Annotated in this window: 48 protein-coding genes (1 of these 48 running past the window's edge); 29 read left to right on the plus strand and 19 right to left on the minus strand. The window is 65.1% G+C overall.

Annotation, left to right across the window (positions count from 1 at the left end):
- Positions 1–294, plus strand: a 294-nt coding sequence (locus ACIIOY_RS23615; protein ID WP_411037122.1) for a TOBE domain-containing protein, incomplete at its 5' end; no start/stop codon positions are given.
- Between the two features lie 43 nt (positions 295–337).
- On the opposite strand, the gene ACIIOY_RS23620 is transcribed toward ACIIOY_RS23615, so the two are convergent.
- Positions 338–1,357 (minus strand): LacI family DNA-binding transcriptional regulator, encoded by a 1,020-nt coding sequence (locus ACIIOY_RS23620; protein ID WP_411037123.1) that lies wholly within the window; start codon positions 1,355–1,357, stop codon positions 338–340.
- Between the two features lie 283 nt (positions 1,358–1,640).
- Between ACIIOY_RS23620 and ACIIOY_RS23625 the strand changes: the two genes are divergently transcribed.
- The 5 genes from ACIIOY_RS23625 (at position 1,641) to ACIIOY_RS23645 (ending at position 7,273) form a co-directional block, all read left to right on the plus strand.
- Complete coding sequence (locus ACIIOY_RS23625; protein WP_411037124.1) at positions 1,641–2,687, plus strand: ABC transporter substrate-binding protein; 1,047 nt, start codon at positions 1,641–1,643, stop codon at positions 2,685–2,687.
- Positions 2,688–2,751: 64 nt separating this feature from the next.
- Positions 2,752–3,573, plus strand: coding sequence for an ATP-binding cassette domain-containing protein (locus ACIIOY_RS23630; protein ID WP_411037125.1), 822 nt, complete (start codon positions 2,752–2,754; stop codon positions 3,571–3,573).
- Positions 3,570–4,823, plus strand: a complete 1,254-nt coding sequence (locus ACIIOY_RS23635) for a sugar ABC transporter permease (protein ID WP_411037126.1) — start codon at positions 3,570–3,572, stop codon at positions 4,821–4,823. Before ACIIOY_RS23630 ends, ACIIOY_RS23635 begins: the two co-directional genes overlap by 4 nt.
- Positions 4,824–4,848: 25 nt before the next feature.
- Positions 4,849–5,577, plus strand: a complete 729-nt coding sequence (locus tag ACIIOY_RS23640) for an SDR family oxidoreductase (RefSeq protein WP_411037127.1) — start codon at positions 4,849–4,851, stop codon at positions 5,575–5,577.
- Between the two features lie 64 nt (positions 5,578–5,641).
- The gene (locus ACIIOY_RS23645; protein WP_411037128.1) at positions 5,642–7,273 is read left to right on the plus strand and encodes an FGGY-family carbohydrate kinase; all 1,632 of its coding nucleotides are present in this window, start codon (positions 5,642–5,644) and stop codon (positions 7,271–7,273) included.
- A gap of 71 nt (positions 7,274–7,344) precedes the next feature.
- Here the strand turns inward: ACIIOY_RS23645 and ACIIOY_RS23650 are convergent, their stop codons facing one another.
- The gene (locus ACIIOY_RS23650; protein ID WP_411037129.1) at positions 7,345–7,698 is read right to left on the minus strand and encodes a hypothetical protein; all 354 of its coding nucleotides are present in this window, start codon (positions 7,696–7,698) and stop codon (positions 7,345–7,347) included.
- A 323-nt stretch (positions 7,699–8,021) separates the two neighbouring features.
- Between ACIIOY_RS23650 and ACIIOY_RS23655 the strand changes: the two genes are divergently transcribed.
- Positions 8,022–8,207 (plus strand): hypothetical protein, encoded by a 186-nt coding sequence (locus ACIIOY_RS23655; protein ID WP_411037130.1) that lies wholly within the window; start codon positions 8,022–8,024, stop codon positions 8,205–8,207.
- A gap of 295 nt (positions 8,208–8,502) precedes the next feature.
- Here the strand turns inward: ACIIOY_RS23655 and ACIIOY_RS23660 are convergent, their stop codons facing one another.
- From ACIIOY_RS23660 to ACIIOY_RS23700, 9 genes are all read right to left on the minus strand, one after another.
- Positions 8,503–9,591 carry an ABC transporter ATP-binding protein gene (locus ACIIOY_RS23660; RefSeq protein WP_411037131.1) on the minus strand — a complete coding sequence of 363 codons (1,089 nt, stop codon included), beginning with the start codon at positions 9,589–9,591 and terminating at the stop codon, positions 8,503–8,505.
- A 9-nt stretch (positions 9,592–9,600) separates the two neighbouring features.
- Positions 9,601–11,847: a glycoside hydrolase family 2 protein gene (locus tag ACIIOY_RS23665; RefSeq protein ID WP_411037132.1), complete on the minus strand. Its 2,247-nt coding sequence runs from the start codon at positions 11,845–11,847 to the stop codon at positions 9,601–9,603.
- A 12-nt stretch (positions 11,848–11,859) separates the two neighbouring features.
- Positions 11,860–12,675 (minus strand): carbohydrate ABC transporter permease, encoded by an 816-nt coding sequence (locus ACIIOY_RS23670; RefSeq protein ID WP_411037133.1) that lies wholly within the window; start codon positions 12,673–12,675, stop codon positions 11,860–11,862.
- Positions 12,672–13,568 (minus strand): carbohydrate ABC transporter permease, encoded by an 897-nt coding sequence (locus ACIIOY_RS23675; protein WP_411037134.1) that lies wholly within the window; start codon positions 13,566–13,568, stop codon positions 12,672–12,674. Before ACIIOY_RS23675 ends, ACIIOY_RS23670 begins: the two co-directional genes overlap by 4 nt.
- A gap of 100 nt (positions 13,569–13,668) precedes the next feature.
- Positions 13,669–14,934, minus strand: a complete 1,266-nt coding sequence (locus ACIIOY_RS23680; RefSeq protein WP_411037135.1) for an ABC transporter substrate-binding protein — start codon at positions 14,932–14,934, stop codon at positions 13,669–13,671.
- Positions 14,935–15,063: 129 nt separating this feature from the next.
- Positions 15,064–16,110, minus strand: a complete 1,047-nt coding sequence (locus ACIIOY_RS23685; RefSeq protein ID WP_411037136.1) for a LacI family DNA-binding transcriptional regulator — start codon at positions 16,108–16,110, stop codon at positions 15,064–15,066.
- Positions 16,111–16,357: 247 nt separating this feature from the next.
- The gene (locus tag ACIIOY_RS23690; RefSeq protein WP_411037137.1) at positions 16,358–17,014 is read right to left on the minus strand and encodes a flavin reductase family protein; all 657 of its coding nucleotides are present in this window, start codon (positions 17,012–17,014) and stop codon (positions 16,358–16,360) included.
- A 101-nt stretch (positions 17,015–17,115) separates the two neighbouring features.
- Positions 17,116–18,312: an amidohydrolase gene (locus tag ACIIOY_RS23695; RefSeq protein ID WP_411037138.1), complete on the minus strand. Its 1,197-nt coding sequence runs from the start codon at positions 18,310–18,312 to the stop codon at positions 17,116–17,118.
- A 13-nt stretch (positions 18,313–18,325) separates the two neighbouring features.
- A complete protein-coding gene (locus tag ACIIOY_RS23700; protein ID WP_411037139.1) occupies positions 18,326–19,693 on the minus strand; it encodes an amidohydrolase family protein in 1,368 nt (455 codons plus the stop codon).
- Between the two features lie 160 nt (positions 19,694–19,853).
- Here ACIIOY_RS23700 and ACIIOY_RS23705 point away from each other — a divergent pair, with 160 nt between their 5' ends.
- The 8 genes from ACIIOY_RS23705 (at position 19,854) to ACIIOY_RS23740 (ending at position 32,017) form a co-directional block, all read left to right on the plus strand.
- Entirely contained in the window at positions 19,854–21,428 is a 1,575-nt protein-coding gene (locus ACIIOY_RS23705; protein WP_411037140.1) for an ABC transporter substrate-binding protein, read from the plus strand.
- Between the two features lie 155 nt (positions 21,429–21,583).
- On the plus strand, positions 21,584–22,549 hold the full coding sequence (locus ACIIOY_RS23710) for an ABC transporter permease (RefSeq protein WP_411037141.1): 966 nt from the start codon (positions 21,584–21,586) through the stop codon (positions 22,547–22,549).
- Positions 22,549–23,445, plus strand: coding sequence for an ABC transporter permease (locus ACIIOY_RS23715; protein WP_411037142.1), 897 nt, complete (start codon positions 22,549–22,551; stop codon positions 23,443–23,445). Before ACIIOY_RS23710 ends, ACIIOY_RS23715 begins: the two co-directional genes overlap by 1 nt.
- A gap of 1 nt (position 23,446) precedes the next feature.
- Positions 23,447–25,165 carry a dipeptide ABC transporter ATP-binding protein gene (locus tag ACIIOY_RS23720; RefSeq protein ID WP_411037143.1) on the plus strand — a complete coding sequence of 573 codons (1,719 nt, stop codon included), beginning with the start codon at positions 23,447–23,449 and terminating at the stop codon, positions 25,163–25,165.
- Positions 25,166–25,179: 14 nt separating this feature from the next.
- The gene (locus tag ACIIOY_RS23725) at positions 25,180–26,622 is read left to right on the plus strand and encodes an amidohydrolase family protein (RefSeq protein ID WP_411037144.1); all 1,443 of its coding nucleotides are present in this window, start codon (positions 25,180–25,182) and stop codon (positions 26,620–26,622) included.
- A gap of 26 nt (positions 26,623–26,648) precedes the next feature.
- Positions 26,649–28,127, plus strand: coding sequence for an amidohydrolase family protein (locus tag ACIIOY_RS23730; protein WP_411037145.1), 1,479 nt, complete (start codon positions 26,649–26,651; stop codon positions 28,125–28,127).
- A 66-nt stretch (positions 28,128–28,193) separates the two neighbouring features.
- Positions 28,194–30,065: a sigma-54-dependent Fis family transcriptional regulator gene (locus ACIIOY_RS23735; RefSeq protein ID WP_411037146.1), complete on the plus strand. Its 1,872-nt coding sequence runs from the start codon at positions 28,194–28,196 to the stop codon at positions 30,063–30,065.
- A 152-nt stretch (positions 30,066–30,217) separates the two neighbouring features.
- The gene (locus ACIIOY_RS23740; RefSeq protein ID WP_411037147.1) at positions 30,218–32,017 is read left to right on the plus strand and encodes an NAD(P)/FAD-dependent oxidoreductase; all 1,800 of its coding nucleotides are present in this window, start codon (positions 30,218–30,220) and stop codon (positions 32,015–32,017) included.
- Positions 32,018–32,080: 63 nt separating this feature from the next.
- Here ACIIOY_RS23740 and lpdA read toward each other — a convergent pair whose 3' ends face one another.
- Genes lpdA through ACIIOY_RS23755 form a run of 3 tightly spaced genes read right to left on the minus strand, consistent with a single transcriptional unit; the run spans position 32,081 to position 36,774 of the window.
- Positions 32,081–33,478: a dihydrolipoyl dehydrogenase gene (gene lpdA / locus ACIIOY_RS23745; protein WP_411037148.1), complete on the minus strand. Its 1,398-nt coding sequence runs from the start codon at positions 33,476–33,478 to the stop codon at positions 32,081–32,083.
- The gene (locus tag ACIIOY_RS23750) at positions 33,475–34,692 is read right to left on the minus strand and encodes a dihydrolipoamide acetyltransferase family protein (protein ID WP_411037149.1); all 1,218 of its coding nucleotides are present in this window, start codon (positions 34,690–34,692) and stop codon (positions 33,475–33,477) included. Before ACIIOY_RS23750 ends, lpdA begins: the two co-directional genes overlap by 4 nt.
- A 3-nt stretch (positions 34,693–34,695) precedes the next feature.
- Positions 34,696–36,774 (minus strand): transketolase C-terminal domain-containing protein, encoded by a 2,079-nt coding sequence (locus ACIIOY_RS23755; protein WP_411037150.1) that lies wholly within the window; start codon positions 36,772–36,774, stop codon positions 34,696–34,698.
- A 122-nt stretch (positions 36,775–36,896) separates the two neighbouring features.
- Here ACIIOY_RS23755 and ACIIOY_RS23760 point away from each other — a divergent pair, with 122 nt between their 5' ends.
- Both ACIIOY_RS23760 and msrC read left to right on the plus strand, forming a co-directional pair.
- Positions 36,897–37,364, plus strand: a complete 468-nt coding sequence (locus ACIIOY_RS23760) for an Lrp/AsnC family transcriptional regulator (protein WP_411037151.1) — start codon at positions 36,897–36,899, stop codon at positions 37,362–37,364.
- A 111-nt stretch (positions 37,365–37,475) separates the two neighbouring features.
- Positions 37,476–37,967, plus strand: coding sequence for a free L-methionine (R)-S-oxide reductase MsrC (msrC, locus tag ACIIOY_RS23765; protein WP_411037152.1), 492 nt, complete (start codon positions 37,476–37,478; stop codon positions 37,965–37,967).
- Between the two features lie 294 nt (positions 37,968–38,261).
- Here msrC and ACIIOY_RS23770 read toward each other — a convergent pair whose 3' ends face one another.
- Positions 38,262–40,169, minus strand: a complete 1,908-nt coding sequence (locus ACIIOY_RS23770; RefSeq protein ID WP_411037153.1) for a glycosyltransferase family 2 protein — start codon at positions 40,167–40,169, stop codon at positions 38,262–38,264.
- Positions 40,170–40,251: 82 nt separating this feature from the next.
- A complete protein-coding gene (locus tag ACIIOY_RS23775; RefSeq protein WP_411037154.1) occupies positions 40,252–41,340 on the minus strand; it encodes a hypothetical protein in 1,089 nt (362 codons plus the stop codon).
- 366 nt (positions 41,341–41,706) lie between these two features.
- On the opposite strand from ACIIOY_RS23775, the gene ACIIOY_RS23780 reads away from it, so the two are divergent.
- The 5 genes from ACIIOY_RS23780 to ACIIOY_RS23800 all read left to right on the plus strand — a co-directional run bounded on the left by ACIIOY_RS23780 (position 41,707) and on the right by ACIIOY_RS23800 (position 47,318).
- The gene (locus ACIIOY_RS23780) at positions 41,707–42,918 is read left to right on the plus strand and encodes a KpsE/RkpR family capsule polysaccharide export protein (RefSeq protein ID WP_411037155.1); all 1,212 of its coding nucleotides are present in this window, start codon (positions 41,707–41,709) and stop codon (positions 42,916–42,918) included.
- Positions 42,919–42,920: 2 nt separating this feature from the next.
- Positions 42,921–43,574 (plus strand): ABC transporter ATP-binding protein, encoded by a 654-nt coding sequence (locus ACIIOY_RS23785; protein ID WP_411037156.1) that lies wholly within the window; start codon positions 42,921–42,923, stop codon positions 43,572–43,574.
- 81 nt (positions 43,575–43,655) lie between these two features.
- Positions 43,656–44,921 carry a KpsE/RkpR family capsule polysaccharide export protein gene (locus ACIIOY_RS23790; RefSeq protein ID WP_411037157.1) on the plus strand — a complete coding sequence of 422 codons (1,266 nt, stop codon included), beginning with the start codon at positions 43,656–43,658 and terminating at the stop codon, positions 44,919–44,921.
- Positions 44,922–45,135: 214 nt separating this feature from the next.
- On the plus strand, positions 45,136–46,344 hold the full coding sequence (locus ACIIOY_RS23795) for a rhamnosyltransferase WsaF family glycosyltransferase (RefSeq protein WP_411037158.1): 1,209 nt from the start codon (positions 45,136–45,138) through the stop codon (positions 46,342–46,344).
- Positions 46,341–47,318 carry a glycosyltransferase family 2 protein gene (locus ACIIOY_RS23800; protein ID WP_411037159.1) on the plus strand — a complete coding sequence of 326 codons (978 nt, stop codon included), beginning with the start codon at positions 46,341–46,343 and terminating at the stop codon, positions 47,316–47,318. Before ACIIOY_RS23795 ends, ACIIOY_RS23800 begins: the two co-directional genes overlap by 4 nt.
- Before the next feature lie 30 nt (positions 47,319–47,348).
- On the opposite strand, the gene ACIIOY_RS23805 is transcribed toward ACIIOY_RS23800, so the two are convergent.
- Positions 47,349–48,464 carry an acyl-CoA dehydrogenase family protein gene (locus tag ACIIOY_RS23805; protein WP_411037160.1) on the minus strand — a complete coding sequence of 372 codons (1,116 nt, stop codon included), beginning with the start codon at positions 48,462–48,464 and terminating at the stop codon, positions 47,349–47,351.
- A 428-nt stretch (positions 48,465–48,892) separates the two neighbouring features.
- Between ACIIOY_RS23805 and ACIIOY_RS23810 the strand changes: the two genes are divergently transcribed.
- From ACIIOY_RS23810 to ACIIOY_RS23840, 7 genes are all read left to right on the plus strand, one after another.
- Entirely contained in the window at positions 48,893–50,251 is a 1,359-nt protein-coding gene (locus ACIIOY_RS23810; RefSeq protein WP_411037161.1) for an FAD/NAD(P)-binding protein, read from the plus strand.
- Between the two features lie 43 nt (positions 50,252–50,294).
- Positions 50,295–50,768 carry an RrF2 family transcriptional regulator gene (locus ACIIOY_RS23815; protein ID WP_411037162.1) on the plus strand — a complete coding sequence of 158 codons (474 nt, stop codon included), beginning with the start codon at positions 50,295–50,297 and terminating at the stop codon, positions 50,766–50,768.
- Positions 50,769–50,846: 78 nt separating this feature from the next.
- Positions 50,847–52,157: an FAD/NAD(P)-binding protein gene (locus ACIIOY_RS23820; protein ID WP_411037163.1), complete on the plus strand. Its 1,311-nt coding sequence runs from the start codon at positions 50,847–50,849 to the stop codon at positions 52,155–52,157.
- 222 nt (positions 52,158–52,379) lie between these two features.
- Positions 52,380–53,405, plus strand: coding sequence for a sulfate ABC transporter substrate-binding protein (locus tag ACIIOY_RS23825; RefSeq protein WP_411037164.1), 1,026 nt, complete (start codon positions 52,380–52,382; stop codon positions 53,403–53,405).
- A gap of 5 nt (positions 53,406–53,410) precedes the next feature.
- Positions 53,411–54,274, plus strand: coding sequence for a sulfate ABC transporter permease subunit CysT (gene cysT, locus ACIIOY_RS23830; protein WP_411037165.1), 864 nt, complete (start codon positions 53,411–53,413; stop codon positions 54,272–54,274).
- A complete protein-coding gene (gene cysW / locus ACIIOY_RS23835) occupies positions 54,264–55,127 on the plus strand; it encodes a sulfate ABC transporter permease subunit CysW (protein WP_411037166.1) in 864 nt (287 codons plus the stop codon). The genes cysT and cysW overlap by 11 nt, the downstream gene beginning before the upstream one ends.
- A 19-nt stretch (positions 55,128–55,146) precedes the next feature.
- A complete protein-coding gene (locus ACIIOY_RS23840) occupies positions 55,147–56,205 on the plus strand; it encodes a sulfate/molybdate ABC transporter ATP-binding protein (RefSeq protein ID WP_411037167.1) in 1,059 nt (352 codons plus the stop codon).
- Positions 56,206–56,244: 39 nt separating this feature from the next.
- Here the strand turns inward: ACIIOY_RS23840 and ACIIOY_RS23845 are convergent, their stop codons facing one another.
- Positions 56,245–56,949: a GntR family transcriptional regulator gene (locus tag ACIIOY_RS23845; protein WP_411037168.1), complete on the minus strand. Its 705-nt coding sequence runs from the start codon at positions 56,947–56,949 to the stop codon at positions 56,245–56,247.
- A gap of 171 nt (positions 56,950–57,120) precedes the next feature.
- A protein-coding gene (locus tag ACIIOY_RS23850) for an aspartate/glutamate racemase family protein (RefSeq protein WP_411037169.1) crosses the window boundary here: on the minus strand, positions 57,121–57,239 show its 3' end. The gene runs 619 nt beyond the window's last position; only the last 119 of its 738 coding nucleotides appear in the window; its start codon lies off the right edge, out of view; the stop codon is at positions 57,121–57,123.

A 57,239-nucleotide genomic window follows, 5' to 3' on the forward strand; every position in this document is an offset into this window, starting at 1 on the left:
GCCATCGTCGACGGCGTGCCGCTGCACGGAGCGCCGGGCGACGGGGCAAAGGCATCCCTCATGCTGCGACCGGAGCGTCTCTCCCTCGCGCGCGCGGCGGTTCCCGCAGGATTGGCCGTGACGGTGCGGGACATCACGTTCCTCGGCAACAATATCGAGGTCAGCACCGAGACCAGCACGGGTACGGATCTCGCGGTGCGGCTGCCGTTCGGCCATGAGGCGATTTCCAGCCTCGCGCGCGGCGACCGTGCCTGGCTGACCTTCGACACCGCTTCGGCCCACGCCTTCGCCTGAGACGACAGGAAGCGGCCCGGCCGAAGGGTGGCGGAGCAGCGGCTCAGCCGATCTTTTCGACGATGGGCGGAATCTGCACGACGGTCAGGTCCGTCGCGCCGGAATCGATGATGGCGAAGACCGCTTCCAGCATCTTCGTTACGTCCTGCCGCACCATCTCGATATGGTCGCCGAGCATGGCGACGAACGGGTCCCAGTCGAAGCAGCCGAGCTGCGGCACCCGGTCCGCATAGTGGCCGGAGCGGCGGATCCAGCGCATCACGCCTTCCAGGGAGATGGTCGAGTTGACGAACATGCCGCGCGGCAGGGGACTGACCCGCTCGGCAAGCTGCTTCATGGCGTTTTCCGCCTTGTCGGGCGCATAGCCGCAGGTCAGCACCAGCGTTTCGTCGACTGCGACACCCGCCTCCGCATGCGCATCGCGGAACCCTCGTACACGCTCCATCGTGTTGTGATCCGTGCCGCGGCCGCCGACGAAGAGCAGGGGTGTCTTCTCGCCGTACTCCTTCTCGCAATTGGCCAGCACGCGGCGGGTCAGCTCGAGCGCGCCGCCATAGTTGTCGGAGATGACGGAAGGGGCGCGGGAGCCGGGAAGATCGAGATTGATGGTCCTGACCCCCGCGGCGGCGCAGAGATCCATCACGCGGTCGGGATCGGTCGCCCCCGTCGCGATCAGGCAGTCGACCTGGTAGGACAGCATGGCGCGCGCGGCTTCCAGTTCAAGGGCCGGATCGCGCCGGGTGCAGGTGATGATCGGGAAGAGGCCGCGCTCGCGGGCCAGCGCCTCGAACTGCTCGACGATGGAGCCGAAATAGCGGTTGTCGTATTTCGGCACGATCATGCCGATGATCTTGGAGCGCTCGCGGCGCAGGACGCTCGCCTGCATGTTGAGCGCATAGCCCTGCTCCTCGGCGAGCCGGGTGATCTTTTCGGCAAGCTTGGCGCTGATGCGGCGCTTCTTCCAGTTGCCGTTCAAGACGGCGCTGACCGCACTGGCCGAGGTGCCCGCCAGCTCCGCCAGATCGTAGATGGTCGTCCTTTTGGTTTGACTCGTCCGGTTCACATTTCATCTCCGTTTCGCGAACCACCTTGACACCAATGGCGTTTGGTGGCAATTCTTGCTTCATCGATTGAGCAAGCATGCTCCATCGATGAAGTTGCCTGAACAGCAAGGCTGACCCAAGGGAGGAGTCAGACGGAGCATCGACCGGCCGGACGTTGTGGCATGGCCCCAGCGAACGATGATCCGCGCATCACAGATGCGCGGCGGCGGTCGGGCCTGTCGCCCTTGGCGGCTTGAGGTCGCCGGCGAACATCAATGCGAAAGTCAACCGTGGAGGAACCCAATGAAGACGCTTACCTATCTGCTCGCATCGACCGGCCTCGTCCTGTCGCTTGGCGGCGCCGCCTTTGCCCAGGAAGGTGCGACCGTCGCCTTCTTGATGCCCGACCAGGCTTCGACCCGTTACGAACAGCACGACTATCCCGGCTTCAAGGCCGAGATGGAGAAGCTGTGCCCGAGCTGCACGGTGATCTACCAGAACGCCAATGCCGACGTCGCGCTCCAGCAGCAGCAGTTCAACTCGGTGATCGCGCAGGGCGCCAAGGTCGTCGTGCTCGATCCGGTCGATTCCGCCGCCGCTGCCGCACTGGTCGAGATCGCCCAGTCGCAGGACGTCAAGGTGATCGCCTATGACCGTCCGATCCCGGACAAGCCGGCCGATTACTACGTCTCGTTCGACAACGAGGGTATCGGCAAGGCGATCGCACAGTCGCTCGTCGATCACCTGAAGGCCAAGGGCGTTCCGGACGGTTCCGGGGTCCTGCAGATCAACGGCTCGCCGACCGATGCGGCTGCCGGCCTCATCCGCGACGGCATCGATTCCGCGCTCGACGCCTCGCCCTACAAGACGCTGGCCGAATACGACACGCCGGACTGGGCGCCGCCGAAGGCGCAGGAATGGACCGCCGGCCAGATCACCCGCTTCGGCGATGAGATCAAGGGCATCGTCGCGGCGAACGACGGCACGGGCGGCGGCGCGATCGCGGCGCTGAAGGCGGCGGGCGTCAAGGAAATGCCGCCGGTGACCGGCAACGACGCGACGATCGCGGCGCTCCAGCTGATCATTTCGGGCGATCAGTACAACACGATCTCCAAGCCTTCCGAAATCGTGGCTGCCGCGGCCGCGAACGTCGCCGTGAAGCTGCTGAACGGCGAAACGCCGGAAGCCACGCACAAGCTCTACGAGACACCTTCGCAGCTCTTCGTTCCGGCTGTGGTGACGGCGGAGAACATCAAGGCCGAGATCTTCGACAAGGGCATCAACAAGCCGGAAGAGGTCTGCACCGGCGAATATGTTGAAGGCTGCCGCAAGCTCGGCATCATCAACTAATCCAGCCCATCGTGTCCGGCCATTTCTCGGCCGGACACCCCGATCAGTCGAAAGGTTGAGGGCCATGACAGCCACGCTTCAAAATGCTCCCGCCAAGGGAGAGCCGGTGCTGCGTCTTAGCGGCATATCCAAGAATTTCGGGGCCGTGTCCGCGCTGACGGATATAGAGCTCGAGGTGAAGGCCGGCGAAGTCGTCGCGCTCGTCGGCGACAACGGCGCCGGCAAGTCGACGCTGGTCAAGGTGCTCGCCGGCGTGCACCAGCCGTCGTCCGGCACGATCGAGTTCTGCGGCCAGCAGGTGACGCTCGACAGCCCCGCCAAGGCGCTCGACCTCGGCATCGCCACCGTATTCCAGGACCTTGCGCTCTGCGAAAACCTCGACGTCGTCGCGAACCTTTTCCTCGGCCACGAGCTTTCGCCCTGGGCGCTCGATGAAGTCGCTATGGAAGTGCGCGCCTGGACGCTCCTGCGCGAGCTTGCCGCGCGCATTCCCTCGGTCCGCGAGCCGATCGCCTCGCTCTCCGGCGGCCAGCGGCAGACCGTCGCCATCGCGCGTTCGCTGCTGCTCAATCCCAAGCTCATCATGCTGGACGAGCCGACGGCCGCGCTCGGCGTCGCGCAGACGGCGGAGGTGCTGAACCTCATCGAGCGGGTGCGCGACCGCGGCCTCGGCGTCATCATCATCAGCCACAACATGGAGGACGTGCGCGCCGTCGCCGACCGCATCGTCGTGCTCAGGCTCGGGCGCAACAACGGCGTCTTCACGCCGGATTCCTCGAACCAGGAGCTCGTCTCCGCCATCACGGGCGCAACGGACAACTCCGTCTCGCGACGCGCCGACCGCAAGGCCGGCCATGTCCAGGAAAACCAGGGAGGAACCGCATGAACCCGAATCCATCCCAGAATGTCCAGCCGATGCTGGACCGCAGCGACGAGCGCGTTCGCCACGACGACAGCCTCGCCGCCATGGCGCGCGGCTTCATCGACCGGGTGCGCTCCGGCGACCTCGGCATGCTGCCGGTCGCCGTCGGCCTCGTCGTCATCTCCGCCGTCTTCTCCGCGCTCAACCCGATCTTCCTTGCGCCGAACAACCTGGTGAACCTGCTGTTCGACTGCGCCACGGTCGGTGTCATCTCGCTCGGCATCGTCTGCGTGCTGGTGCTCGGCGAGATCGATCTTTCCGTCGGCTCGATGAGCGGCCTTGCCTCGGCGATGGTCGGCGTGCTCTGGGTCAATCAGGGCTGGCCCATCGTCGGCGCCATCCTTGCCGCCCTCGTCGTCGGCGCAGGGGTCGGCCTGCTCTACGCCACGCTCTACAATCGCCTCGGCATGCCGAGCTTCGTCGCCACGCTCGCCGGCCTGCTCGCGCTTCTCGGCATGCAGCTCTACATCCTCGGTCCGACCGGCTCGATCAACCTACCCTATGCCTCCTCGCTCGTCCGCTTCGGCCAGATCCTGATCATGCCTGACTGGCTGTCCTATACGCTGGCGCTCGCCCCGGGCCTCGTCATGGTAGGCCGTGGCCTCAGGACCCGCAGCCAGCGGCTTGCCGCGAACCTCTCCGCCCAGCCGATGCGGGCGCTGATCCTGAAGGCCGTCGTGCTGACGGTGGCGCTGGAAGCGGCTGTCTTCTACCTCAATCTCGGCCGTGGCATTCCGTGGATGTTCGCCCTTTTCGTCGCGCTTGCCGTCATCCTCAACTACGCGCTGACGCGCACGAAGTGGGGCCGCTCCATGTTCGCCGTCGGCGGCAACAAGGAAGCCGCGCGCCGCTCGGGCATCAATGTCCGCCGCATCTACATGAGCGCCTTCGTGCTCTGCTCGACGCTGGCGGCCCTCGGCGGCATCCTCTCGGCCTCGCGGCTTGCCTCCTCGAGCCAGCAGGCCGGCACGGGCGACGTCAACCTCAACGCGATCGCCGCGGCGGTCATCGGCGGCACCAGCCTCTTCGGCGGGCGCGGCAGCGCCTACTCGGCCCTGCTCGGCATCATCGTCATCCAGGCCATCTCGAACGGTCTGACGCTGCTGAACCTCTCGTCGTCGCTGCGCTACATGATCACCGGCGGCGTGCTCGCCATCGCGGTCATCGTCGACTCGCTCGCCCGCCGCTCGCGCGTCAGCCACGGCCGCGCGTGACAGATACTGGAATGGAGTTTGGAACATGGCTGACCTCATGAAGGGCAAGATCGCCGCCATCACGGGTGCCGCATCCGGCATCGGCCTCGAATGCACCCGCACCCTGCTTGCCGAGGGCGCGAAGGTGGTCCTCATCGACCGGGCTGAGGACAAACTGGAGCAGCTCTGCAAGGAGCTGGGTCCGAACGCCCTGCCGCTCGTCGTCGATCTCCTGAACCCCGCGGATGTCTCCGGCATGCTGCCGCGCATCCTCGACATCGCCGGCGGGCTGGACATCCTCCATGCCAATGCCGGCGCCTATATCGGCGGGCCGGTGGCGGAAGGCGATCCCGATGCCTGGGACCGCATGCTGAACCTCAACATCAACGCTGCCTTCCGCTCGGTCCACGCGGTGCTGCCCTACATGATCGAGAAGAAGACAGGCGACATCCTCTTTACCTCTTCGATCGCCGGTGTCGTGCCCGTCGTCTGGGAGCCGATATACACCGCCTCGAAATTCGCGGTTCAGGCCTTCGTGCACTCGACCCGCCGGCAGGTGGCGCAGCATGGCGTGCGCGTCGGTGCGGTGCTGCCCGGCCCGGTGGTGACGGCGCTGCTCGACGACTGGCCGAAGGAGAAGATGGACGAGGCGCTCGCCAACGGTAGCCTGATGCAGCCCAAGGAGGTCGCCGACGCCGTGCTCTTCATGCTGACGCGGCCGCGCAACGTCACGATCCGCGATCTGGTGATCCTGCCGAACAGCGTCGATCTGTGAGACACACGGCGGGCGGCCTCGGGCCGCTCGTCAAAGGCATTCCTGATTTGCAGGCGGTAGAACCATGAGCAATACTTCCTCCGCGCGCCCTGCGGGCGGCGAACGTTACCTTGTCGGCGTCGATGTGGGCACGGGAAGCGCGCGCGCCGGCCTCTTCGATCTTTCCGGCCGCATGCTGGCCTCGGGCAAGCGCGACATTTCGCTGTTCCGCGAGGCGGGCGCGATGGTCGAGCAGTCGAGCACGGAAATCTGGGCTGCCGTCTGCGCTGCGGTGCGCGACGCCGTCGCCAAGGCCGGGATCGCGCCCGAACAGGTGGCCGGCATCGGCTTCGACGCGACCTGCTCCCTGGTCGTGCTCGGCAGGGACGGCGCGCCGCTTCCCGTCGGCCCGTCGGAGGATCCGGAGCGCGACATCATCGTCTGGATGGACCATCGGGCGGTGGACCAGGTGGAACGCATCAACGCGCTCGGCCACGAGGTGCTGCGTTATGTCGGCGGGCGCATCTCGCCCGAGATGGAGACGCCGAAGCTGCTATGGCTCAAGGAAAACCGCCCGCAGGTCTTCGATGCCGCCTGGCAGTTCTTCGACCTTGCGGACTTCCTCACCTGGCGGGCGACGGGGGATCTTGCCCGCTCCACATGTACGGTCACCTGCAAATGGACGTATCTGGCGCATGAGAAGCGCTGGGATCCCGGCTATTTCCGCGGCATCGGCCTCGGCGTTCTGGCGGACGAGGATTTTGCCCGCATCGGCCAGCGTGTCGTCGAGCCCGGCACGCCGCTTGGCGCGGGGCTCGGCGCGCGTGCGGCGGCCGAGCTCGGCCTTGCCGCCGGCACGCCGGTCGGTGCCGGCATGATCGATGCCCATGCGGGAGGGATTGGGACGGTGGGTGCCGACGGTCCGCCGGAGAACAATCTCGGTTACGTCTTCGGCACCTCGTCCTGCACGATGACCTCGACCCGCGAGCCGGTCTTCGTGCAGGGGGTCTGGGGGCCGTATTTTTCCGCCATGGTGCCGGGCATGTGGCTGAACGAGGGCGGGCAGTCGGCGGCGGGCGCCGCCATCGAGCAGCTTCTGTCCTTCCATCCGGCCGCCGGCGAAGCTGCGGCGCTGGCAAGGGCAAGGGGCCTCTCCCTGCCGGTCCTGCTTGCCGGGCTGGCGGCGGAAAGGGCGCAGACGCTCTCCGGTGCCGTGGCGCTGGCGGACGGCCTGCATGTCGTGCCGGAATTCCTCGGCAACCGCGCGCCCTTTGCCGATCCCCATGCCCGCGCCGCCATCGTCGGCCTCGGCATGGAGCGCGATCTCGACAATCTCGTCTCGCTCTATGTCGCGGGTCTCTGCGGCATCGGCTACGGGCTCCGCCAGATCATCGATACGCAAGCCGCAGCCGGCGCGCCGATCGACAAGATCGTCATCAGCGGAGGTGCCGGCCAGCTCGATCTCGTCCGCCAGCTTCTCGCCGACGCGACTGGCAAGCCGCTGCTGGCGACGCGGGCGGAAGAGCCGGTCCTGCTCGGCGCCGCCATTCTCGGCAGCGTCGCCGGCGGCGCCTTTCCGGATGTGCGCTCAGCGATGGCGGCCCTTTCCGCGACCGACCGCACTTATCAGCCGGCCGGAGGCGAAGCCGCCGCTCTCCATGCAAGGCGCTATGATGCGTTCACGCGCCTGCAGGCGCTGGCCCGTGAAATCCGCTAGCTTCGACGCCTGCATAGGGCCGCCGTCGATGGCTCCGCATTCAGGTCCTCCTGCCACCCGTGCGCGGGCTGTCAGGCAAGGTCCCGGTCGTGTCCGGAACGCCGGGTCAAATCGTCCCGAACGGCCGTCGTCACCTCCATAACCGCGGAGGCGATGCCGGCCCGGCGTGCGGACTTGACGGAGAGCCGCTCGATCATCACCGTGATCTCGGGGTCGCCGGAAATCGCCACCACGTCGCTCGCGCAGGGAGCGACATCCCTCGATCCGCCATTGCCGGGTTGCTCGTCCATCTCAGCCCCGCGACGCTGCGGCTTCGACGACACGGAGGAAGCGGCGGCGCCTGACGCCAGCACGACGGCGACGAGGAAGAGAAGCCTGGGCCGGGCGGTGGACGGGTTCCAGGGATAGGCGAGGGACCGTCCCATCCTGCGCCGGGCGCCGGGATGACCTTCTCGGCCTGGTCCATGCGAGACGGCGACGTTTCGTTCGCTTCGAGGTCCATGACGAGCGATTTGCGGTGACGGTGGTTCGCTGCCTTGGTCACGATCGTGCTCCTTCCTGTAACTGGTTGACGGGAGCACCGTACCGGTCCCGGGTTTCTGCGGTTCGGGACGGATGTGAAGAAATGTAAAGGGCTGCGAGGCCGGGATCGCCTGTCCGGTGCGTTCAGTCCGCCCGAGCGATAGCGGCAGCTCGACCAGGAAGCGCGCGCCTGCGCTGTCCGGTCGCTCGTACCGGACGCGGCCCCATGGAGCTCGGCGATCTGCTTCACCAGCGCAAGGCCGAGGCCCCATCCGCCTGCCGCCTCCTCGAAACACCGATCACGGCCGCCTTCTTCCAGGAGGAGCGCGCCGGTGCGGTCGTTTCCTGGGCCCGATGTCCATCGGAATGGCTGTGGTTCGTGTCGTTGCTCATCGTTCTGCTCCTGCTTTGATGCCGCTCATGCGGGGATGGGAGCACCATAGGGAAGGCGGGCTTCTCGTTTTCGGGCCGAATGTAAAGAAGTGTGAAGCCGAAGCGGTTTGTCGCCCATGCGCCGAAGGCGGGCAAGGGCCTTGAAGACCGGTGGGAAGGAGGGTGCGGCTAACCTGCTTGTTCGACCACACGGGCATCCCGCTGCGGCACTGCCGGCGACCGGCGGCAGCCTCCAGGTCGTCGCCCGCCGAAATGCCGACCGCACGGCCCTTTGCGTGAAGCGCGGCGCGGCGCGCAGCCGCGGGCCGGCCCGACTATCGGATACGGGCGCCGGCTTTGTCGAACAGGAAGCATTGGTCGGCGGGAAGGCCGACGGTCAGGCGCTTGTGGTCATCTGCGCCGCGGAAGCCCTCGTGCTCGACGATGATGCGTTCATCGGGGGAGATGTCGGCATAGACATAGCTCGTGTTGCCGAGATGCTCGGCGACGTCCACGTCGAGCGTCAGGTCGGCGTCGCCTTCTCCGGCGGGGAGGAAATGTTCGGGCCGTATGCCCAGGCTGACCTCGTCGCCGGCTTCTGCGGATAGCGAGCGGACGGGAAGGCTGAGTTCCACGTCCGGCTGGCCGGCGAGCGCCACGGTGACCGAGCCGGATTGCGCGGCGATGACGCGGGCCGTCAGGAAATTCATGCGCGGCGAGCCGATGAAACCGGCGACGAAGGTGTTGGCGGGGTCATCGTAGAGGTCGAGCGGTGCGCCGACCTGCTCGACCACGCCGCCCCGCAGCACGACGATCTTGTCGGCCAGCGTCATCGCCTCCACCTGGTCGTGCGTGACGTAGATGATGGTCGATTTCAGCGCCTTGTGCAGCTTGGCGATCTCGACGCGCATGTGCACGCGCAGCTCCGCGTCGAGGTTGGAGAGCGGTTCGTCGAAGAGGAAGACGTCCGGATCGCGCACGATCGCGCGGCCGATCGCCACGCGCTGGCGCTGGCCGCCGGAAAGCGCTTTCGGCTTCCTCTCCATCAGCGGGCCGAGTTCGAGGATGCGGGCGGCATCGTCGACGCGCCGGTCGATCTCTTCCCTCGCCATGCCGGCGAATTTCAGCGCGAAGCCCATGTTCTCACGCACCGTCATGTGCGGGTAGAGCGCATAGGACTGGAACACCATGGCGATGCCGCGCTTTGCCGGATCGACGTCGTTCATCACCGTTCCGCCGATGGCAAGCTCCCCGGAGGTGATGTCCTCGAGGCCCGCGATCATGCGCAGGAGCGTCGATTTCCCGCAGCCGGACGGGCCGACGAAGACGACGAACTCGCCGGTTTCTATCGCCAGGTCCACGCCCTTGATGATCTCCAGGGCTCCGAAGCGCTTGCGTATGTCGGTGAGGCGAACATCGGCCATGGCAAAGTCTCAGCTGACGGTGAAGGTGACGGACCGGGGCGCGAAGCGGCGGCTTGTTACGGTAAGTTCGAGCTGACCTTGCTCTTCGCCCGCCTCGATCCAGAACCCGGTCGCGCCGCCCTTCAAGGTGTGATCGGCCGGGCCGATGATGCGGCCGGGTCCGGAAAGCGCAAGGGAGACCGGCTCCTCGAAATAGGGCAGCAGGTTGCCGCACTGGTCGAGCACGCGCACGACGACGCGCACCGCATCCTTCTCGCCGGCGCGCAGCGCCGTGTCGTCGGGGCACACTTCGAGCGTCGCCGGGACCGGATCGGCCGGCAGCGTCAGCGTCTTCACCGCCTTGCCGTCGACATAGCCGGTGAAGGTGCCCTCGCGCCAGACGCGGCCCCAGGTGCCGAATTCCTGCGGCGTGACGCTGCGCAGGTCGAGCACGACCGGCGGATGCGGCAGGTGGGGATAGGTCTCCCGGTCGGGATGGACGCGCTTGGCCGGCCATTCGCCGAATTTCACCTCGACATAGTCGCAGTTGGTGAGAATGATCAGCGGCAGAACGCCGCCGATGTTGCGCTCGCCGCGCGCCCAGAAGGTGACGGGCTGGAGCACCACGCCGTCCTTCGGATCGCCCTGCGAGGCATAGGCATAGGCCGCGAATTTCGGGATGCGGTACATGTCGAGCACGCCGTGATAGCAGATGCGGTCGCCCGAGCCGAAATCCTTGTGGGTGTTGTAGTCGAACATGCACCAGCCGGTGGAGCCGGAAATGTCGCCGTCGCCGGCCACCGCGTCGAGGATCAGGAGGTGGCGGGTCACGTGCTCGGCCTGGCGCTGTTCCTGGTCGAAGCGCTTGGTCGGATACATGTGGCCGTTATACTCGGTGATCATGTAGGGGATCGGCCGGGTGATGCCGGTCGTCTCCACCCGGTCGCGCAGCACGACGCGCCCGCGGTTGTTACCGGGCAGTTCCTCGCTGCCGAGGATGAAGTCGTTCATCGTGTAGACGTCTTCCAGGAGCTCCGAATTGGTGATGAAGCGCACGCCGCCGGTCTGGCGCGTCGGGTCGAGTTCGCGGGCGAGGCGGTTCGTCTCGGCGTAGAAATCGTGGTTGTCCTGGCTCTCGTTGATGCGCACGCCCCAGATGATGATGGAAGGATGGTTCCAGTCGCGCTCGATCATGCGGCGCACGTTCTCGATGGATTCCTTCTGCCAGGCCTCGCCGCCGATATGCTGCCAGCCGGGGATTTCCTCGAAGACGAGCAGGCCGATCTCGTCGCAGCGCTCGATAAACCATTTCGACTGCGGATAGTGCGAGGTGCGCACGATGTTGCAGGCGAGGTCGTATTTCAGGATGTCGGCATCCTTCTCCTGCGCGCGCCGGCCCATGGCGTAGCCGGTGTGCGGCCAGCTCTGGTGCCGGTTGAGGCCGCGCAGCTTGAGCGGCCTGCCGTTGAGCAGGAAGCCGTCCGGCGTGAAGAGCGCGGTGCGGAAGCCGAAACGCCGCGTCAGCACGTCCGCGCCATGCGCGGTTTCGAGATGCAGCGTGAGCGTGTAAAGCGCCGGATTGTCGATGTCCCATAGCTCGATGCCGGCAAGACCGGTGAAGGTGAGCGTCGCCTGCCTGCCGCTGACGGCGACGGAGGAGGCCGCGATTTCGCTTCCGTCCTTGCGGCTGATCCTTCCGGTGAGCGAGCCGGAAGCGGCGAGGTCCTGCGGATCGGCGAGGAAGACCCGGGCGGTGACGGTCTTCGCCTCCTTTAGCGCATCCGGCGTCTCGATCTTCACATTGGCGATCGACACGGGGCTTGCGACCTTCAGCCAGACGTCGCGATAGAGGCCGGCATAACAGAGATAATCGATCTGGCCGCCGAAGGGCGGGATTTCGGGGTTTTCCGAGCCGTCGATCTTCACGGTGACGAGGTTTCGCCCGCGCGTCAGATGCGGCGTCAGCCGGGCCTCGAAGGGGGTGTAGCCATCCTTGTGCGCGATGATCTCGGTTCCGTTGAGATAGACCACGCTGTCGGCCATGGTGGCGTCGAAGACGAGAAAGACCTCGCGGCCTTCGAATTCCGGCCTCCAGTCGAGCACCTTCTGGTAGGTGAAGGGCTTCTGGTACTCCGTCTCGTCGAAATAGTTGTAGGGCAGCTCGACGGCGCTGTGCGGCAGGCGCACGGTCTCGCCCTCCTGCAGCGCGCCTGCCTGCGCCCGGTCGAAGCCGTGGCGGAAGCGCCAGTTGGCGTTGAAGTTCTCGATGATGCGCATGAATTCAGTTTCCTATTTGACCGAGCCCAGCATGCCCTGGACGAACTGGCGTTGCATGACGAAGAAGACGAGGAGGGTGGGAAGCGTGGCGAGGATCGTGCCGATCATGACCACGCCGTAATCGGGGTAGTAGGCCGAGGCGAGCGAGGAGACGACGAGGGTGATCGTCTTGGTCTCGTTCGACTGGAGGACGATGAGCGGCCAGAGGTAGTTGTTCCAGTTCGTCATGAAGACGATGACGAAGGCGGCCGCATAGGTGGAGCGCATCACCGGCACGTAGATATAGAGGAAGATCTGCCATTCCTTGAGCCCGTCCACCTTGGCGGCATCGCGCAGCTCCGCCGGGAAGGCCTTGGTGGACTGGCGGAAGTAGAAGATGATGAAGGCGGAGGCGATGGTCGGCAGCATGATCGCGACGTGCGTGTTGATGAGCCCCGTGCGCGCCATCATCATGAAGAGCGGGATCATCAGTGCCGCGAACGGCACCATCAGCGTCAGGAGCACCAGCGAATAGATGCGGTCGCGCGCCTTCGACCTGAACATCTCGAAGCCGTAGCCGGCAAGCGAGGAGACGGCGATGGTGAGCACCGTCGCCAGCACCGCCACCTTGGCCGAGTTCCAGAAGATCAGCGGCACGTCGACCTGCGTGAAGAAGTTCGTGACGTTCGTGCGCAGCGCATCGCCGAAGCTGGTCTTGCCGCCGATGATCTCGATCGACGTGTTCGTCGAGCTGATCACCATCCAGAAGAACGGGAAGACCGAGAGGAACGCGGCAACGCCGAGGAAGGCATATTGCAGGGCCGTGCCGAAGAGGCGTGAGGCGTTCATGACCGGTCCCTCGCGGCATAGAACTGGAGGAACGAGAACAGCGCCACCATGACGACGATCACGTAGGAGATCGTCGCGGCGTAGCCGAAGCTCGGCATGAAGCGGAAGGTGAGGTTGTAGATGTAGAGCGAGAGCGTCAGCGTTGCGTTCGCCGGGCCGCCCTTGCCCTCGGTCAGGTTGTAGACCTCGTCGAAGAGCTGGATCGTGCCGATGGTCGAGATGATCGTGGTGAAGAGGATCACCGGCTTCAGCATGGGCACGGTGATGTAGAGGAAGCGCGCCCAGGCCGGCACGCCGTCGATCCTGGCGGCCTCGTAGATCGACTTGTCGATGTTCTGGAGGGCCGCGAGATAGAAGATCATGTTGTAGCCGGTCCAGCGCCAGGTGATGGCGAGGATCACCAGGACCTTCGCCCAGAAGGGGTCCGTCAGCCAGCCGATGGGCGAGGCGATGAGGCCGACCGCCATCAGCGCCTGGTTCACCACGCCGTCGACCGAGAACATGCTCTTGAAGAGCACGGAATAGGCAACCAGCGAGGCGACGCAGGGCAGGAAGATCGCGGTGCGGAAGAAGCCGATGAACCTGAGCCGGTCATCGTTGAGCACGGCGGCAAGCATCAGCGCCAGCACGATCATGATCGGCACCTGCACCACGAAGAAGGTGACGGTGTTGGTGAGCGCCTGGATGAAGACCGGATCGTTCCACAGCCGCACCACGTTTCCGAAGCCGGCGAACTTCATCATCATGCCCCTGCCCGAGAAGAAGGACAGGTAGAGCGAGCGCAGGATCGGATAGACGAGGAAGATCGAGATGAGCAGGATCGACGGGGCGATGAACAGCCAGCCGTTCAGATCGTAGTAGCGCTTCAATCCGCCTGTTTTGCCGGCAGCCATGGAACGACCTTCATTGCCGAGGGACAAGGCCGGAATGCCCGGCCTGGAGGCGGGGCATTCCGGCAGCGGGGCGGGCGGTCGCCGCCCGCCGGGAGGAACCTTACTGGATCTGGCCCTGGGCCTGGCTGTCGATCGCCGTCAGGACCTCGTCGACCGGCGCGCCCTGACCGAGCGAGGGCAGGTGCGCGGTCACGGCGGTATCCACCTCGTTGGTGAAGATGCCGTAATTGACCGCCGGGATCTTCGCGAGCCAGTCCGAGAAGTTCTGCCAGACCTTTTCGCCGCCGAAGAAGTCGTCCGCCTGCGAATAGGCGGCCCCGGTGCGGGCGGCGAGCAGCGAGCCGACGGCGCCGCGCTCGGTCAGGATCTTCTGGTAGAAATCGAGGTCCTTGGCATAGATCTCATTGAGGAAATCGATTGCCTCGTCCTTCTCGGCCGAGCTCTCGATCACATACCAGCTGGAGCCGCCGAGGTTCGAGGCGTTCGTGGCGCCCTCGACGTTCAGCTTCGGAATGGGGGCGATGCCCCACTTGCCCGCCTGTTCGGCCTGGGCCTTGACCGTGCCGGTGATCCAGACGCCCGTGGTGACGGTCGCGACGTCGCCGGAGGTGAAGGTCGAAACCCATTCCGTCCAGCCGGCGGCCGGCTTGTGGATGTTCGCCTGCAGGATCTTCTGCTCGGTTTCGAGCGCGGCCTTGAGAGCGGCATTGTTCTCGATGGCAAGGTTGCCGTCCTTGTCGAAGTACCAGCCGCCGGCGGACTGCATCAGGATGCGCACGAAGCCGGCATCGTTAATGTCGAGGCCGAGCATCTTCTTGCCGGTCTTGGCTTCCACCTCCTTGCCGATCTCGATGAAGCGGTCCCAGGTGAGGTCCTGCATGTCCTCCGGCTTGAAGCCTGCCTGTTCGAGATAGTCCTTGCGGTAGTAGAGGCCGGTGACGCCGGAATCGAACGGCATGCCGTAGACGGCGCCGTCGAACGTCATCAGCTCGACCTTGTAGGTCGCGAAGCCGGAGAAATCGATCTTGCTGGACAGTTCGGCGAAGGCGCCGGGGAAGGACTGGAGATATTTCTGCGCGCCGTAGTCCTCGATCAGCACGATGTCCGGCAGCGCATCGGTGGTGCCGGAGGAAAGGCCGGTCTGGAGCTTCTGCTCGACGTCCGCCTTGGCGAAGTCGACGATGTTGAAGGTTGTTTCCGGATGCTTCGCCGTATAGCGCGCTGCGGCTTCCTTCATGATGGCGACGTTGAAGTTCGGGTCCCAGCACCAGATGGTCACTTCACCGGCAAAGGCGCCGGTGGACGCCAAGAAGCCCGCGCCGGCAAATGCACCGGCCGCAAGGCGCGACAATATCCTGTTGTTCATCGTTTCCTCCCACGAAACTGGCGGGGCAGGTCTCCTCTCCTGCCGCCCACGCAAGGTTTACCGAATTTCGGGTAACGCGCAAGGAAAATTTAGTAAAAATTTATCATGCCTGTAAGGGATTCCCGAGGCTCAGGATTTCCGCGGCTTGCGGCAGCTCTCGCGCCAGACCAGTTCCGTGGCGATGCGGACCTGCTTGCCGAAGCTGCGGCCGGAAAGGCGCTCCAAAAGGAGGTCGACGGCCGTTTCGCCGATATGCTCGCCATGGATGCGCACGGTGGTGAGCGGCGGCGTCAGGAACTGGGCGACGGGGATGTCGTTGAAGGAGATGACGGCGATATCCTTGGGAATCGCAAGGCCCGCCTCCTGAAGCGCGCGATAGGCGCCGATCGCCATGTTGTCGTTCGAGGTGATGATGACGTCCGGCCGCTCGGCCAGCGCGAGGAGGTCGCGCGCGAGGCGATAGCCCGTTTCGAGCCTGAGGCTCTGCCCTCCGGAACAGTCGGCGAGCGCCAGGAGGTCGGGATCGAAGGTGCCTTTTCTCTTCTGCCAGTCGATGTAGGCAGCGCAGCGCTTTTCGGCGAAATGCTGCACGCTTCCGTTCAGCTTCTCATGGCTGCCGATGAAGCCGACGCGCCTGTAGCCGCTGGATTCCAGGGAATCGAGGATCTTTTCCGTGGCAAGCCCCACATCGGAGAAGACGCTGTCGATCCGGTCGCTCCTCGGGTCGAAATCGGCGAAGACGAGGTGCCGCGCATGCTCCGTCAGCCAGGCGATCTCGTCGTCGGAGTGTTTGCCGATGACGATCACGCCCGAGGCGCTTTCGAGGAGCCCGGCCTCCGGCAGCGCATCCGAATGGAAGACCTTCACGATCTCCGTCTTCAGGTCGCGGCAGCGGTTTTCGATGCCAAGGCGCACGCCGACATAATAAGGGTCGGCGATCTCGTCCGAAGGCTCGAGGAAATGCACGATCACGAGCCTGGTGAGCAGGCTCGGCGCGGCCTGTCCGTTTGCCCGGTTGCGGTTGCGCGGCGTCTCGTAGTTCAGCGCCTCGGCCGTCTCGATGATCGCCTGCCGTTTCGCCGGCGAGATCGACAAGGCCGGATCATAGTTCAGCACCCGCGAGACCGTGGCGGAGGATACGCCGACGGCCTTGGCGATTTCCTTGATCGTTACCATTCGGACATTCCGCTCCCTCATCCGCCCATCGTGCCACAGAAGCCCGAGAACCGAAATCGTTTTCAGTAAAATTTTACTTGCGCTGCAAGGCGTTCGGCAAGGCGCGACTGGCGATAACGGCGTAAATGCCGTGTGTTGCCCCTATAGCCAAGCGGTAAATTTTCCTCAAGGCATCGGTCCGATGCCGGAGTGCTTTTCCAGCCTTGCGACAGGCGCTGGAGCGCGGGATGGGCGGTCGCGGCGATGCTCAGGCCAGCTTCGGCGTGAGCATCTCGAACCGGTCGCGAATGGTCGAACAGGTATCGCCGCCCAGGCGGGCGATGGCGTCGATGACGTTCGGGTCGACATGCAGGCCTGCGTCCACGGCGCCTTCGCGGTAGTGCGCCAAGACGATCTCGCCCATGATGATCTGGCGCGACCTGCCGAGTTCCAGGGTGAGGTGGCGGCGGCACTCGAAGGCGGCCGGTGCCTCCTTGATCCAGGGCGCGGCGATCTTCTCGCCGGCCATGGCGGTCAGGCCGGCTTCCTTCAATTCATCGATGCCGCGCGGATACTTCGTGCCGCAGACATGCATCGCCTCGGCAATGGCGTGCGAGACGATGTTGACGGTGAAGACCTCCGTCATGCGGATGTTGTGGCCGGTATCCTTGAAGGACATGTCGGGATTGTTCTCGACGCCGATGGCGAGGATCGGCGGGTCCGCGGAGAGGCAGTTGAAGAAGCTGAACGGAGCGGCATTGAAGCGGCCATGCTCGTCGACTGTCGTCACCAGTGCGATCGGCCGGGGAATGATCGTGCCGATCATCAGCTTGTAGCGCTCACGTGCGGTGAGGGCGGTGAAATCGAAGGCGGTCCTGTCAGCCGGTTCGATCTCGGTGGTGCGGATGTCCATGAGATGGCTCATTCTTGATTCCATAATTGTATGCAATTTATTCGGTATTATGCATGCAAATATCTGCTGGTAAAGAGGCTGTGCCTCGCTATGCGGATGGTGCCTCCTCGGAGTCACGCGATATGAGGCAGGTCGTCGGCCGGGACGCCGTCGCGCACGACGATGCGGCCGCGGCGGATGACCGTGCGCTTCTGCGGCGTCAGCGCTACCGCCTCGGCGAGCGTGCGGGCCGGCACCAGCACCAGATCGCCGAAATCGCCTTCCGAAAGGCCGTAGCGGGCAAGGCCGATGGCTTCGGCGCCGCCGAAGGTGCAGATGCGGGCGGTCTCGGCCAGGTCCGCATCGTTGGTCATGCCGTTGCGCTGCGCCAGGTACTTTGCCCGTTCCAGCATGTCGCCGTTGCCCCAGGGCTCCCAGGTGCCCTGGATGCCGTCCGAGCCGGAAGCGACGGCCAGTCCGGCTTGCCGCATCAGGCGCAGCGGCAAGGCGGGAGCCGAAGGGCTGCCGACGGTCATCACCGCGATCCGCTCCGCCGCCAGCGCTTCGATCAGCACCTGCTGGCGCGCAGGCTCCAGCATGTCGAGGCAATAGGCGTGGCTCACCATGACGCGGTCCTGCAGCGAGAGGGCGCGGGTTCGCTCGACGATGAGCTCGAGGCAGAAGGCGCCGAGCTCGCCGGGCTCGTGCAGATGGATGTCGACGGGTTTTGCGTGGCGGTCGGCGAGCGCGAAGACCGCATCGAGATGGCGCACCGGATCGCGCTCGATGGTGGCGGGATCGATGCCGCCGACGATGTCCGCGCCGGCCTTCATGGCGGCGTCCATCAGCTCGAGCGTGCCCGCGCGCGTCAGCATCCCGCTCTGCGGGAAGGTGACGAGCTGCACGTCCACCAGATCGCGAAGCGCCTCGCGCGTTTCGAGGACGCCTTCGATATTGGCAAGGCCGATCTCGGTATCGACGTCGACATGGCTGCGGATGGAAAGGACGCCGTAGCGGAGCGTTTGCAGGATCTGCCTGGCCGATTGCCGGCGGGCGTCGATGCCGAGCTCGCGCTTGGCCCTGCGGTCTGCGAGGATCCGGTCGTTGCGGGTCGGGCCGACGCGGTTATCGAACCAGTCCATGCCGATCAGCGTCTTGTCGAGATGGGTATGCGCCTCGACCAGGCCGGGCAGCACGATATGTCCCGTGGCGTCGATTTCCCGTGCCGGCCGATCGCCTCCGTCCGTGTAGAAGCGGCCGTTGCGGATGACGAGGTCCACCGGGTCGCCGCCCATGGGACGGGCGTTGCGGATGAGGATGTCTGCGGTCATGGCTGTTTTCCTTTCAAGCGAGCCCGGCGCGCTGCATCGCGAGCCGGAAGGCCCTTTCCGCGCGGTCGAGGATGGCGGCTTCGTCCTGCCCGACCAGCCTGCGCGCGCGCATCAGCACGCGGCCGCCGACGATCGTCGTGTCCACGTCCGCGCCGTTGGCGAAGCGCGCGAGGCGCTGCACCGGATCGACCGGCGGCCAGAGGTGCGGCTGGCGCATGTCGACGAGCAGGATATCGGCGCGCTTGCCGGTCTCCAGCGAGCCGATCTCGCTTTCCATGCAAAGCGCGCGGGCGCCTTCGATCGTCGCCATTTCGAGAAGGTCGATCGGCGGCAGCACGGCGTCGTCGCGGAAATGGCGCGCATGATAGCGGTGCGCCTGGAACATGTTGCGGAACATGTCGAAAGACCGGTCCGGCGCGGCCGCGTCCGTGCCGAGGGAGACGGTGATGCCCTCGGCCCTCAGTTCCGGTGCCGGGCAGCGCCCGAAGACGGACATCAGCGCACTCGGATTGTGCGCCACCTTGGCGCCGGTGCGTTTCAGGACGGCCCGGTCGCCGTCCGTGAGGTCGATGCAGTGGGCGAGCAGCGAACGGTGGTCGAAAAGGCCGAGTTTTTCGTCGTTGGCGGCGATCGATCCGTCGCGGTGGCCGTCCTGGACGAGGAGCACGCCCTTTTCAGCGGCTAGCTGCCGCGCCTTTCGGGAAAGGGCGAGCACGTCGGTATCCTTTAGTTCCTCGGCATTGAAGACCGGGAGGGAAACCGCCAGCCGTACCCGGTCGCTGCGGTCCGTCCAGGCGTCGATCAGTGCGGCGCTGACGTCCAGTTGCGCCTCCGGCAGGACGGCGACATCCCGGCAGGAGCCACTCTCGTACCGGCGGTATGCACTTTTCATTGACGGCCGGTTGGGCCCGACCGCAAGCACCTCGCGCACGCCCATGTCGGCGATGGCACCGAGATGCGCCTCGGCGGCCTCGGGAGCCTCGGTGCGCATGATGTCCGGCCCGCCGCCGAAGAGCAGGGCGGCCGTGGTCGTGCCGCACCTGATGCGCTCGGCCGCCGAAAGCGCCGCTTCAGCGGCCCAGAATTCCGGATCTGTGGCCTGTGCGTAGATCCGGCCGGTGACCGTCATCCAGTCCTCGGAATTGCTGCCGAGGCCCTTGGTCAGCATGTGTCCGGCATGGGCGTGCGTGTCGATGAGGCCCGGCATCACCACCATGCCGGCGGCGTCGATCCGTTCCGCCCCCTCCGCCGCCTGCGGCGCTCCCTCGCCGATGGCGGCAATCCGCCCGTCGCTTACCAGCACATAGCCCTTGTCGAAGACGCGCCGGCCGGCGTCCATGGTGACGATCATGCCATTCTCGATCAGCAAGGTCTTCGGCATTGCAAATCCTCCCGCAAAAATTGCATACACTATATTGCCTTATGTGTGCGCAAAAATTGAATCACCTATCTTGATATTGTGCGCGCATTATGTACAGTCATATCGAAAATAACAGCATGCAAAATTTTGGGAACAAGCATACAAACTTGGGAGCATTCTCGTGAAGACCTATTTGAAGACCCTGCTGGCGGGGCTGGCGGCCCTGATGCCGCTTTCCGCGCCGTCGCTTGCCGAGACGCTGCGCTGGTCGGCTTCCGGCGACGTCATTTCCTATGACCCCAACGCGCAGGTCGACAGCTTCACCCAGAGCGTCCAGCATATGGTCTTCGACCCGCTGGTCCGCCGCAACAAGGACCTGAAGCTGGAGCCGGCGCTCGCCACCTCCTGGGAAATCGTCGAGCCGACCCGCTGGCGCTTCAAGCTGCGCCAGGGCGTGAAGTTCCATGAAGGCCAGCCCTTCAATGCCGATGACGTGGTGGCGACGATAGAGCGTCAGATCGATCCCGGCGCGCGCAACCGCGAAAACCTCTCCGCCGTCACCGGAGTCGAGAAGGTGGACGACTACACGGTGGACCTCATCCTGCGCGGTCCCTATCCGCTGCTCCTCAACGACCTTGCCGCCATCTACATTCTGAGCAAGCCGTGGATGGAGGAGCACGACGCGCTGAAGCCCGGCAACACCGCGACCGGCGTCGTCACCTATGCCAGCAACCACGCCAACGGCACCGGCCCCTTTCGGCTCAAGAGCTACGAGCCGGATTCCCGCTCGGTCTTCGAGGTGAACAAGGACTGGTGGGATACCCCGCAGCACAACCTGACGGAAGTGGAGTTCCGCCCGATCGCTTCCGACGCCACGCGCGTCGCAGCGCTGCTTTCCGGCGAGGTCGACATGGTCGTTCCGGTTCCGTTGCAGGACGTCGACCGCATCGCCGCGACCGAGGGCCTCAAGGTGGTCGAGAACCCGTCTCTGCGCACCATCATGCTGGCGCTCAACTTCAGGAAGGAACTGCATGCCGCGCCCGGCGTGCCGAACCCGATGCTGGATGTGAAGGTGCGCCAGGCGCTCTCGCACGCCATCGACCTCGACACGATCCAGAAACGCCTGATGCGCGGCAAGTCGCGCGTCGCCGCCATGCTGGTCGCCCCGGCCGTCACCGGTCATGACGATGCGATCGACGTGCCGCCGGCATACGATGTCGACAAGGCGAAGGCGCTGCTCGCGGAGGCCGGCTATCCCGACGGCTTCAAGACGGGGCTCTCCTGCTCGAACGACCGCTACATCGCCGACGAGCAGATCTGCCTTGCGATCTCCTCCATGTGGGCGAAGATCGGCGTGCAGGTCGATCTTAGCGTGGAAAGCAAGACGACCTATTTCCCGCGCATGGATAACGGCGAACTCGACGTCTACATGCTCGGCTGGGCCTCGCTGCCGCCGATGGACGGCTACAGCGTGCTCCAGGCGCTGCTCGCCACCAATGACGGCACCTATGGCGGCAGCAACCCCAACGGCCTTTCCGATCCGCGCATCGATGCGCTCGCCCGCTCGGCGGCGGTCGAACTCGACGAGGCGAAGCGCGTCGACATGCTGAAGGAGGCCTTCCGCATCACCCGTGACGAGGCGTTGTTCATTCCGCTGCACCAGCAGCCGGTGGCCTGGGCGATGAGCGAGAAGGTCGACATTCCGCAGTTCCCGGACGAATACGTCCGTCCCTGGTTCGCGAAGGTCAGCGAGTAAGGTTTCTCCCGAGGCGTGGCCCCGGCAGGCGAAAGCAGGCCGGGGCCGTCCGCCATCCGGCCGATCCTCCGCAGCCGATGGCGCGGAGAAGACGGAGCAAAACGGCCCGGTTTCATGGCCTTGGGCTTGAACGCTCCCCCGCAAGGACTATTCCGATGCTCAGACTTTTCTCGGTGCGGCTCCTCCAGGCGATCCTCGTGATGGTCGCCGTGACGGCCATCGCCTTCATCATGTTCCGCTTCGTCGGCGATCCCGTCGCCGCCATGGTGCGCGAGGGCGCAACGCAGGCGGAGAAGGATGCGCTGCGGGTGGCGCTCGGGCTCGACAAGCCCATCCTCACGCAGTTCCTCGGTTTCGTCGGCCAGGTGCTGACGGGCGATCTCGGCACGAGCTTCCGCTACCAGCAGCCTGTCGCAAGCCTGCTGATGAGCCGCCTTCCCGCGACGCTGGAGCTGGTGATCGTCGCCACGGTGCTCGCGCTCGCCATCGGCATTCCGCTCGGCGTGCTCTGCGCGCTGAAACCGAACTCCTTCCTCTCGCGGCTCACCCAGGCGACGACGCTCGTCGGCATTTCCATGCCGACCTTCGTCACCGGCCTGCTGCTGATCCTCGTCTTCGCGGTGAACCTGCGCTGGCTGCCGTCCTCCGGGCGCGGCGACCTCGTCGATCTCGGCCTCTGGCAGACGGGCTTCCTCACCCTTTCCGGCCTGAAATCGCTGATCCTTCCCTCGATCACGCTGGCGCTGTTCCAGCTGACGCTGATCATGCGGCTCGTGCGTTCGGAGATGATCGACGTCCTGTCGTCGGACTATATCCGCTTCGCCTTCGCCCGCGGCCTGCCACGCGCCTATATCTACGGACGGCTGGCGCTGCGCAACGCGCTGATGCCGGTCGTCACCGTCACGGGCCTCCAGATCGGCCAGCTCGTGGCCTTCGCCATCGTCACCGAGACGGTGTTCCAGTGGCCGGGCATGGGCCTGCTCTTCACCAATGCCGTCGGCTATCCCGACGTGCCGGTGCTCGCCGCCTATCTTCTCTTCGTCGGCTTCCTCTTCGTCATGATCAACATGATCGTCGACATCCTCTACACCTTCATCGATCCGCGCCTGAGGACACGATAATGGCCACGCAATCCCTGATGCGCCGGCTGCCGCCGGTTTCCGTTACGATCGCCGGCCTGGTGCTCGCCGTCATGCTCGTGCTCGTCGTCTTCGCGCCGCTGATCGCGCCGATCGACCCGCGCGACGTCTCCTCCTATTCGCTCATCGACATGGAAATCCCGCCGGCCTTCATGGAGGGCGGCGACCCGCGCTTCCTGCTCGGCACCGACAACCAGGGCCGCGACCTCGTCTCGGTCATCCTGTTCGGCCTGCGCATCTCGGTCGTCATCGGCCTCGGCGCGGTGCTCTTCTCCGCATTGCTCGGCGTCGTTCTCGGCCTGGTCGCCGGCTTCTTCGGGGGCCTTGTCGACGGTATCGTGATGCGCATCGCCGACGTGCTCGTCAGCTTTCCGACCATTCTCGTCGCCTTGCTCATCAGCGGCATTGCCCGGGCGCAGCTCAGCGCCGATACCATGCTCGCCTGGGCGCCGCTGGTCCTCATCTTCTCCATCGCCGTCAACGAATGGGTGCAATACGCCCGCACGGTGCGCGCCTCGACCATGGTGGAAGTGGCGCGCGACTATGTGCGCGCCGCCAAGGTCATCGGCCTGCCCGCCGGGCGCATCATGGGCCGGCACATCCTGCCGAACGTCATGAGCTCCGTCATGGTCATCGCCACCATCAACCTTGCCGGCGCGATCCTGACGGAGGCGACGCTCTCCTTCCTCGGCGCCGGCATGCCGCCGACCTATCCCTCGCTCGGCACGCTGATCCGCATCGGCAACCAGTTCCTGTTCTCCGGCCTCTGGTGGATCGCCGTCATGCCGGCGGCGGTGCTGGTCATCCTCGTGCTCGCCGTCAACATCATCGGCGACTATCTGCGCGACCGCTTCAACCCGAAACTGATGGCCCGCTGAGATGACCGAAACAACGATCCCCGTCCTCGACATCCGCAAGCTGAGCGTTGAATATCCGCTGGCGAGCGGCGATACGCTGACGGCCGTCAAGGATATCGACCTCGTGATCCGCCCCGGCGAGATCCATGCCCTCGTCGGCGAATCCGGCGCCGGCAAGACCACGGTCGGCAACGCGCTGATGGGCCTCTTGCAGGCGCCGGGAAAGATCGTCTCCGGCTCCATCGAGATCGCCGGCAAGCCGGTCGACCTTCGCACCGGCCGCACCGAGGGCATCGTGCCCGGCCGCGATGTCGGCGCGATCTTCCAGGACCCGATGACGAGCCTCAACCCGCTCTTCACCGTGGAAAGCCAGCTTTGCGAGGGCATGCTCGCCCACCTGAAGCTCTCGCAGAAGGAGGCGAAGGCCCGCGCGCTGGAGCTGATGAAAGCCGTCGGCATCCCCGAGCCCGAGCGCCGGCTCGGCAGCTATCCGCACCAGCTGTCCGGCGGCCAGCGCCAGCGCGTCGTCATCGCCACGGCGCTCGCCTGCGGCCCGCAGCTCATCGTCGCCGACGAACCGACGACGGCGCTCGACGTTTCCGTGCAGGCGCAGATCCTCAAGCTCATCCGCGACCTTGCCGATCAGCGCGGCGTCGGCGTGCTGCTCGTCACGCACAATATGGGCGTCGTCGCCGAGATCGCCGACCGCGTCACCATCATGCAGAACGGCGCGGTGGTGGAAAGCGGTTCTGCGCGCGAGGTGCTGACCAATCCGAAGGCGCCCTATGCCCGCACGCTGATCGCCGCCGTGCCGCCGATCGAGACGCGGCTCGAGCGCTTGCCGGTGCCGAGCGAGGAAACGCAGGTGACGCTGGATGCCCGCGCGAACGTGCGCGCCAAGAGCACGAAGAGCGAGACGGGAAGCAAGGACGACGTGGTGCTTTCCGTGCGCGGCCTTGAAGTGGACTATGGCGGCCGCTCGCTGATCCCCGGCCGCAAGGCGTCCGTCTTCAAGGCGGTCAAAGGTGTTTCCTTCGACGTCCGCCGCGGCGAGATCTTCGGCCTCGTCGGGGAATCCGGCTGCGGCAAGACCACGGTCGCCAACACCATCGCCGGCCTCGTCGCCCAGAGTTCCGGCACCATCGGTTTCCAGGGCACGGCGCTCGGCGCAAAACGCGAGAAATCCGTCCGCCAGTCCTTGCAGATGGTGTTCCAGGATCCCTATTCGGCGCTCAACCCACGCCTGCGCATCAATTCCGCCATTGCCGAGCCGATCCTGTTCTACAAGCTCGCCGCCAATGCGGAGGAGGCCAGGCGGGATGCGAAGACGCTGCTCGAAGCCGTCGGCCTGCCGGCCGATGCGGGCGGCCGTTTCTCGCATGCCTTTTCCGGCGGCCAGCGCCAGCGCATCGCCATCGCCCGCGCGCTCGGGCCGCGCCCGTCGCTGCTCATCTGCGACGAGCCGACCTCCGCGCTCGACGTGTCGGTTCAGGCGCAGCTCCTCAACCTGCTGAAAGACCTGCGCGACCTCGCCGGGCTCTCCATGCTGTTCATCAGCCACGACCTCGCGGTGATCCGGCAGATGTGCGACCGCATCGCGGTCATGAAGTCGGGCGAGATCGTCGAACTGGCCGACACCGAGACGCTGTTCACCGCGCCGAAGCACGACTACACGAAGGAGCTGCTGCGCCTTGCGCCCTCCCTCGACCGTATCCTTTCGCGGCAGGCCGCCGCGGAGTGACAGGAGACCCGTCCATGGCCGACATCCTCATCAAGAACGGCACCGTCATCGCCATCGATCCGGAGCGCCGGATCATCGCCGACGGAGCGGTCGCCATCACCGGCGACCGCATCGTCGCCGTCGGCGCGACGGACGAGGTGGCCGCGGCTCATCCCGCCCGCGAGGTCATCGATGCGCGCGGCATGGCGATCATGCCCGGCCTCGTCGACGCTCACGCCCATGCCGGCCACGGCCTGATCAAGACACTCGGCGGCGGCAAGAGCGAGCCGTGGTATGAGGCGTGCCGCGGCGCCTATACGGTCGGCTCGACGCCGGAATTCTGGTTCGCGGAGGCGCAGCTTGCCGCGCTGGAGCGTTTGCGCTTCGGCGTCACCACGGGCGTCTCGCTGCTCGGCGGCGGCGATTCCGTCATGCGGACCGACGAGCCGGTCTATGGCGAGGCGCATATGGAAGGCGTGCTCGGCATCGGCACCCGCTCGGTGGTCGCCGTCGGCACCACGCGCCCGCCGCACCCGCTGACCTATGCCCGCTGGGACGGCGAATCGCGGACGGACTATCCCGTTTCCTTCGAGCAGCAGTTCTCCACGTGCAGGACGCTCGTCGACCGCTGGCACGGCAGCCATGGCGACCGCATGCACCTCGCCCTGCTGACGCCGACGTTGCATCCCGGCTACAGGGAGGCCGCAGGTGCGGAGGAGGCCGTCGCGCAGTCGCGCGCGGTCAAGCAGTTCGCGGAAGAGCGCGGCCTCGTCTTCACGCAGGACGGTCACACCAAGGGCAGCGTCTGCATCGCGAAGGACGTCGGCATTCTAGGGCCCCGCACCTTGCTGTCGCATGCGACAGGCCTTGGCGAGGAAGAGATCGCGATCTGCGCGGAGACCGGCACATGCATCGTGCACAATCCGAGCGCCGTCGCCGCCATTCTCGCGCGTTGCCCGGTGCCGGAGCTCATCGATGCCGGCGTCACCGTCGCCATCGGTTCGGACGCGACCGCCCCGGACCGTTCGGCGGACATGTTCCGCCACATGCAGCAATGCATGCACTATCATCGCACCCATTTCCACGACCCGAGCTGGCTGCCGCCTGGCAAGGCGCTGGAAATGTGCACCATCGATGCCGCCCGCGTGCTCGGTCTCGAAGCGGAGATCGGTTCGCTGGAGCCGGGCAAGAAGGCCGATGTCATCCTCGTCGACCTGCGCCGGCCGCATCTCTATCCCGCCCATATGCCGGAGTTCCGCGTCACCTGCTTCGCCAACGGCAACGACGTGCACACCGTCCTCGTCGGCGGCAAGGTGCTGCTGCGCGACCGGCAGCCGCTCCATGTCGACCAGGACGCGGTGCTCGATGCCGCCCAGCGCGAGGCCGAACTGATGATCGACCGCCTCGGCCTGCGCCATGCGCTGGAGACGCCGCGCATGTTCTGGTGCCACAGCCGCGACCTCGACCTCATCGAATAACCCGATTGCCCGGAGTGGACAGACCCATGAGCCTTGCCGACCTTGCCCTCGGCCGCCGCCCGGAAGGGCGCACCGCGCTTTCCGCCCGCTGGATCGTCGCGCACGAAAGCGGCCGCCACCGGCTGCTGACCGATGGCGAGGTCGTCATCGAGGGGCAGGAGGTCATCCATGTCGGTCCACGCTTTCCCGGCGAGGTGGCCCGCCGCATCGAACTTGGCGACGTGCTGGTTTCGCCCGGCTTCGTCGACCTCGACGCGCTCTCCGACCTCGATACCACGCTGCTGACCATCGAATACGGTCCCGGCTGGGCGACGGGCCGCGTCTGGCCGCGCAGCTATGTCGAGCGCGGCCCCTATGAGATGTACACGCCGGAAGAGCTTGTCTTCCAGAAGCGCTTCGCCTTCGCGCAACTCCTCCTGAACGGGGTCACCTCGGCGTTGCCCATCGCCTCGCTGTTCTATCGCGAATGGGCCGAGACCGTCGCGGAATTCGAGGGCGCGGCGGACGCAGCGGGGGAACTCGGCCTGCGCGTCTGGCTCGGCCCGGCCTATCGGTCCGGCGGCATGGTCTGCGAGGCGCCGGGCCGGCTGGAGCCGGTCTTCGACGAGGCGCGCGGGCTCAGGGGGCTGGAGGAGGCCATCGCCTTTGCCGGGCGCATCGCCGGCCGTCACGAGGGGCTGGTGCAGGGCATGCTCGCGCCGGACCGCGTGGAGACCTCGACGCTGGCGCTTCTCCAGCGCACCATGGCCGCCTCCGCCGAGATGGGACTGCCGGTGCGCCTGCACATGGCGCAGGGCAGGATGGAGCGTCAGGCGGTCGCGCGCCTGCACGACACCACTGCGCCGCAATGGATGGCGCGCCACGGCCTTCTCAACGAGCGGCTGATTGCGCCGCACGCGGTGCAGGCCGAGCCGGAGGACCTCGACCTCTACGCCAGGCATGGCGTCACCATCGCCCATTGCCCGCTGGTCTTTGCCCGCGGCGGCGAATACCTCAACTCCTTCCGCCGCTGCCGCGATCTCGGCATCCGCATCGGCATGGGAACCGATACCAGCCCGCCCGACATGGTGTTGAACATGGCCGTCGCGCTGATGACCGGCCGCATCGCCGCGGGCGAGGCGGGGCTTTCGACGGCGGAAGTCTTCGATGCGGCGACGCTCGGCGGTGCCGATGCGCTCGGCCGTCCGGACATCGGCCGCCTGCAGCCGGGCGCCAAGGCCGACATCGCCATCTTCGACCTTTCCGACCCGCGCTTCGCGCCGACCGTCGATCCGGTGCAGTCGCTGATCTTCGGCGCAAGCGGCCGGGTGACGCGCGCCGTCTTCGTCGACGGACGGCTTTCCATGCGCGACGGCGAGGTCGCCGGCATCGACGTCAAGGCGGCCCGCAGGCAGGCGCAGGCGCAGTTCGAAGGGCTGCTCGCCAAGTATCCGCAGCGCACCTGGGGCCATCCTTCCCTGGAGAGCATGTTCCCGCCGACCTATCCGCACTGGAAGGCCGGCTAGGGGCGGGCGCAAGGCGATTGTCGGAAGGCGCTTCCTGTGCGACCATGCGCGCGGGAGGATGACTGGATGGTGTCGACGCTGTCGCACATACGGGAGATCGAACGTGTCGGCATGGGCGCGGTCAGCCCGCGCGATGCGCCCGTCATCCAGTCCTGGCTGCGCTGCCTGAACGACTACAAGCTCGACCCCGCGGTCGCGCAGGAAGCCTACATCGTACCGGAGCTGAAGCTGCGCGAGCACCGCGAGCAGGCCGAGGAACTGATCCGCATCGGCCGCTCGGGCTTGGAGGCGCTGTTCAACCAGGTGGCCGAGCAGAACTACGTGCTGCTGCTTTCCGATGCGCGGGGCGTCACCGTCGATTTCATGGGCGACCCGACCTTCGACAACCAGCTGCGCAAGGCGGGGCTCTATCTCGGCTCGGAATGGTCGGAAAACCGGGCGGGCACCTGCGCGGTCGGCGCCTGTATCGTCTCCGGCGAACCGGTCATCATCCATCAGGACGATCATTTCGACACCAGCCATATCGGGCTCACCTGCACCGCCGCCCCGGTCTTCGACACCCTGGGCGACCTTACGGCCGTGCTCGACATATCGCAGCTTCGCTCGCCGACGGCCAAGGCCAGCCAGCAGCTTGCGCTGCATCTCGTCGCCTCGACCGCCCGGCGCATCGAGCTTGCGAACCTCATGACCCGCACCCGCAACGACTGGGTGCTGCGCCTTGCCCGCTCGCCGGAATTCCTCGACGTCGATCCCGATGCGGCGATCGCCCTTGACGGCAGCGGGCACATTACCGGAATGACCCATGGCGGCTTCGGCGTGCTTGCCCGCTCGATGAACCTGCATGGTCTTTCCACCCGCGATTTCCTCGGCCAGCCGATCTCGCAGGTCTTCGATATCGACGTCGACGACCTTCCGCGCTTCATGCGCGGCCGGCCGAACGGCGAGCGGCTGCTTCGGGCGCGCAACGGGCTGGTGCTTTTTGCGAGCGCCATCGCGCCGGCGGTCAGCCTCCGCTCACCCGTCGGCCAGGAGCCGCGCTTGCCGCGGGCGCTGCGGGATATCAGCCATGGCGACACCGCGATGGAACGCCTGCAGGTGCGTGCGGCGAAACTTGCCGCCCGGAACATTCCGATCCTCATCCAGGGCGAGACGGGCAGCGGTAAGGAATTTCTGGCGCGGGCGATCCATGACAGCTGCGGCAGCGGCGGCAATTTCGTCGCCGTCAACTGTGCGGCCATTCCGGAACATCTCATCGAATCCGAACTCTTCGGCTACACGCCCGGCGCCTTCACCGGCGCCAGCCAGAAGGGCAAGCGCGGGCTGATCGAGGAGGCGAACGGCGGCACGCTGTTCCTCGACGAGATCGGCGACATGCCGCTTTCCCTGCAAAGCCGGCTGCTGCGCGTCCTTTCGGAAAACGAGGTGCAGCCGGTCGGCGCGCTGAAGGCGCGGACGGTGCGCCTCAGGGTCCTTTCCGCCTCCCACCGCGACCTCGCCGGACTGGTGAGGGAAGGCCGTTTCCGGCAGGACCTCTACTACCGCCTCAACGCCGCAACGCTGACCCTTCCGGCACTGCGAGAGCGGCAGGACCTCGGCTGGCTGGTCGATCAGCTTCTTGCCCGCATCGAAAAGGAAAACGGCGCGTCCTATCGGCTCGACAAGGCGGCGCGGGCGGCGCTCCTGTCCCACGACTGGCCGGGCAACCTGCGGGAGCTTTCCAATGCGCTGCGGGTGGCCGCCGCGCTGTCGGAGGGCGGTGTCATCACCCTCGACAGCCTTCCGGATCACCTCTTTGCCGGACCTGTTGCGCCCCGGCCCGGCGACGAAGGCGCCCTGCGCCAGGCGCTCAGCGACTGCGGCAACAATGTCTCCGCGCTGGCCCGCAAGCTCGGCGTCAACCGCTCCACCATCCATCGCCGCCTGAAGCGCCTCAACTGATGCAACGGCTGCAACACCTGTTGCACGCCACCTGTCGCATTCACCCGGCCGGTGAAGCACCTGCTGAGCCAAGCACTTGATAAATTGACAAAATTTCAATCTGGCATGTCGCTTGCTGCTCTTTCGCCGGGAGACAGCAAGAGGAGAAAACCATGCTCGAAAAGACCCCCACCACGCGCGCCCAAGCGCTTCTCGACACACTCGGCGCGGCCCTCGAAGCTGGACGCGTCGAGGACGCCGCCAACCTCTTTGCCGAGGAGTGCTACTGGCGCGACCTCGTCGCCTTCACCTGGAACATCAAGACCGTCGAGGGCCGCGATCAGGTGCGTGACATGCTGCAATCGCAGCTTTCCAGCGCAAAGCCTTCCAACTGGCGCGTCGCCGCCGGCGAGGAGGCGACGGAGGCCGATGGCGTGCTGGAGAGCTGGATCTCGTTCGAGACGGCGACCGGGCGCGGCTACGGCCTCGTGCGTTTCAAGAACGGCCTCGTCTGGACGCTGCTGACCACGCTCTCAGAACTCAAGGGTCATGAGGAAAAAGCCGGCTTCACGCGCCCGCTCGGCGCCAAGCACGGCCAGAACCTCGGCGCGAAGACATGGAAGGAGGAGCGCGAGGAGGAGGAACGCACGCTCGGCTATGAGAAGCAGCCCTATGTCGTCATCATCGGTGGCGGGCAGGGCGGCATCGCGCTCGGCGCCCGGCTGCGCCAGCTCGGCGTGCCCACCATCATCCTCGAAAAGAACGACCGGCCGGGCGACAGCTGGCGCAAGCGCTACAAGTCGCTCTGCCTGCACGATCCGGTCTGGTACGATCATCTGCCCTATATCGATTTCCCGAAGAACTGGCCGGTCTTCGCGCCGAAGGACAAGATCGGCGACTGGCTGGAATTCTATACGAAGGTCATGGAGCTGAACTACTGGACGCGCTCCACCGCCAAGTCGGCAAAGTGGGACGAGGCCGCCAAGGAATGGACCGTCGTGGTCGACCGCGACGGTGAGGAAGTGGTGCTGCGGCCGAAACAGCTCGTCTTCGCGACCGGCATGTCCGGCAAGGCGAACATACCGGAGTTCAAGGGCCGCGAGCGCTTCAAGGGCGAGCAGCATCATTCCTCCCAGCATCCGGGGCCGGATGGCTACAAGGGAAAGAAGGTGGTCGTCATCGGCTCGAACAATTCGGCGCACGACATCTGCGCGGCGCTCTACGAGGCCGGCGTCGACGTCACCATGATCCAGCGTTCGACGACCCATATCGTGCGCTCGGACACGCTGATGGACATCGGCCTCGGTGCGCTCTATTCCGAACAGGCGCTGGCGAACGGCGTGACGACGGCCAAGGCCGACCTCATCTTCGCCTCGCTTCCCTACCGGATCATGCATGAATTCCAGATACCGCTCTACGACAAGATGCGCGAGCGCGACGCCGACTTCTATGCGGCGCTGGAAAAGGCCGGCTTCCAGCTCGACTGGGGCGCGGACGGGTCGGGCCTCTTCATGAAGTACCTGCGCCGCGGCTCCGGCTACTACATCGACATCGGCGCCTCGCAGCTGATCATCGACGGCAAGATCAAGCTCGCCGCCGGCCAGGTCGAGGAGATCACGGAGAATTCCGTGAAGCTCGCGGACGGCAAGGAGATACCGGCCGACGTCATCGTCTACGCGACGGGCTACGGTTCGATGAACGGCTGGGTCGCCGACCTCATCGACCAGGAGACGGCCGACCGGGTCGGCAAGGTCTGGGGGCTCGGTTCCGACACGCCGAAGGATCCCGGCCCCTGGGAGGGCGAGCAGCGCAACATGTGGAAACCGACGCAGCAGGAGGCGCTCTGGTTCCACGGCGGCAACCTGCACCAGTCCCGCCACTATTCGCAGTATCTCTCGCTGCAGCTGAAGGCGCGCATGGAAGGCATCCCCACGCCGGTCTATGGCCTCCAACCGGTTCATCACCGGAAATAGGCCGGCTTTCGGGCGGGCAGCGTGATGCGCTGCCCGCCTTTTCATGCGAAGGACAGTTGGGCCTCAGATGTGGACCGCCGCGCCGCCGAAGCCGAGGGCGGCCTCCTTGATCGCTTCGCTGTGGGTGGGATGGGCGTGGCAGGTATAGGCGATGTCTTCCGCCGTGGCGCCGAACTCCATTGCCTGCGATACCTGTGCGATCATCGTGCCGGGAAGCTCGCCGACGATGTGGGCGCCGAGCAGGACGCCGCTTTCCTGCGCCGCCAGCAACTTCACGAAACCCTCGGTACTGCCGTTCGCCTTCGCACGGCTGTTGGCGAGCATGGGGAAGGTCGAGGCGCGATAGGCGATCCCTTCGGCCCTGAGCACCTGCTCCGTCTTGCCTACCGAGGCGACTTCCGGATCGGTATAGACCACGGACGGTATCATGGCATGGTTGACCATGCCGGGCCTGCCGGCAAGCCGTTCTGCGACAGCGATGCCTTCGTCCTCGGCCCGGTGCGCCAGCATGGGGCCGCGCGTGGCGTCGCCGATCGCGTGGATGCCTTCCACGCCCGTCCATCCGCGGCCGTCGACAGGGATGAACCCATCCTCGTCCGGCGTGATGCCGACCGTTTCCAACCCGAGATCTCGCGTATTGGGCCGCCGTCCCGCGGCGACGAGGACGACGTCCGCCGTCAGTTCCGATGTCCGGCCGTCTGCCGCCTTGAGCGTGAGAATTACGCTCCCGTCGCGGAGCTCGGCGGTGGAGACGGCGCTTGCGGCGTGGATCGTCATGCCCTGGCGCGACAGGATCTTCGTCATCGCTGCGCGGATATCGTCGTCCATGTCCGGCAGAATGCCGTCGGCATATTCGACGACCGTCACCTTCGCGCCGAGGCGGCGCCAGACGGAACCCAGCTCGAGGCCGATGACCCCGCCGCCGATGACGACGAGCCGTTCCGGCACCCGCGGAAGGGAAAGCGCGCCCGTCGAATCGACGATGAAACCCGCTGCGTTGTCCACCGGCAGCCCGGCCAGCGTTGCGGGAACGGAGCCCGTTGCGATGACGATGGACCTGGCGGTGAGCGTCCTTGCGGCGATCTCCACGCGGGCCGGGCCTGCAAGGCGCGCTCGGCCTGCCAGCCGTGTCACGCCGTTCTTGCGGAACAGGAAATCGATGCCCTTGGCGAGCGATGCGACGGTTGCGTCCTTGCGCTCCATCAGCGTGGCGAGATCGACGGGGCCGGTATCGATGCCGAAGCCCGCCATATGGCCGTCGCGGGCAGTTTCGAGCAGATGCGTTGCGTGCAGCAGGGTCTTGGAGGGAATGCAGCCGACATTGAGGCAGGTGCCGCCGAGCGTCGGCCGTTCCTCGATGCAGGCCGTCTTCAGGCCGAGCTGGGCGGCCCGGATGGCGCAGGCATAGCCGCCGGGACCGCCGCCGACCACCAGCAGGTCATAGTCGTGGGACGCGGTCATTGCGGCCAGCTTTCGAGCGTTTCGACGAAACGGGCGAGCCAGGCATTGGTCTGGTGGCCGTCGAGCGCGCGGTGGTCGATGGTGAGCGAGACATAGGCCATGGGACGAATCTGGATCGTGTCGACGCCATCCGCCTCGCGCACCACGACCCGCTTTTCCAGCTTGCCGACGCCGAGGATCGCCGATTGCGGCTGGTTGATGACGATCGGCGCGGCGAGAAGCGAGCCGGAAACGCCGTGGTTGGAAATGGTGAACGTGCCGCCGCGCATATCGGCCGGCGTCAGCGCATTTGTCCTTGCGCGGGTGGTGAGGTCCTGAAGGCGCGCGGCGATCCCCGAAAGCGAGAGGTTCTGTGCCTCATGGATGACCGGCACGACGAGCCCGTCGTTGCCGAGCGCCGTGCCGATGCCGATGTTCACGTCCTCGAATATCTCCAGCCGGTCTTCGAACCAGCGGCTGTTGACCGCGGGCACGGCCTTCATGGCCGATACGCAAGCCGCGACGACGTAGGCCGTATAGGAGAGCGGCACGCCCGATGCGGCGAAGGCGGCCTTGTTGTTCTCGCGGTGCCGCATCACCGCGCTGAAATCGGCTTCGAACACCGCCGTGACATGCGGTGCCGTCGCAATGGACATCTGCATGTGCTCGGCGATGGCAAGCCGCATCGGCGAATGCTTTATCGACCGGGCACGCGCTTCGCCGACCGTTTTTTCCATCCGCGTGGGGGAAGGAGAGGAGACACCGGCGGGTCGTGACCGGGATGCTGCGAGCGCCGCCTCGCGCGCGGCGTCCATGTCGGCCCGCGTCACCCGCCCGCCCTTGCCGGTGCCCGTCACCGTTGCGGGATCGATGCCGTATTCCTCGGCCGCCCGCCGCACCGCCGGGGAATAGTGCGTGGCTTGCGGCGGGACCTGCGCGGCCTCCTTTTCCAATGCGGCAGGGGAGGCGGGGGCCACGGCCGCGCTGGCGGAATCTTCGAGCCTGATCCGGCCGAGCACCGCGCCGGGTTCAACCTTTTCGCCGCCCTGCATGAGGATTTCGTCCAGGATGCCGGTGACGGGCGCGGGAATTTCCTGGGTCACCTTGTCGGTTTCAAGCTCCACGAGCGGATCGTCGAGCAGGACCGTCTCGCCGACCGCCTTCAGCCAGTTGCGGACGACCGCCCTGCTGCCCTCCTGGTCCTCCGGGGCGAGGACATCGATCAACCCGGCCATGGCTCAAAACTCCAGCAGCGTTTCGAGTTTGGCGCGGATGCGGTCGACCGACGGTACCGCCCAATCGAGCAATACCGGATTGTGCGGGCTGGGGATGTCCGGCATGGCGAGGCGGGAGATGGGCGCGTCGAGATCCATGAAGGCCTCGTCGGCGACGACGGCTGAGATTTCGGCGCCAAAGCCGGCCGTGCCGAGGTCTTCGTGGACGATAAGGCAGCGCCGCGTGCGCCGCACGGAGGAAAGGACCGCCTCCTTGTCCCACGGCATCAGCGTGCGCAGGTCTATGACGTCCGCGGAAAGGCCTTCGGCGGCCTCCTCGCAGCGATGCACCATCGCGCCCCAGGTCACGACCGTGATCTTCTCCCCGCGCCGGGTGAAACTCGCCTTGCCGAAAGGCAGGGCATAGTCGTCGCCCGGATAGGGCCGCCGCGCCCAGGCGTGGTCCAGCATGGCGCGATGCTCGAAGAAGATGACCGGGTCGTTGCCGCGCAGGCTTGTGCGCAGCAGGCCCACGGCATCGGCGGCATTGGAGGGAACGGCGACCTTCCAGCCGGGCTGATGCACGAAGGCGACCTCGTTCGTCTGGCTGTGCCAGGGATCGCCGCATTTGAAATAACCGCCGGGCATGCGCAACACCATGGGCGCGGCAAAGCGGTTGTTGGTGCGCCAGCGGATCGTGCCGCAGTCGTTGATCTGTTCGGCGGCGGGTTCGGCATATTTGCGGAACTGGATCTCCGGTACCGGCATCAGGCCCGCCAGCGCCATGCCGACGGCGCGGCCGACGATGCCCTCTTCCGACAGCGAGGTATCGAAAACCCGCTCGCGGCCGAACTTTTCCTGAAGGCCGAGGGTGACGGCATGCACGCCGCCCTTCGGGCCGACATCCTCGCCGAACAGCACGACGCGCTTGTTGATGGAAAGCTCGTGCTCGAGCGTGCGGCGGATGGCGGTCACCATGTTGACGCGCTGGCCTTCGGTTTTCGGCTCTTCGGACGCCGCGGGCGGCCTGTAGCCGTGGGGGAACTGGCCGCCCATCACCTGCATGCCGCCCTCGAAGAAGACATGCCGGGTCACGGTTTCGGGCATCGCCGCCGGGCGTGCTTCGGCGGCAATCCGAGCCTCTTCCGCCGCCCGTGCTGCGTCATCGGCCGCCGCCTGCCACTCGGTTTCGCTGAGGACGGCGGGCACGATATAGTCCTTGAGGCGCGGCAGCGGGTCGCGGGCCCATTCGCTGCGCACCGTCTCCTCGCTCTTGTAGGCCTGTGTGTCCTGGAAGCTGTGGCCTTGCAGGCGCGGCACGGTGAGGCGAAGAAGGGCGGGCGCGCGGTTGCGGCGCGCATGCTCCACCGCCGCGCCGGTCAGGCGGGCGGCGGCGGCGGGATCGGTGCCGTCGCCTTCGAAGATCGTCAGGTTCTTCCAGCCGGCGAGATTGGCGGCGATGTTTCCGCCGGGCGTCTGGATGAGCGAAGGCACGGAGATGCCGTAACCGTTGTCCTCGATGTAGAAGAGCATCGGCAGGATCTGCGTGGTGGCGATGGTCAGCGCCGACCAGAAGCCGTTCGAGGCGACCGAGCCGTCACCGCCGAGCACCACGGCAATGCTCTCGGCATAGTCCTTTTCGCCCAGCACCTCCGCATAATACTTCACCGCCTGCGCCCAGCCGGCGGTGGGGGTGTATTGTGTGCCGACGCCGCCGCACATCGGCAGCGCGGAGGCGCCGTCGAGGTTCGGATAGTTGAAGACGACGCCGATGTCGCGCCCGTCGGAATAGCCTCCGGCGCGGCCCATCGCCGAACCGAGCGCATCGGCCGGGTCGACGCCGAGCGAGAGCAGCAGCGGGCGCGAGCGGTAATAACCGCAGGCCGCGTCGTGCCGGTCGGTCAGCAGGCTGCCGAGCAGGATCTGCGCCATGTCGTGACCGCGGGCGGAGAACTGGTAGAGCACCTTTTTTTCCGGCACGAGACGGGTTTCCTCCATCTCGTCAAGCGCGCGTGACAGGTGCACGAGATAGGCGATACGCTTCCAGTCGACGGCGTCGTCCGGCGCATTCCTGACGACGGGTTTGAGAGCTGCCTGCGCCATGGTTTCCTCCCGCATGGTATGCATTGAGGCAAGTGTAGGACGCGGCAACCGAAAAGACGTTTCAAACAGCCCGGATTTTGGCGTAGAAATGAAACGTTCCTATCAGAATCACCGGTTTCGAGATGGATTCCATTCAATTGGACGCCGTAGACAGAAAAATCCTGAAGGTGCTGCAACGACGCGGCGATATCAGCCATGCGGCGCTGGCCGAAGAGGTGGGCGCCTCCAGCGCCTCCTGCTGGCGGCGCATCAAGGCGCTGGAGGAGGCGGGCGTGCTCGGCCCGACCGTGCGGTTGCTCGATCCGGACCGCATCGGCCGCGGCCTCAACGTCTTCTGCCAGGTGCGCATGAAGTCCCACGATCCCATTGCGCGGCGCGATTTCGAGCGCTTCGTGCAGCGGCACGAGGAGGTGCTCGAGTGCTATTCGATGTCCGGCGAATGGGACTACCTGATCCGCGTCGTCGTCAAGGACGTGAAGGATTACGAGCAGCTTCTGATGCAGGCGATCCTGACCCATGAGGCTGTCGCCAATTCCTCCTCGCATTTCGCCCTGAAGAGTGTGAAGTACACGACCGAACTTCCGCTTTGAACAGTGGCGTCGGGCCGTGCGCTGGCCCTGCCCCGCCGCTCGAAACATCCTTGCCAAGCGCCGTGGCCGCGTCTAACGATGACCCCGCCGCGCATGTTCGAGGAACCCGCCATGCATGATATCCGGACAATCGAGGCCGCGGACACGCCGGGCTTCTACCGCGAGCTCATCGCCCAGGCCGAAGGGCTGCTTCACGATGAGCGCGATGCCGTCGCCAATGCCGCCAACCTCTCCGCGTTGATCTACCATGCGGTTGCCGACCTCAACTGGGCGGGCTTCTACTTCCTCAAGTCCGCAAATGAACTGGTGCTCGGTCCCTTCCAGGGCAAGGTCGCCTGCGTGCGCATCCCCGTCGGAAAGGGCGTGTGCGGCACCGCCGTCGCCGAAGGGCGCAGCCAGCTCGTTCCGGACGTGCATGCGTTTGCCGGCCACATCGCCTGCGATGCCGCCTCGCGATCCGAACTCGTCGTGCCGGTGGCCCGCGACGGCGCGATGATCGGTGTGCTCGATCTCGACAGCCCGGTGCCCGGCCGCTTCACAGCGGAAGACCAGGCGGGTTTCGAAGCCCTTGCCGCGCTTTATGTCGCGGCGAGCGATTTCTGAGATCGCAAGGCGGCCGCCTTCCGGAAGACGGCAATCTCAGCAGGAGCGGTGCGTTGGCCTGCTCCATTCACGGAGCAACGCAGCGTCTGCATAGCTGCATTGCACAATAAATGTTTTCCATCTGATCAAAAAACGGTCATAGTGCCCACAGCTGATGCACATGGCGGCTTCTCCTCCCAGTGCCGCTGCACCAGCTGTTCCCCTCTGGAGGTTTAAGACCTTCACACCTCATGGGCCGCGGTTTCCGACGGCCCATTTTTTTGTCGTGATTTCATGTGCGGGGCGGCCGGGCGCTCACGCGATTATCCGGGCGAGACGCGGCGACAGGTCGCGTGGCGCCGCCTCAAGAACCCGGTCGCCCGCCGCAAGCGACAGATTGGGATTGTAGAAGGGGTCCGACATCAGCGTCGCGCCCCACCGCTCGTGCATGTATTGTTCCTCCGCGGCGAAACGGGCTATCTTTTCCGCCGTATCGTCGGATCCGCGCGAGACCGATTCGCGATGGATCAACCGCGCATGCGGTGTCCAGAGGATGCCGTAGCCCTTTTCACGCAGCTTCAGGCAATAATCCACGTCGTTGAAGGCAACCGGCAGCCGGTCCGCGTTCATCCCGCCGACCTGCCGCCAAAGGCTCTTGCGCGTCAGAAGGCAAGCGGCCGTGACCGCGCTCACGTCCTGCCTTTGCGAGATGAGGCCGAAATCCTCTCCTGCATCCGGATAGCGGAAATGGAAATTGTGGCGTCCCACCGAGCCGGCGCCGAGCGTGACGCCCGCGTGCTGAACCGATCCGTCGGGAAACAGCAGCAGCGCTCCGGCAGCCCCGATCCGCGGATCGGCCAGTTCGGCGGCCATCTGTTCCAGCCAGCCCTGCTCGATCGGGTCGATATCGTTGTTCAATAGCAGCAGAAGTTCGTGGCGGGCGGCCTCGGCACCGAGGTTGCATGCCAGGGAAAAGTTGAAGGATCCATGCATCGGCAGCCGGCGAATGCGACCGCTGTGTTCGTAGTCATGAAGCAGGTCCAGTGTCTCCTGCTCCCGGCTGTCGTTGTCTATTACGATTACATCGAGTTCATCGGCGCGTGTCCGGTTGAAGAGCCCGTCGAGGCAGGTTCGCAGCAAGTCCGCGCGGTCCCGGGTGGGGATCACGACACTGACATTCGTCGGGCGAGCCGGTTCTCTGGGCAGCGAGGCCGGTGCCGGTGGGCGCCGGGTATCGCGGTGCAGGAGGACGCGCGGGATGTGGACGATGTCGCCGTATGGCGAAACCTTTTCCAGCAGGGAACCCATGTCGGCTTCGGACGGTGAAAATCCGTCCGGCAAGGCCGAAAGGCGCACGAGCGCCCCTTCCTGCGGCAGCCAACCGGTCTCGGCCAGGGGAGCGTTCCAGGCGGGCTTGAAGAAGGGGGCGAAACGGGTCCCGTCGGAACGAAGGCAATCCTCGTCGCAATAGGCCCCTGCGAGCCTGTCGTCCGCCAGAAGCGGGCGGACCAATTGGTCGATTGCCGTCTCCTCGAGCGTGAAGCCTGCCGGCAGGCACATCCAGAAGGATGGGACGCCGGCCTTCGCAAGCAGTTCGTGCAAGCTCGCGTGCGAAACCTCCCGGACGAACGGGCATGTCTGGCGGGCGATGGACTTTCGCGTCCCATGCGCCTGGCGCTCATCTCCGACGATCGTCACGAAGACGGCAAATGGGGCTTCAGCGCAGGCTTCCCCTTCCGGCATGCCGCCGATGACCGGGCGTTTTACCCAATCGTCATAGCGGGGAGCGGAAAGCGCCTCGAAGAGCCGTACGAAACGGTACTGGAAACCCTTGATGTTGCGGTGGAGCAAGAGGCGCAGGGTCTGCATGGCGGCAAAGGGAAAAGACATGCCGATCCGCAACGCGATTTCCGCATAGCCCGGCGATCGCATGCGGATGCTGGGCCTGGCGGTGCCGGTCGCCGCGTCGGCCCCGGCCTGCATGGAAATCGCCACGAGCCCGGCCGGCATCCAGCCGAAAAACCGCCCCTTTCCCTTTTTGCCGATGAAGGCGGACCGGGCGAGGATCGCCGGTGTCCGCCCGGCCCGGTGAAGCAGGATGGCAGGCGTGCTGCCCAGGGTATGGTGGGGATCGTCGATATGCAGAATGACCGGCTTGTCCGCATAGCGGACAGCGTCCGCGCCGTCTATGACAACAAGTCTGTCACTGGAGATGGGGATCATTCTGGCTCGTTGACGCGGAATAATGGATCGGAAGTGAAGGGGCGGCAGATGCCGGATCGATCTGCCATCCTCGGTTGGGGCATCACGAATTACCGTCCGTTCCGGATAGGTCAAGGCCGTTCTCGGCCAATCGCGTCATCGCTGCGACACGCATCCGGGTGGCGATGGCAGCGGCGGCGCGTTTGTCTGCGTCGTCAATCAGTTCCAATATGGCGTTCTGCCAGACGGTACGGTCGTAAGGAAGCAGAATCTCTCCGCTCCCGTCCGCTTCTCCATAGGCTGGCGACAGCGAGAATATGCCGGCTGCGCCTGCCCGCGCCACGTCGATACGCTTGGTCGCGGAGCGGCAGTCGTTGACGGGAGAGGAGGCAACGGGCACGAGCATGATGTCCATGCGCCGCCCGGATGTCTCGGCGAGATAGGCGGGCCAGGAAACCGGCCGGCGGAGCGTGACCCGCTCCATTCCCTTCCATAGGCCTGCCGCCTTGCGTCCGGCAAACACCTCGAAACGCGCTGCCGGACGCGCGGCGAGTACCTCGCGAATGATGGGTGCGAGGAAGGCGTGTTCTTCCACGTGCACCGCGCTTGCGTGGTAGCCTATCGTCGTTTCAGAAGAGGCGCGGTTTTGTGCAGGATGGGGCACATTCCACAAGGCCTCGGGTGGAGAAGGGGGCAGTATCCGTGCTTTTGCCGCGCCGAGGCGTTCCGCGAGAAGGGGCGTCGATGCCCATACGATATCCAGATGCCGGTTGAGCCGCCGAAGGGGCAGGATCGCCCGGAAAAGCAGAAAGAGCCGGTAGCCCATATCCGCGTCGCGTCCGGTGATTACGGCGGGGATATCGTCGTCCAGGAAAAGGCCGACACCGGCGAGCCTTGGATGTTCTCGCTCGATCCAGCGCAAGGTTGCGGCGGACGCATACCGGCACAGGATGACGAATGCGCCGTCTGCGTCGATGTCGGCCGGCTCGCTGTCACGAATATCGAGGAACTGATGGTCCGGCATGCCGGGAGCCGCGAGCCGGGCCGCGAAGTAGTAATCGGATGTCGGGTTCGGGTGCCGGCCGAAGACGATAATTCGTTTGACCGGCCGCCTCGCGCTGCCGGTCGAATCCGGGCGAAGCCGAGGGGACGGCAACAATCCGGAAATGAAGGCCCTGAGGGCGTCAGCCAATGAGATTTCCCCTGCCGATAGGTGACCGGCGGCAGCTATAGGCCGCGTTCTTCGTCAAGTCAAAGCGGCTGGAGGGTCCTGCCGGATTGCTCTCCAAAATCGCGCAAGAATCCGCTATAAGCGGTTCGTCGAATAGAGAGCGGGTAACGGCTGGCGAAGGCAGCCCTTGAAATGGGGCGCCATGCTAAAGACATAACTGTGTCCAATGAACAACCTGCCTGCGCATGCCGGCTGCACGCGTGGAGCTCTCGGCATCCGGCCGATGAAGGCGGAACCGGCAGTTCTTCCGAGTTTATCCGGACGCGTGTTGACATGACTGGATGAATTAGGACACGGACATCCCGGTGTCTCGAGCGGAAGCATAGAATGACTCTCGAAATTAGTTATGTCGACCAGGGCGCCAACGCAGCGCGCAACAATTCGCCGGATGATGCGGAACTTGTCGGGGACGAGAGCCTGCTTGCCCGTTTGACCAGGAAGTTCCTGACGAAGACGAACACGTTCTTGCTCGTCGTCCTGGTCCCCTCGATTCTGGCGGCGATCTACTATGGCTACGTGGTCAGTGGCCAATATGTTGCCGAAGCGCGGATGATCGTGCGGACGATCGGGGTCAGCGAGCGTTTCGACACGTCGGAAAAGCGTGACGGGCGTTCGATTATCGGGGGCGACTCGCTCACTCAGGATTCTTACATCGTCGCCAACTATCTCCAGTCGCCGGAAATCGTCAGGACGCTTAACGAGGAGATCGGCCTCGCCAAGCGGTTTTCGCAAAGCGACATCGACTATCTGTCGCGGTTGCCGAAGGACGCATCCTTTGAAGAGTTGCACCGTTATTGGACCAAGCAGATCGGCACCTATGTGGACGGCCCGTCGGGTATCATTATCTTCACGGTGCGTGCGTTCTCTCCGGAAGATTCCGTGACGATCCTCAATGCAGCCATGCAGGCCGCCGACCGTATGATCGATAAAATCTCTGAAAAGGCGAAGCGTGATCTGATCGTGCGAGCGGAAGCGGATGTGGCAAACGGCTTGTCGGCATATACCAAGGCGCTCGACGACCTGCGCCAATACCAGAACGCCTCGGGTATTCTCGATCCGAAACTGTCGGCGCAGATGGTCAGCACGGTCGTCGGCAAGCTGGTGGAGGAAAGGCTCGGGCTCGTCGTCCGCTTGAACTCGCTGGAGGCCGCCAATGCCGCCGATTCTGCCGCTGCCCGCCAGTTGAAGCGCTCGATCAAGGCGCTGGACGAGCAGATTCAACAGTATCAAGCAAGCCTTGCGGGCGAGAGCTCGACGGGCGTTCAGCTTTCGCAGAACCTTACAGACTTCTCGCGCCTCGAAACACGCCGCCTCGTGACGCAAGCAATCTACGAGTCGACCGTCCGCAATCTCGATACATCCCGATCGACGGCGATCCGCCGCACGACTTTCATTTCTGTGTTTTCGGCTCCCGAGCTGCCGGAAAAGTCAAAGTATCCGGAGCGGTTCTCTTCCTGGATCATGTTTTCGGTTGGCATATTTACCCTATGGGTAACTGCAATATTTTTATGGATGTCCATTGAAGATCATCGGACCTAGCCATGATTGTATTTGATGGTGTGACGAAATACTATAAAACTGCTGGGCACAAGAGGTATATACTGCGACAGCAAAGCGTACATTTCGTCTCCGGAACGTCTTACGGGTTGCTGGGCGTGAACGGAGCTGGAAAGTCGACGACGATGCGGTTGATCGCCGGCGCCGAAATGCCGAACCGAGGCCGTATCAGGCGTAATGTCAGGGTGTCCTGGCCGCTCGGTTTCGCGAACGGCTTCAACACCATGCTCAGCGGCAAGGAAAATCTGAAGTTCGTCTCCCGCGCCTATGGGGAGGACTTCCAGCGTGTTTTGCGTTTCGTATCGGATTTCGCGGAGATCGGCAGCTATATCAACGAGCCGATCAGAACCTATTCGTCCGGCATGGCCGCCCGTTTCGCCTTCGGTCTGTCCATGGCGATCGAGTTCGATTGCTACCTGGTGGACGAGATCACCGCTGTTGGCGATGCGAGCTTCCAGAAGAGGTGCCGTGACGCCTTTCGAGAAAGGCGGGCCAGATCGGATGTCATCATGATCTCTCACGATATGGAAACGATCAAGAACTATTGCGATGTGGTCCTCGTGCTCATCGACGGGCATCTCGTACGGTTTGACAATGTCGAAGATGGCATTGCCACCTATATGCGTCTAAACCGCTAGCGCCCGATTGCCTGCCTATGACAGCCGATATGGCGAGGGAGAGTTAACGTTGCTTACGGATATTCTGTCGAGGAGCGGCATGTGAAAAACGACGGCCAATTGATGAAGGGGGGCTCCGGCTCTGTTCTGGTCCGCAGCCAGAAGATGGCGGCGGCGCTCAGTTCCTACGCCCGCGCGCTGACGTTCGAGAACCGCAGCCGCCGGAATCTCTATCGCCTTGCCGGACTTGCGCCCCGGGCGCGTGATCGCGTTTTCTCCGTCCTGCTCGGTGCGGTCTTTATCCTGTGTTTCGTCCTGCCTTTCGCCGGCAGCGTGTTCTATTACGGTTTCTTCGCTTCGCCGCGCTATAGCTCCGAGGTTCGCTTCGTCGTGCGCTCCTCTGCGCCGTTGCTGACGCGCGACCGCTATTCGAGCGACAATGTCGAGCCGAAGGCCAAGATCGTGCAGGATACGGCCGTGCTGGTGAACTATATCGCCAGCCCCGAAATGGTGAAGAACCTCGAGAAGTCGATAGACTTCAAGGAAATGTTCGGCCGCGGCGACATCGATTTCCTTTCCCGGCTGAGGCCCGACGCAAAGCAGGAGGATGTCGATCGCTACTGGCAGAACAAGCACTCGGCCTGGATCAACCCGAAGAGCGGCATCGTCGAACTGGAGGTGGTCGCCTTCTCGCCGCAGGAGGCATACGATCTGCTGAAGCAGGTGTTGAAGCTTGCCGAAGAGAGAGTGAACAAGCTCAGCTCCGGCATGTGGAATAACTTGCAGGAATCGGCAGAGCGCGATGTCCAGACGGCGACCCAGGAGCTTGAGACTTTGCGCAACAAGTACCGGGACATGCAAAACAAGACGGGCGTGTTCGATATCGAAATGGCCGCCAGCGGCATCCTGAGCGTGCTCACCAAGCTCGAGTCTGATATTGCCGATCTGAAAAGCCAGCGCGATGCGCTCAGTGTGAGCGTCACGGATGCATCCCCACGCCTTGCCGATCTGGACCGGCAGATCGAAGCCCGCGAGGAGCAGGCCCGGACCCTTCGTGCGCAGACGGCCGGCCAGGCACAGGCGAACGGCGGCAGCCTTGCGGACTATTCGCAGCAATTCAACGATATCAACCTTGATCTCAGGATGGCGGAAAAGAAGCTGGAGTCCGCAATCAGCGAGCTGGAAAAGGTCAAGCTGGTCAGTTCGCTGCAGCTTGTCTATGTCGATAATTTCACGGAGCCGACCCTGCCGGATGCAAGCAAATATCCAAGAGTAGCCTTGAGCATCCTGCTCAGTTTCCTCGCTTGTACTGCTCTTTGGGGGGTGGCATCAGGGATCCTGCTGTTCATGCGGCAGAAGTTCGATTGAACGTTCGGGCTGAAACCAAGTCCATGAGGGTGTGGCGCTCCGGTTGATTTTCCTTCCAGCAGGTTGGCACGCGCGGCGAGCGACCCGAGGCTTGCCTTGATCATTGGCGGATGCTTTATGCCTGCGAGACGATGGGAAGCGTCACGTCCGGCCGCATTTGCGCGAACGTGCTGCGGTTTCCTGATATCCGCCTGACGGGGAAAAGGACGTGCGAATGCCGCCGTGGGATTTGGTTTCCATCAAAAGAAATTTGCGGAGGCTTGTCCGTCCGAAGGGAAAATCGCAAATCGAGCGTCACGTCAGTCATCTCGAGCGCTTCGTTCGCTACGAGGCTGATTGCGGGCGGCCGCCCTTTGAGACCGTAAACCCGGACCGGTTGCGCATCGCCTGGGTCATTCCCGATTTCACGGTCGGTGCCGGCGGGCATATGACGATCTTTCGCATCGCCCATTACCTGGAGCGATTTGGCCACGATGTGCGCCTGCTGATCCAGAATCCGAGCGTGCACAAGACCGGCGAGGCCGCGCGGGAAACGATCAACCGGCATTTTCAGCCGTTTTCCGGGCCTGTCGAACTGTTTGCCGACGCCACTCCGCATGCCGAAGGCGACGTGTTGATCGCGACGGACCGCTTCACCTGCTACCCTGTCCGTGCCATGTCGCGCTTCGTCCGCAAGTTCTATTTCGTCCAGGACTACGAGCCGAGTTTCTATCCGGCCGGTGCTGAAGCGCTGCTGACCGAGGCAACGTATCATTTCGATTTCGACTGCCTTTGCGCCGGCGACTGGCTGCACGACATCATGTCGAAGAAATATGGCCGCTGGTCGATGTCCTGGCCGCTGGCGTTTGACGCTTCCGTCTACAAGCTCCCGGGTGCCGGGCTGCAACGCAGCAGCAACCGCATTGCGCTCTACGCACGGTACGTCACGGCCCGGCGCGCCGTCGAACTGGCCTTTATGGCATTGCGTATCCTGGAAAAGCGGAACGTGGATTTCGAGGTCGATTTCTTCGGCTGGAAGCTTGGCCAGCTTCAGGTCTCGTTCCCGCATCGCGACCACGGCATTCTATCGGCCGCCGAACTGGCTTCCCTTTACCATCAGGCCGCCGTCGGCGTGGTCTTCTCCGCCACGAACCATTCCCTGGTGAACAAGGAGATGATGGCATGCGGGTTGCCGGTCATCGATCTCGATCTCGAAACCGTCCGGGCGATCTTTCCGCGCAACGCCATGGCCTTCGCGCCGCCGACCCCGGAAGGCATCGCGGATACGCTGCAAATGTTGCTTGAGGACGCACGAGAACGCGAGCGCCTTCGCGAAGGCGGACTTGCCTATGTCGAAGGCGTTTCATGGGAACGGTCTGCCCGGATGATCGAAGCGGCCCTGCGCGAACGTGTTGCACTTTCCTTACGGGACGCGAAGACATGACGGTCAACTATCGTGCAGCGGTGGTCATTCCCACGAAGAACGCCATGCCTGTCATCCAGCGCGTTATCGCCGCCGTTCTGCGCCAGCAGACGCCCTGGCCCTATCAGGTAATCGCAATCGATTCCGGTTCGAAGGACGGAACGCGCGAGTATCTGCGCGGCGTTGACGGAATCCAGCTCATCGAGATCGCTCCGGAGAGCTTCGGCCACGGCAGGACGCGCAACTTGGGCGCCAGCAGGGCCGATGCCGATTTCGTCGCCTTTCTCACCCACGATGCCGAACCGGTCGACGTTCACTGGCTTGCCAACCTCGTTGCCGCAGCCGAGCAGGACGACCGGATCGCCGGCGTTTTCGGCCGCCATGTCGCTTATCCCTCGGCGTCGCCTTTCATCAAAAACGATCTCGACCGCCATTTCGACGGCTTTCTGGCGCATCCCCTGGTCGTATCCCGCGACCTCGATCCGGCACGATACGAGGCTGACGAAGGCTGGCGGCAGATGCTGCACTTCTACTCCGACAACAATTCCCTGCTGCGAAAGTCGATCTGGGAATCGCTGCCTTATCCCGATGTCGAGTTCGCCGAGGACCAGCTTTGGGCGCGAAGCGTGATCGAGGCAGGATATGCCAAGGCCTATGCGCCGGATGCGATAGTCTACCATTCGCACGACTACAGCGCCTCGGAGCAGCTTCGCCGCGCCTTCGACGAAGCGCGGAACTTCCGGAAATATTTCGGCTACCGCCTTTCCCCCCGGCTGCTGCCGGCGCTGGGTTCGATGTCCCACTTCGCCGTTCAGGCGTGGAGGCAGACGCTGGACGAGGATCGCTACGGGCGCATCGGCGCATCGGACCGCCATCGAAGGGCCCTGCAGCGCATCGCGCTCGTTGCCGGGCATTACCTTGGGGCAAATCACGAAAGGCTGCCGCGGTCCCTGGCGCGGCGGCTGTCGCTGGATAACCGGCTTTTCGAGGCTTGATAGGTCGACCCTTTCAGTCCCGATCGCCGCTCAGTCTTCCCTGTCCTGCTGGCGCCGGTATTCCTCGCGGCGGAGCGTGCCGCTTTCCTGGAGGATGGCGGCGACATGTGGAGAGGGGCTTTCCGTCAGGGGCGGCTTCCAGCCGGATTCGCCTGAAGCGCGGCGAATCTGGCCGGCGACCTCCTCTGCGACCGTAAAGGCGGAGGCGGCTGCGAGGAAGGCGTTTGTACGGTGCTGTTCGGCAAGGCCGATCTGGGCGGCATCGATGGTGCGGCCCGCCTCCGCGACGATCGCTTCGGCTGCCGCGAGCCGGGCGGAGAGAAGGCCGGCCGTGACGGGGTCGCCGGCCGGAGCGTCGAAAAAACGTCGTAGCGCGCGACGTCCCGCGCCGAGTTGCCGCGCCGCTTCCAGCAGCAGGTCGAGGGAGCGCGGGACCGCGTGCGCCGCTGCCTCGCCGACCGGCTGCAGCAGGGCGTCTCCATCGACGAGCACGTCCTTGAACAGCACATGCTCGGCGGGCTGGGCGCCGCCGTTTACTGGCTCGCAGCTGTTGGCCACATAGTGCAGCCCTTCGATACGGGTGGGAAGCAGCAGGCCCGCCGTTCTCCCGCCGTCCTGGTGTGCCGGCACCAGCAGCCAGTCGGCGTGCCGTGTGCAGGGCGTACAGAGCACCTCGCCGCCGAGCCGCCAGGCAAGGCCGCTCGAGGTGAGCGGAAGGGCATCCGCGGCCTCATTGTTCCGGCGGGCCGCAGCGCGGGCGAGGCGAGCGCCTGCAAGGACGGCCGCGAAGACGGTGCCCTGCTGGCTCTCGCTGCCATGGCTGCGGACCTGCTCCACGGCGACGAAATGGGCCGCGATAATCTCCCCGAGGGTCGCGGATCCGGAGGAGGCGACCGCGCATACCTCGGCCAGGACGGTGTTGGAAACGTCGATCCCGCCGTGTTCGGTGGGCACCGAAATGCCGAAAAGGCCGGAACGGGAGAGTAGATCGAGGCGCGCTTCGGCCGTCTTGACCGTCGCTGCATCGTGCATCGGAAGGCTGAAGACCTGGGCGACCGTACCGGCGACCGTGATGGCTTCATCCTCGGTTCCGATGATGACGGCCGTTCGTGCCGTGCGGTCGTGTGCCGATGAGAGAGTACCCATGTCGTCTGCTCCTTGCGGAATGCGGTTCCAGGGCGCATAGGCATTATCAGGGTAGAAAGATCATATTCTATAGAGATTGTATAGATTGGTTTTGCCAATTCAGGGGGAGCAGAGAGGCGATCCGAATGGGCTCCACCCTTAAGGGGCGAGTGCGGAAATCCGGTTACATACCTCCCGATGCATGCCACCTCACAGAGAAACGGCCGACGCCGGCAAGGGTTGCATCCCGTCCCTTTTCCGCCCGATCCGGCCGTCCATTCTAGAGAAAGAAATGCCTCTCGAAAAGAAACTCCAGGAGGATGAAGCCGCATGCCGGGAACCTCCGCGTTCGTTCCTCGTTGAGACGCGGCAGCGTGCCGGAGTAGTCTATAGATTTAGTAGGGAAACATCGCTAGACTGCGCTGGACATCCTCCGGGGAGGGAATGGCATGACCATGCATACGGATGTGGCCGTCATCGGGTCCGGTTTCTCGGCCGTCGCTCTGTCGCTCAACCTTGTCGAGGTGCTTCCCGTGACTGCGAAGGTCAGCCTTGTCGGGACGGCCCGCGAACAGGGAAAAGGCATCGCCTATTCCACGAAGGCCGATTGCCACCTTCTCAACGTACCCGCCGGCCGGATGAGCCTTTTTGCCGATCGTCCCGGCCATTTCGTGCAATGGCTGCGGGAGAACGGCTATCGCGCGGCCGGTGACGACTTCGTGCCGCGAAGGGTCTATGGCGACTATGTCGCCGGTTGCCTCGATGCCGCACGACGGCGTACGGCCAATCGCCCGGCGCTTACCCTCGTCGATGCCCAGGCCCTCGATGCAGAGGCGATGCAGGACGGCGGCCTGCTCTTCGCGCTGTCGAACGGGGAGCGCCTGGCCTCGCGCGTGGCGGTCCTTTGCACCGGAGCCGGCACGCGGCGTCTTCCACTCGAATCATCGCCCGACGAGGCTGCCCGGCCTTTTGTCGTTCACGATCCGTGGGAGGATGCCTGGTGGAAGCGGTTGCCGCCGGAGGCCGACGTGCTCTTCGTCGGAACGGGGCTGACCATGGTGGACCAGTGCCTCCTGCTGAAACAACAGGGTTTCCGCGGCACGATTCATGCGGTTTCCCGCCATGGCCTTCTTCCGCAGGCCCACCTTGATCAACGCGCCGAGCCTGTCGCATCCGTGCTCGTTCCGGGCGAGGGCGAGGTCAGCCACATGCTCGCGTCGTTGCGCATGCAGGCCGAAAGCGTTGCGGATTGGCGTGCGGTGATGGATGGGCTTCGGCCCGTCACGCAGGCCCTCTGGAAGGCGTGGAGCCCCGACCAGCGCCGCCGTTTCCTTCGTCATGCCGCTTCCTTCTGGAACGTGCACCGCCACCGCATGGCGCCCGCCGCCGCAAGCGAAATCGATGCGCTCCGAAAAGCCGGCCGGCTCGTGATCCACCGCGGACGGCTTGGCACCCTGCAACAGGCCGACCCGGGCGTAACCGCCGTTATCGGCGGCCGCGAGCCGAAGGCGATCACGGCGGGGATGGTCGTCAACTGCACGGGGTTCGAGCGATGTACGGTCAATGCCTCGCCGCTGCTTTCAAGCCTCGCCGCGCAGGGCATCCTGCGGAGCGACCCGCTGGGTCTCGGTGTCGCCGTCGGTGACGATTCGGCGGTCCTCCCGTCGGACGGGGAAAGCAGCGGCCGCCTCTATGCATTGGGGCCGCTGACGGCGGGACGCCATTGGGAGATCACCGCCGTCCCCGACATCCGCGTTCAGGCCCGTTCCGTGGCGGAAACCATCGGCGCCGGGATTCCGCCGGGATGACCGGTGCATCCGCTGGCAGTTCCCCGCGGCATGGCTCGCCAGCATGATCTCGCAGAAATCCAAGTATGCCCTGCGTGCGCTGCTTGCCCTTGCCCGTGCCCAACCGGGCGAAACCTTGCAGATCGCCGCGATCGCCGGCCGTGAGGCCGTCCCCAAGAAATTCCTCGAACAGATCCTTCTCGACCTGAAGCGGGCCGGCCTGGTGGATAGTCGCAGGGGGCAGAAGGGCGGCTACCTTCTGGCGCGGCCTCCCCAGTCGGTCTCGTTGGGGGAGGTATTGCGGATCATCGAGGGGCCGTTCATGCCGCTTGCCTGCGTCGCAAGCGACAGCGACTTTCCCTGTGCCGATTGCAGCGACGAGCGGCTGTGCGCCGTGCGCCACGTCCTTGCCCGGGTGGCTGCCGTGTCGGCGGAAATCCTCAATGCGACCACGCTGGCCGACGTCCTGGCCGATCCGTCCGTGATCCCGGCCGAGCGGTTGAACGGGGCCGCGACAGGTGCCAGGCAATTATTCTAGTAAAAAGGTAGAAAACTATCCGGGGCTGCGCTATCCTCCCTCGGCTTCTCGCTCCACCGCGCAGGGAAAGGACATGGCATGTTCTTCGAAAGGGTCGTAAGGGAAGACGCGTCGCTTGCCGGTGCGATGACGCGGATCGCGGTGATCGGCGCCGGCCCGTCGGGTCTTTCCACGGTGATCGCCCTCATGCGGCGCTTCCATCGCCCCTTCGAGGTCTGGATGGTCGATGCCGAGGATGCACCGGGCGCCTTCGGCGACGGTCCTGCCGGCACGGCGCTGACCGCCGAGCCGGCGCGCGACCTGTCGGTCCTGCCCGACCGGCCGGATGATTTTGCTTGCTGGCTGAAGACCAATTTCCTGTCGGACGGCACCGTTGCGGCGCTGCGCGGCCCGCAGGACCTGCATGTTCCCCGCGCCGTGTTCCGCGATTACGTGATGGCCCGCTTCGGCGAGGCGCTTTCGCTGCGCAGGGATGTGCGCATACGCACCATCCGCGGCGCCGTGCGCCATATCGGTGCCGAGAGCCCTGGCGTACGCATCGGGTTTCTCGATGGCGAAAGCGCTGTCTTCGACCACGCCTTCATTGCGACCGGCTTCGGGATCGCGCAGCGCGAGGCGACGTCATGGCGCGGCGCCGTCGCCGCGGCGGAGCGGCTTTCGCAGCAGGAGGACCCGCCGCCGCTGACGCTGGTCGGCAACGGTCCGCGGCTCGCGGCGATCCTGCTCCATCTCAGGGCGCGGGGATTTGAGGGAGCCATCCAGGTTGCCGCCGCAGCGGGCCGCCTGCCGCAGCCGCATGGCCGCGGTTATGACGGCGCGGCCTTCGGCGATCCGCCGGCCAGCCGTTCGCTGCGGGATGCCTTCCGGTATATCCGGCAGGAATGTAGCACCGCGGAGGCGCGCGGCGGCAGCCAGTGGCAAGCCGTCGTCGACGCGGCTTCCGCCCGCCTCTCCGTGGTCTGGCGCAACCTGCCGCAGGCCGAGCGCAACCACTATCGCCGCCACCTCCTTCGCCTGCACCGGCATTTTTCCGTCCGTATCGCCAGCGACGTCCACCGCCGCCTCGCCGCGGAATTCCAAACCGGACGCACCCGCTTCGTGCCATCCTGCGATCCGAAATCGGCGGACGAAAACACCATCGACTGCCGCGAAGTCCCGTCCGCCCGCGCCCTTGCGGGGCTGCTGGGATACCATGTCGCCACTCTCTCGGTGGATGACTGCGGCCATCTCCTCAGCCACGGCGCGCCGTTGAGCGGCCTTTCCGTCGTCGGCGCCATCGCCTCCAGCTTGCGGCCAGGGCCATTCACTTTCGCCGAAACGGTGCGCCAGGCCTATCGCAGCGTGCTCGCTGCGCCTCTGTCCGATCCGGCGCGGATGTCGCGCGGTTGAAAAAACGTGATGGCTGGCGAAAACAGGTGATTTTTCGCGGATGCATTTTGCGTTTCCGCGACCTTTTTAGAGATGAACTGTGCGCGGATGGCCGGGGAGAATAGTGCGCCCTTTGCGCCATTCCGGCCGGTTTGAAACCTGTTTTGCGAAGTTTACGACCATTGTTGACTAAGTCTACTAATTCTCTAGGGTTTTGGCGAGGCAAAGACCAGGAGGTTGGAAATGTCGAGAACAGTAAAGGGTGTTGGGGCTTTGGTCCTGGGTTTGGGGCTTGTGTTCGGCGGGGTTTCCGGCGCGGTGGCTCAGACCACGCTGCTCAATGTGTCCTATGATCCGACGCGTGAGCTCTACAAGGATTTCAACGCGGCCTTTGCGGCGCACTGGAAGGCCGAGACGGGCGAGGACGTGACCATCCAGCAGTCGCACGGCGGCTCGGGCAAGCAGGCCCGCGCGGTGATCGACGGGCTTGAGGCCGACGTGGTCACGCTGGCGCTGGAAAGCGACATCAATGCCATTGCGGAAAACACGAACAAGATCGCGAAGGACTGGCGCACGCGCCTGCCGAACAATTCCTCCCCCTATACGTCGACCATCGTCTTCCTTGTCCGCAAGGGCAATCCGAAGGGGATCCACAACTGGGGGGACCTGGTAAAGGACGACGTCCAGATCGTGACCCCGAACCCGAAGACCTCGGGCGGTGCGCGCTGGAACTATCTGGCGGCCTGGGCCTGGGCGAACGAGGAGTTCGGCGGCGACCAGGAGAAGATCAAGGCCTATATCGCCGAGCTCTTCAAGCGGGCGCCGGTGCTCGATACGGGCGCGCGCGGCTCGTTGACCACCTTCGCGCAGCGCCAGATCGGCGATGTGCTGCTGGCTTGGGAGAACGAGGCCTATCTGGCCGGTGCCGAATTTGGCGAGGATGCCTTCGACATCGTCGCTCCGCCGATCTCGATCCTCGCCGAGCCGCCGGTTGCGGTCGTCGACGGCAATGTGGATGCGAAGGGTACGCGCAAACAGGCGGAAGCCTACCTCAACTACCTCTACACGGAAGAGGGCCAGAACATCGCGGCAAAGCATTTCTACCGGCCTTCGAAGCGCGATGTGGTAAAACCCGAGTTGCTGCAACAGCTTCCCGACATTAAGCTGGTGACGATCGATGACCCGATCTTCGGCGGCTGGGCAAAGGCACAGCCCGAGCATTTCGGCGACGGCGGCGTCTTCGACCAGATCTACAAGCCGGGGAACTGAGTGCCTTGACGACTACTGCTGCTGCTTCGGTGCGGTGGCGACTGAGACAGCCGAGCGTCATTCCGGGCTTCGGATTGACGCTCGGCTTTTCGCTCGCCTATCTCACGCTCATCATCCTCATTCCGCTGGCCGGTCTCGTCTGGCGCTCGGCATCGCTCTCGAGCGCGGAGTTCCTGGCCATCCTTGCCGACGAACGCACGCTGAACGCGCTGAAGGTCTCCTTCGGCACGGCGCTGATCGCCGCGCTCGTCAATGTCGTCTTCGGCGTCGTCGTCGCCTGGGTCATCGTGCGCTATGACTTTCCCGGCCGGCGCATCGTCGATGCGATCGTCGACCTTCCCTTCGCCCTGCCGACGGCGGTCGCCGGCATCGCGCTTGCCGCGCTCTATGCGCCGAACGGCTGGATCGGGCAGGTGCTGAACCTCGTCGGCATCAAGGCGGCCTTCAACCCGACCGGCATCGTCATCGCGCTCGTCTTCATCGGCCTGCCCTTCGTCGTTCGCACCGTGCAGCCGGTCATGGAGGAAATCGACAGCGAAGTGGAGGAAGCAGCCGCCACGCTCGGCGCCAATCGCTTCCAGACGGTGTACCGCGTGCTGCTTCCCGGGCTGTCCCCGGCGATCCTGACGGGTTTTGCCCTTGCCTTCGCCCGCGGCGTCGGCGAGTACGGCTCGGTCATCTTCATCGCCGGCAACATTCCCTATGTGTCCGAGATCGCGCCGCTGCTCATCGTCATCCGGCTGGAAGAGTTCAACTACGGAGCGGCGACGGCGATCGCCACGATCATGCTGGCGCTTTCCTTTGCCATGCTGCTCGTCATCAACCTGATCCAGGCCTGGAGCCGAAGGAGGTACGGTCATGGCGCATAGTCCTTCCCGCCGCCTGCGCTCGCCGACGACGGAAGCGCCGGCCGCCCGCTACGCGCTGATGGCGCTCGCTCTCCTGTTCCTGACGCTCTTTCTCCTCCTGCCGCTCGCAGCCGTCTTCATCGAGGCCTTCCGCAGGGGGGCGGAGGAGTTCCTGGCCGCCTTCGACGATCCGGATACGCTGGCCGCGATCCGGCTGACGCTGCTCGTCGCCGGCATCGCCGTGCCGCTCAACCTCGTCTTCGGCGTGGCGGCCGCCTGGGCGATCGCCAAGTTCGAGTTCAAGGGCAAGGCCTTCCTGACGACGCTGATCGACCTGCCCTTCTCGGTCTCGCCGGTCATCTCCGGCCTGGTCTATGTCCTGCTCTTCGGCGCGGGCAGCGTGCTCGGACCTTGGCTCAAGAGCCACGGCATCGAGATACTCTTTGCCGTACCGGGCATCGTGCTGGCCACGGTCTTCGTCACCTTTCCATTCGTCGCGCGCGAGCTGATCCCGCTGATGCAGGAGCAGGGCACGGGCGACGAGGAGGCGGCGCTGTCGCTTGGGGCTTCCGGCTGGCAGACCTTCTGGTATGTGACGCTGCCCAACATCAAGTGGGGGCTGCTCTACGGCGTGCTGCTCTGCAATGCGCGCGCCATGGGCGAGTTCGGCGCGGTCTCCGTGGTCTCCGGCCATATCCGCGGGCTTACCAACACCATGCCGCTGCATGTGGAAATCCTCTACAACGAGTACAACTTCGTCGGCGCATTCGCGGTCGCCTCGCTGCTCGCCGCGCTCGCCCTCGTCACGCTCGTCGTCAAGACGCTTCTCGAACTTCGTTACGGCGCGGAAATCGCCGCCGGCCGCAAGCATTGAATTGAAAGGCACGCCCTCTATGGACGTCAGTGTTAAGAACATACGCAAGGAATTCGACCGATACCCGGCCTTGAACGATGTCTCGCTCGACATCCGTTCGGGCGAGCTGATCGCCCTGCTCGGGCCATCCGGCTCGGGCAAGACGACGCTGCTGCGCCTGATCGCCGGCCTCGAGCAGCCCACCCTCGGCAGCATCTTCTTCGGCGAGGAGGACGCTTCGGCCAAGACCGTGCAGGAGCGCCACGTCGGCTTCGTCTTCCAGCACTATGCGCTGTTCCGCCATATGACCGTCGCCGACAACATCGCTTTCGGGCTGACGGTGCGCCCGCGCGGCGAACGCCCGCCGAAGGCGGAGATCCGCCGCCGCGTCGCAGAGCTCCTCGACATGGTGCAGCTCTCGGGCCTCGAAAAACGCTACCCCAACCAGCTCTCCGGCGGCCAGCGCCAGCGCGTCGCGCTCGCCCGGGCCATGGCGATCGAACCGAAGGTGCTACTGCTCGACGAACCGTTCGGCGCCCTCGATGCCAAGGTGAGAAAGGAGCTGCGGCGCTGGCTGCGCGAGTTCCACGACCGCACCGGCCATACCACCGTCTTCGTCACGCATGACCAGGAAGAGGCGCTGGAGCTTGCCGACCGGGTCGTCGTCATGAGCCAGGGCAAGATCGAGCAGGTGGGCTCCTCCGACGACGTCTACGACCGGCCGAACTCGCCCTTCGTCTTCTCCTTCATCGGTGACAGCGCGAGCCTGCCCGTCACCGTGGAGGAGGGCGCCATCCGTTTCCAGGGCGAGCCTGCCGGCATCGCTTCACGTCCCGGCGATATCGCTGCGGGTGCCGGCACGCTATTCTTCCGCCCGCAGGACATCGTCCTCGTCGCCGACCCTGCAGCCCCCGCCCTTGAGGGCCGTATCGCCACCTCCCGGCGTCTCGCCGGCACGCGCATCGCCGACATCGACATCGGCAGAACCGGCGAACCTCATCATGTCGAGGTCGAAATCCCCCTCGACGCCCAGGCCGCAAACGGCACGACGGTCCGTTTCAGGCCGACACGGTGGAAGCTGTTCGGCGAACAGGCCTAATCCGACGCCGAAGCGGCATCGCTCCGGCTGGAAATGTAATTAGACGAGGCCTTCCGCGGCGGCATAGGCGGAGAGGACGTCCTTGATGTTTCGGTCGTCCTCCTTCGGCAGCAGCGCGCGCGTGGTGATCGAATCGAGGTGGTGCGTCATCAGCTCGACCGCCGCCTCGGTCTTGCCGGCGATCAGGTGGTCGAGCAGTTCCTGATGTTCCGACACGGCGCATTCCGAGGAGTGCGGCCGCCCGTAGAGGGCGAGGATGAGCGAACTGCGGGCAACCGTTTCGTTCACGTAGCGGATGAGGCTCGCATTGTCCGTCATCTGCGCGAGCAGCGTGTGGAATTCGCCCGCCAGCCGGATCGACAGCGCGTGCTCCGACCTGGCTGCGTCCTCGGCGGCGATATGGGCGGACAGCGTGTCGATCTGGTCCTTGGTCAGCTTGCCCGACAGGGTCTCGACGACGAGGCGCTCCAGCGCCATGCGCGTCAGGAACAGGTTGCGGCCTTCCTCGAGCGTCGGCCGCGCCACCGTCGCGCCCCGGTTCGGGCGAAGGTCGACCAGCCCTTCCTCGCTGAGACGCACCAGCGCCTCGCGCACCAGCGTACGGCTGACGCCGAGGCGCTCGCCGATCGAATCTTCCGGTAGTTTCGCACCGGGCGACAGGGCCTGGTCGAGGATCGCGCGTTTCAGGGCGCGGTGCACGGCTTGTGAACGGCCGCGGCCCGAATCGCCGGCTTTCTGTGTCATGCGGTTTCTCCCGTTCCGCAAATGGGACCGGCAAATTGCATGCAAAAGGCGGGCCTGTCCACCGGTCGGCAAGGAACGACCATTATCGGCCAGGCCCGCTCCCCCGGCAACCGCTCTTTGGAGGAATGTATGCGATAGGACGGTCGCGATGCGTACGCGAATGGCGCGCGTCTACTCCGCGCCTGCCGGCTCGAAGAAGCGGAAGCTGCTTGCGAGCTTGCCGGCCGGGGGCGGCGCATAGCCGCCGAGGCGGGACGTGCGCAGATCGAGGCCCGCCATGGCCTCGGCGA

The organism is Shinella agrisoli (genome assembly GCF_046557955.1).
Taxonomy (GTDB): domain Bacteria; phylum Pseudomonadota; class Alphaproteobacteria; order Rhizobiales; family Rhizobiaceae; genus Shinella.

Excerpts from the sequence above, each read along its gene's own strand:
- ACIIOY_RS23720 (WP_411037143.1), top strand. The coding sequence starts at position 23,447 with ATGACCGAAACAACGATCCCCGTCCTCGACATCCGCAAGCTGAGCGTT.
- ACIIOY_RS23740 (WP_411037147.1), top strand. The coding sequence starts at position 30,218 with ATGCTCGAAAAGACCCCCACCACGCGCGCCCAAGCGCTTCTCGACACA.
- ACIIOY_RS23845 (WP_411037168.1), bottom strand. The coding sequence starts at position 56,949 with ATGACACAGAAAGCCGGCGATTCGGGCCGCGGCCGTTCACAAGCCGTG.
- ACIIOY_RS23635 (WP_411037126.1), top strand. The coding sequence starts at position 3,570 with ATGAACCCGAATCCATCCCAGAATGTCCAGCCGATGCTGGACCGCAGC.
- ACIIOY_RS23645 (WP_411037128.1), top strand. The coding sequence starts at position 5,642 with ATGAGCAATACTTCCTCCGCGCGCCCTGCGGGCGGCGAACGTTACCTT.
- ACIIOY_RS23810 (WP_411037161.1), top strand. The coding sequence starts at position 48,893 with ATGACCATGCATACGGATGTGGCCGTCATCGGGTCCGGTTTCTCGGCC.
- ACIIOY_RS23755 (WP_411037150.1), bottom strand. The coding sequence starts at position 36,774 with ATGGCGCAGGCAGCTCTCAAACCCGTCGTCAGGAATGCGCCGGACGAC.
- ACIIOY_RS23665 (WP_411037132.1), bottom strand. The coding sequence starts at position 11,847 with ATGCGCATCATCGAGAACTTCAACGCCAACTGGCGCTTCCGCCACGGC.
- ACIIOY_RS23625 (WP_411037124.1), top strand. The coding sequence starts at position 1,641 with ATGAAGACGCTTACCTATCTGCTCGCATCGACCGGCCTCGTCCTGTCG.
- ACIIOY_RS23715 (WP_411037142.1), top strand. The coding sequence starts at position 22,549 with ATGGCCACGCAATCCCTGATGCGCCGGCTGCCGCCGGTTTCCGTTACG.
- ACIIOY_RS23685 (WP_411037136.1), bottom strand. The coding sequence starts at position 16,110 with ATGGTAACGATCAAGGAAATCGCCAAGGCCGTCGGCGTATCCTCCGCC.
- ACIIOY_RS23735 (WP_411037146.1), top strand. The coding sequence starts at position 28,194 with ATGGTGTCGACGCTGTCGCACATACGGGAGATCGAACGTGTCGGCATG.
- ACIIOY_RS23770 (WP_411037153.1), bottom strand. The coding sequence starts at position 40,169 with ATGATCCCCATCTCCAGTGACAGACTTGTTGTCATAGACGGCGCGGAC.
- ACIIOY_RS23825 (WP_411037164.1), top strand. The coding sequence starts at position 52,380 with ATGTCGAGAACAGTAAAGGGTGTTGGGGCTTTGGTCCTGGGTTTGGGG.
- ACIIOY_RS23690 (WP_411037137.1), bottom strand. The coding sequence starts at position 17,014 with ATGAGCCATCTCATGGACATCCGCACCACCGAGATCGAACCGGCTGAC.
- ACIIOY_RS23800 (WP_411037159.1), top strand. The coding sequence starts at position 46,341 with ATGACGGTCAACTATCGTGCAGCGGTGGTCATTCCCACGAAGAACGCC.
- ACIIOY_RS23695 (WP_411037138.1), bottom strand. The coding sequence starts at position 18,312 with ATGACCGCAGACATCCTCATCCGCAACGCCCGTCCCATGGGCGGCGAC.
- ACIIOY_RS23660 (WP_411037131.1), bottom strand. The coding sequence starts at position 9,591 with ATGGCCGATGTTCGCCTCACCGACATACGCAAGCGCTTCGGAGCCCTG.
- ACIIOY_RS23730 (WP_411037145.1), top strand. The coding sequence starts at position 26,649 with ATGAGCCTTGCCGACCTTGCCCTCGGCCGCCGCCCGGAAGGGCGCACC.
- ACIIOY_RS23750 (WP_411037149.1), bottom strand. The coding sequence starts at position 34,692 with ATGGCCGGGTTGATCGATGTCCTCGCCCCGGAGGACCAGGAGGGCAGC.
- ACIIOY_RS23780 (WP_411037155.1), top strand. The coding sequence starts at position 41,707 with ATGACTCTCGAAATTAGTTATGTCGACCAGGGCGCCAACGCAGCGCGC.
- ACIIOY_RS23725 (WP_411037144.1), top strand. The coding sequence starts at position 25,180 with ATGGCCGACATCCTCATCAAGAACGGCACCGTCATCGCCATCGATCCG.
- ACIIOY_RS23760 (WP_411037151.1), top strand. The coding sequence starts at position 36,897 with ATGGATTCCATTCAATTGGACGCCGTAGACAGAAAAATCCTGAAGGTG.
- ACIIOY_RS23655 (WP_411037130.1), top strand. The coding sequence starts at position 8,022 with ATGGAGCTCGGCGATCTGCTTCACCAGCGCAAGGCCGAGGCCCCATCC.
- ACIIOY_RS23840 (WP_411037167.1), top strand. The coding sequence starts at position 55,147 with ATGGACGTCAGTGTTAAGAACATACGCAAGGAATTCGACCGATACCCG.
- ACIIOY_RS23630 (WP_411037125.1), top strand. The coding sequence starts at position 2,752 with ATGACAGCCACGCTTCAAAATGCTCCCGCCAAGGGAGAGCCGGTGCTG.
- ACIIOY_RS23640 (WP_411037127.1), top strand. The coding sequence starts at position 4,849 with ATGGCTGACCTCATGAAGGGCAAGATCGCCGCCATCACGGGTGCCGCA.
- ACIIOY_RS23805 (WP_411037160.1), bottom strand. The coding sequence starts at position 48,464 with ATGGGTACTCTCTCATCGGCACACGACCGCACGGCACGAACGGCCGTC.
- ACIIOY_RS23670 (WP_411037133.1), bottom strand. The coding sequence starts at position 12,675 with ATGAACGCCTCACGCCTCTTCGGCACGGCCCTGCAATATGCCTTCCTC.
- ACIIOY_RS23680 (WP_411037135.1), bottom strand. The coding sequence starts at position 14,934 with ATGAACAACAGGATATTGTCGCGCCTTGCGGCCGGTGCATTTGCCGGC.
- lpdA (WP_411037148.1), bottom strand. The coding sequence starts at position 33,478 with ATGACCGCGTCCCACGACTATGACCTGCTGGTGGTCGGCGGCGGTCCC.
- ACIIOY_RS23700 (WP_411037139.1), bottom strand. The coding sequence starts at position 19,693 with ATGCCGAAGACCTTGCTGATCGAGAATGGCATGATCGTCACCATGGAC.
- ACIIOY_RS23650 (WP_411037129.1), bottom strand. The coding sequence starts at position 7,698 with ATGGGACGGTCCCTCGCCTATCCCTGGAACCCGTCCACCGCCCGGCCC.
- ACIIOY_RS23785 (WP_411037156.1), top strand. The coding sequence starts at position 42,921 with ATGATTGTATTTGATGGTGTGACGAAATACTATAAAACTGCTGGGCAC.
- ACIIOY_RS23820 (WP_411037163.1), top strand. The coding sequence starts at position 50,847 with ATGTTCTTCGAAAGGGTCGTAAGGGAAGACGCGTCGCTTGCCGGTGCG.
- msrC (WP_411037152.1), top strand. The coding sequence starts at position 37,476 with ATGCATGATATCCGGACAATCGAGGCCGCGGACACGCCGGGCTTCTAC.
- ACIIOY_RS23815 (WP_411037162.1), top strand. The coding sequence starts at position 50,295 with ATGATCTCGCAGAAATCCAAGTATGCCCTGCGTGCGCTGCTTGCCCTT.
- cysW (WP_411037166.1), top strand. The coding sequence starts at position 54,264 with ATGGCGCATAGTCCTTCCCGCCGCCTGCGCTCGCCGACGACGGAAGCG.
- ACIIOY_RS23710 (WP_411037141.1), top strand. The coding sequence starts at position 21,584 with ATGCTCAGACTTTTCTCGGTGCGGCTCCTCCAGGCGATCCTCGTGATG.
- ACIIOY_RS23675 (WP_411037134.1), bottom strand. The coding sequence starts at position 13,568 with ATGGCTGCCGGCAAAACAGGCGGATTGAAGCGCTACTACGATCTGAAC.
- ACIIOY_RS23795 (WP_411037158.1), top strand. The coding sequence starts at position 45,136 with ATGCCGCCGTGGGATTTGGTTTCCATCAAAAGAAATTTGCGGAGGCTT.